This window comes from Leisingera sp. (genome assembly GCF_982940295.1).
In genome coordinates, this window is record NZ_CEYXRG010000009.1 from 110223 (window position 1) to 164557 (window position 54335).

37 protein-coding genes and 7 pseudogenes are annotated in these 54335 nt (G+C 56.8%); 21 read left to right on the forward strand and 23 right to left on the reverse strand.

What is annotated here, in order from left to right; genetic code table 11:
* The 6 genes from AC4HIX_RS10550 to AC4HIX_RS10575 form a co-directional block, all read right to left on the reverse strand.
* Positions 1–1670, reverse strand: a 1670-nt coding sequence (locus AC4HIX_RS10550) for a beta strand repeat-containing protein (RefSeq protein WP_490398950.1), incomplete at its 3' end; no start/stop codon positions are given.
* A 1031-nt stretch (positions 1671–2701) separates the two neighbouring features.
* Entirely contained in the window at positions 2702–3493 is a 792-nt protein-coding gene (locus tag AC4HIX_RS10555) for an alpha/beta fold hydrolase (RefSeq protein WP_490398951.1), read from the reverse strand.
* A gap of 854 nt (positions 3494–4347) precedes the next feature.
* Positions 4348–5337, reverse strand: a complete 990-nt coding sequence (locus tag AC4HIX_RS10560; protein WP_490398952.1) for a glycosyltransferase — start codon at positions 5335–5337, stop codon at positions 4348–4350.
* The gene (locus AC4HIX_RS10565; RefSeq protein ID WP_490398953.1) at positions 5334–6332 is read right to left on the reverse strand and encodes a glycosyltransferase family 2 protein; all 999 of its coding nucleotides are present in this window, start codon (positions 6330–6332) and stop codon (positions 5334–5336) included. The genes AC4HIX_RS10560 and AC4HIX_RS10565 overlap by 4 nt, the downstream gene beginning before the upstream one ends.
* Positions 6333–6352: 20 nt before the next feature.
* Positions 6353–7276 (reverse strand): glycosyltransferase family 2 protein, encoded by a 924-nt coding sequence (locus AC4HIX_RS10570; protein ID WP_475046206.1) that lies wholly within the window; start codon positions 7274–7276, stop codon positions 6353–6355.
* Positions 7277–7279: 3 nt separating this feature from the next.
* Positions 7280–8515 (reverse strand): oligosaccharide flippase family protein, encoded by a 1236-nt coding sequence (locus AC4HIX_RS10575; protein ID WP_475046208.1) that lies wholly within the window; start codon positions 8513–8515, stop codon positions 7280–7282.
* 201 nt (positions 8516–8716) lie between these two features.
* On the opposite strand from AC4HIX_RS10575, the gene AC4HIX_RS10580 reads away from it, so the two are divergent.
* Entirely contained in the window at positions 8717–9913 is a 1197-nt protein-coding gene (locus AC4HIX_RS10580; RefSeq protein WP_475046209.1) for a polysaccharide biosynthesis/export family protein, read from the forward strand.
* On the opposite strand, the gene AC4HIX_RS10585 is transcribed toward AC4HIX_RS10580, so the two are convergent.
* The 4 genes from AC4HIX_RS10585 to AC4HIX_RS10600 all read right to left on the reverse strand — a co-directional run bounded on the left by AC4HIX_RS10585 (position 9910) and on the right by AC4HIX_RS10600 (position 15399).
* A complete protein-coding gene (locus AC4HIX_RS10585) occupies positions 9910–12432 on the reverse strand; it encodes a hybrid sensor histidine kinase/response regulator (RefSeq protein ID WP_490398954.1) in 2523 nt (840 codons plus the stop codon). The genes AC4HIX_RS10580 and AC4HIX_RS10585 overlap by 4 nt on opposite strands.
* Before the next feature lie 55 nt (positions 12433–12487).
* On the reverse strand, positions 12488–12994 hold the full coding sequence (locus AC4HIX_RS10590; RefSeq protein WP_490398955.1) for a putative pterin-binding protein: 507 nt from the start codon (positions 12992–12994) through the stop codon (positions 12488–12490).
* A gap of 102 nt (positions 12995–13096) precedes the next feature.
* Complete coding sequence (locus tag AC4HIX_RS10595) at positions 13097–13984, reverse strand: UTP--glucose-1-phosphate uridylyltransferase (RefSeq protein ID WP_490398956.1); 888 nt, start codon at positions 13982–13984, stop codon at positions 13097–13099.
* A 23-nt stretch (positions 13985–14007) separates the two neighbouring features.
* The gene (locus AC4HIX_RS10600) at positions 14008–15399 is read right to left on the reverse strand and encodes a WecB/TagA/CpsF family glycosyltransferase (RefSeq protein ID WP_490398957.1); all 1392 of its coding nucleotides are present in this window, start codon (positions 15397–15399) and stop codon (positions 14008–14010) included.
* A 247-nt stretch (positions 15400–15646) separates the two neighbouring features.
* Between AC4HIX_RS10600 and AC4HIX_RS10605 the strand changes: the two genes are divergently transcribed.
* From AC4HIX_RS10605 to AC4HIX_RS10620, 4 genes and pseudogenes are all read left to right on the forward strand, one after another.
* Positions 15647–16261, forward strand: a complete 615-nt coding sequence (locus AC4HIX_RS10605; protein WP_019296427.1) for a response regulator — start codon at positions 15647–15649, stop codon at positions 16259–16261.
* Between the two features lie 132 nt (positions 16262–16393).
* Positions 16394–17839: a GumC domain-containing protein gene (locus AC4HIX_RS10610; protein ID WP_490398958.1), complete on the forward strand. Its 1446-nt coding sequence runs from the start codon at positions 16394–16396 to the stop codon at positions 17837–17839.
* On the forward strand, positions 17836–19092 hold the full coding sequence (locus tag AC4HIX_RS10615) for an O-antigen ligase domain-containing protein (protein WP_490398959.1): 1257 nt from the start codon (positions 17836–17838) through the stop codon (positions 19090–19092). The genes AC4HIX_RS10610 and AC4HIX_RS10615 overlap by 4 nt, the downstream gene beginning before the upstream one ends.
* Positions 19093–19155: 63 nt before the next feature.
* A pseudogene (locus AC4HIX_RS10620) lies at positions 19156–19621 on the forward strand (IS5 family transposase); the annotation flags it as partial.
* A 22-nt stretch (positions 19622–19643) separates the two neighbouring features.
* On the opposite strand, the gene tnpB reads toward AC4HIX_RS10620, so the two are convergent.
* The 7 genes and pseudogenes from tnpB to AC4HIX_RS10655 form a co-directional block, all read right to left on the reverse strand.
* Positions 19644–20000 (reverse strand): IS66 family insertion sequence element accessory protein TnpB, encoded by a 357-nt coding sequence (gene tnpB / locus AC4HIX_RS10625; RefSeq protein ID WP_490398982.1) that lies wholly within the window; start codon positions 19998–20000, stop codon positions 19644–19646.
* 475 nt (positions 20001–20475) lie between these two features.
* Entirely contained in the window at positions 20476–20604 is a 129-nt protein-coding gene (locus tag AC4HIX_RS10630; protein WP_490398960.1) for a hypothetical protein, read from the reverse strand.
* 318 nt (positions 20605–20922) lie between these two features.
* Positions 20923–21333: a DUF1304 domain-containing protein gene (locus tag AC4HIX_RS10635; protein WP_490398961.1), complete on the reverse strand. Its 411-nt coding sequence runs from the start codon at positions 21331–21333 to the stop codon at positions 20923–20925.
* Positions 21334–21382: 49 nt separating this feature from the next.
* Positions 21383–21754 carry a hypothetical protein gene (locus AC4HIX_RS10640; RefSeq protein WP_490398962.1) on the reverse strand — a complete coding sequence of 124 codons (372 nt, stop codon included), beginning with the start codon at positions 21752–21754 and terminating at the stop codon, positions 21383–21385.
* A gap of 17 nt (positions 21755–21771) precedes the next feature.
* A complete protein-coding gene (locus tag AC4HIX_RS10645; protein ID WP_490398963.1) occupies positions 21772–22269 on the reverse strand; it encodes a hypothetical protein in 498 nt (165 codons plus the stop codon).
* A 140-nt stretch (positions 22270–22409) separates the two neighbouring features.
* On the reverse strand, positions 22410–23261 hold the full coding sequence (locus AC4HIX_RS10650; protein WP_490398964.1) for a peptidoglycan recognition protein family protein: 852 nt from the start codon (positions 23259–23261) through the stop codon (positions 22410–22412).
* 784 nt (positions 23262–24045) lie between these two features.
* Positions 24046–24979, reverse strand: a pseudogene (locus AC4HIX_RS10655) (IS5 family transposase).
* A gap of 226 nt (positions 24980–25205) precedes the next feature.
* Between AC4HIX_RS10655 and AC4HIX_RS10660 the strand changes: the two are divergent.
* The 6 genes from AC4HIX_RS10660 to AC4HIX_RS10685 all read left to right on the forward strand — a co-directional run bounded on the left by AC4HIX_RS10660 (position 25206) and on the right by AC4HIX_RS10685 (position 33130).
* Complete coding sequence (locus tag AC4HIX_RS10660; protein ID WP_490398965.1) at positions 25206–25403, forward strand: hypothetical protein; 198 nt, start codon at positions 25206–25208, stop codon at positions 25401–25403.
* 20 nt (positions 25404–25423) lie between these two features.
* Complete coding sequence (locus tag AC4HIX_RS10665; RefSeq protein WP_490398966.1) at positions 25424–27193, forward strand: hypothetical protein; 1770 nt, start codon at positions 25424–25426, stop codon at positions 27191–27193.
* A gap of 14 nt (positions 27194–27207) precedes the next feature.
* Positions 27208–28305, forward strand: coding sequence for a type 2 periplasmic-binding domain-containing protein (locus tag AC4HIX_RS10670; protein WP_490398967.1), 1098 nt, complete (start codon positions 27208–27210; stop codon positions 28303–28305).
* Positions 28306–28882: 577 nt separating this feature from the next.
* A complete protein-coding gene (locus AC4HIX_RS10675) occupies positions 28883–29338 on the forward strand; it encodes a MerR family transcriptional regulator (protein ID WP_490398968.1) in 456 nt (151 codons plus the stop codon).
* A gap of 31 nt (positions 29339–29369) precedes the next feature.
* Positions 29370–32450: an HsdM family class I SAM-dependent methyltransferase gene (locus tag AC4HIX_RS10680; RefSeq protein WP_490398969.1), complete on the forward strand. Its 3081-nt coding sequence runs from the start codon at positions 29370–29372 to the stop codon at positions 32448–32450.
* On the forward strand, positions 32447–33130 hold the full coding sequence (locus tag AC4HIX_RS10685; protein ID WP_490398970.1) for a hypothetical protein: 684 nt from the start codon (positions 32447–32449) through the stop codon (positions 33128–33130). The genes AC4HIX_RS10680 and AC4HIX_RS10685 overlap by 4 nt, the downstream gene beginning before the upstream one ends.
* A 107-nt stretch (positions 33131–33237) precedes the next feature.
* On the opposite strand, the pseudogene AC4HIX_RS10690 reads toward AC4HIX_RS10685, so the two are convergent.
* Together AC4HIX_RS10690 and AC4HIX_RS10695 are read right to left on the reverse strand one after the other, a co-directional pair.
* A pseudogene (locus AC4HIX_RS10690) lies at positions 33238–33603 on the reverse strand (integrase core domain-containing protein); the annotation flags it as partial.
* Between the two features lie 226 nt (positions 33604–33829).
* A complete protein-coding gene (locus AC4HIX_RS10695; RefSeq protein WP_490398971.1) occupies positions 33830–34888 on the reverse strand; it encodes an IS110 family RNA-guided transposase in 1059 nt (352 codons plus the stop codon).
* Positions 34889–35399: 511 nt separating this feature from the next.
* Between AC4HIX_RS10695 and AC4HIX_RS10700 the strand changes: the two genes are divergently transcribed.
* From AC4HIX_RS10700 to AC4HIX_RS10715, 4 genes are all read left to right on the forward strand, one after another.
* Positions 35400–36965, forward strand: a complete 1566-nt coding sequence (locus AC4HIX_RS10700) for a hypothetical protein (RefSeq protein WP_490398972.1) — start codon at positions 35400–35402, stop codon at positions 36963–36965.
* A complete protein-coding gene (locus AC4HIX_RS10705; protein ID WP_490398973.1) occupies positions 36965–37384 on the forward strand; it encodes a hypothetical protein in 420 nt (139 codons plus the stop codon). The genes AC4HIX_RS10700 and AC4HIX_RS10705 overlap by 1 nt, the downstream gene beginning before the upstream one ends.
* A 436-nt stretch (positions 37385–37820) precedes the next feature.
* Positions 37821–38929, forward strand: a protein-coding gene (locus AC4HIX_RS10710; protein WP_154667607.1) for an IS3 family transposase whose coding sequence is annotated in 2 segments (ribosomal slippage) — positions 37821–38076 and positions 38076–38929 — 1110 coding nt in all. Because the reading frame shifts where the segments join, the coding sequence is not laid out codon by codon here.
* A gap of 685 nt (positions 38930–39614) precedes the next feature.
* Positions 39615–39938, forward strand: a complete 324-nt coding sequence (locus AC4HIX_RS10715) for an H-NS histone family protein (RefSeq protein ID WP_490398974.1) — start codon at positions 39615–39617, stop codon at positions 39936–39938.
* Between the two features lie 271 nt (positions 39939–40209).
* Here AC4HIX_RS10715 and AC4HIX_RS10720 read toward each other — a convergent pair whose 3' ends face one another.
* The gene (locus AC4HIX_RS10720) at positions 40210–41226 is read right to left on the reverse strand and encodes a hypothetical protein (protein ID WP_490398975.1); all 1017 of its coding nucleotides are present in this window, start codon (positions 41224–41226) and stop codon (positions 40210–40212) included.
* 297 nt (positions 41227–41523) lie between these two features.
* Between AC4HIX_RS10720 and AC4HIX_RS10725 the strand changes: the two genes are divergently transcribed.
* The gene (locus AC4HIX_RS10725) at positions 41524–42909 is read left to right on the forward strand and encodes an IS1182 family transposase (RefSeq protein ID WP_490398976.1); all 1386 of its coding nucleotides are present in this window, start codon (positions 41524–41526) and stop codon (positions 42907–42909) included.
* A gap of 453 nt (positions 42910–43362) precedes the next feature.
* Here the strand turns inward: AC4HIX_RS10725 and AC4HIX_RS10730 are convergent.
* Positions 43363–43776: pseudogene (locus tag AC4HIX_RS10730) on the reverse strand (transposase); the annotation flags it as partial.
* Between the two features lie 408 nt (positions 43777–44184).
* Here AC4HIX_RS10730 and AC4HIX_RS10735 point away from each other — a divergent pair.
* Together AC4HIX_RS10735 and AC4HIX_RS10740 are read left to right on the forward strand one after the other, a co-directional pair.
* On the forward strand, positions 44185–48513 hold the full coding sequence (locus AC4HIX_RS10735; protein ID WP_490398977.1) for a trypsin-like peptidase domain-containing protein: 4329 nt from the start codon (positions 44185–44187) through the stop codon (positions 48511–48513).
* Positions 48514–48534: 21 nt separating this feature from the next.
* Positions 48535–48942 carry a hypothetical protein gene (locus AC4HIX_RS10740; protein WP_490398978.1) on the forward strand — a complete coding sequence of 136 codons (408 nt, stop codon included), beginning with the start codon at positions 48535–48537 and terminating at the stop codon, positions 48940–48942.
* A 156-nt stretch (positions 48943–49098) separates the two neighbouring features.
* On the opposite strand, the pseudogene AC4HIX_RS10745 reads toward AC4HIX_RS10740, so the two are convergent.
* Positions 49099–49943, reverse strand: a pseudogene (locus tag AC4HIX_RS10745) (transposase); the annotation flags it as partial.
* Between the two features lie 77 nt (positions 49944–50020).
* Between AC4HIX_RS10745 and AC4HIX_RS10750 the strand changes: the two are divergent.
* Positions 50021–50919 (forward strand): annotated as a pseudogene (locus AC4HIX_RS10750) (IS3 family transposase); the annotation flags it as partial.
* 108 nt (positions 50920–51027) lie between these two features.
* Here AC4HIX_RS10750 and AC4HIX_RS10755 read toward each other — a convergent pair.
* A complete protein-coding gene (locus tag AC4HIX_RS10755) occupies positions 51028–52749 on the reverse strand; it encodes a plasmid recombination protein (protein WP_490398979.1) in 1722 nt (573 codons plus the stop codon).
* A 605-nt stretch (positions 52750–53354) separates the two neighbouring features.
* Between AC4HIX_RS10755 and AC4HIX_RS10760 the strand changes: the two genes are divergently transcribed.
* The gene (locus AC4HIX_RS10760) at positions 53355–53840 is read left to right on the forward strand and encodes a hypothetical protein (RefSeq protein ID WP_490398980.1); all 486 of its coding nucleotides are present in this window, start codon (positions 53355–53357) and stop codon (positions 53838–53840) included.
* Positions 53841–53993: 153 nt separating this feature from the next.
* A pseudogene (locus AC4HIX_RS10765) lies at positions 53994–54335 on the forward strand (GIY-YIG nuclease family protein); the annotation flags it as partial.

Consider the following 54335-nt stretch of genomic DNA (forward strand, 5'->3'; position numbering starts at 1 on the left):
ACGGTAAAGCTGACCTGCACCGCCGCATTACCGTCGCTGTCGGTGGCGTCCATGGTCACCGTGGTCTCGCCCACCGGGAAGTCGTAGGTGCCGGTCAGCACGGTGCCGTCCACCGCGTAGGTGATGGCAACTGTGTTATCCGCATTGTCCGCGCTGGATCCCAGACTGGTCACGTCGAGAGAGGCGCTGGCTTCACCCGCAGCGGCCTGGACCGTCTGGTTTTCCGGCGCGGTCAGCACCGGGGCCTCAGCGTCGCTGACGGTGACGGTGAAGCTTACCTCGGTGCCGGCATTGCCTGCCGCGTCGGAGGCGTTCATGGTCACTGTGGTGTCTCCAATGGGGAAGTCATAGGCACCGGTCAGGGTGGTGCCGTCCACGGCGTAGGTGATCGAGGGCGTCACACCCGAGTTGTCCGCCACGGAGCCGAGCGCGGTCACATCAATCGAAGCGGTGGCAGCGCCTGCATCCGCGCTGGCGGTCTGACTGCCGGGCGCGGTGAGGACCGGCGCCTCGGCGTCGCTGACGGTGACGGTGAAACTGACTTCGGCGGCGGCGTTGCCAGCCGCATCGGAGACGTTCATGGTGACGGTGGTGTCTCCAATGGGGAAGTCAAAGGCACCGGTCAGGGTGGTGCTATCCACCGCATAGGTGATTGAGGGCGTCACGCCCGAGTTGTCCGCCACGGAGCCGAGCGCGGTCACGTCAATCGACGCGGTTGCGGCGCCTGCGTCTGTGCTGGCGGTCTGGTTGGCGGGGGCAGTGAGCGCCGGGGCCTCAGCGTCGCTGACGGTGACGGTGAAGCTTACCTCGGTGCCGTCATTGCCTGCCGCGTCGGAGGCGTTCATCGTGACGGTGGTGTCTCCAATGGGGAAGTCATAGTCACCGGTCAGGGTGGTGCCGTCCACGGCGTAGGTGATCGAGGGCGTCGCGCCCGAGTTGTCCGCCACGGAGCCGAGCGCGGTCACGTCAATCGACGCGGTTGCGGCGCCTGCGTCCGTGCTGGCGGTCTGACTGCCGGGTGCGGTCAGCACCGGGGCCTCAGCGTCGCTGACTGTGACTGTAAAGCTCACCTCGGTGGCGGCGTTGCCTGCGGCGTCGGAGGCGTTCATTGTCACCGTGGCTTCCCCGATTGGAAAGTCGTAGGCGCCGGTGAGCGTGGTGCCATCCACCGCATAGGTGATCGTGGGGGTCCCGCCAGCGTTGTCCGCAACCGACCCTAGCGCGGTCACATCGAGCGAGGCGACCGCCGCGCCCGCATCCGCGTTGGCGGTCTGGTTGGCGGGGGCGGTGAGCACCGGGGCCTCGGCATCCGTGACGGTTACGGTGAAGCTCACCTCGGTGGCAGCATTGCCCGCGGCGTCGGAGGCGTTCATCGTGACCGTGGTGACGCCGATCGGGAAGTCAAAAGCGCCGGTGAGGGTGGTCCCGCCTGCGGCGTAGGTGATTGATACGGAAGTGTCGGTGTCGTCACTGCCGGAGCCGAGCGACGTCACGTCAAGCGAGGCCGTAGCCGTGCCGGTGTCGGTATTCGCGGATTGATCGGCCGGCGCGGTCAGGACCGGGGCGGTGGTGTCGGTCAGTGGTGTCGTGGTGTGGCCGTTGGTGCTGAATTCGTGATTGCCCACAGAAAGGCCGTCTGCGTCCTCCGCGAGGGTGAAGGAGAAACCCATGTAGGTGTCGTCTGCAAAGGTCCCGTCGGCGCCATTCTGAACCAGATTGGAAATATGCGATACGTTTGCCCCAATACAGCCGGCGATGGCACTTTCGGTTATTGCGGGGGCACCGTTATCAATTGAGCCTGCGCTGAAATACGCCCCGCCCGCAACGTAACTTAAATTTACGGAGACATACCCGTTTTCGAGATTGGCATCAATATATGAATCAATAGCGCATCCATTACTGCCTGTGTAGTAATTGTTGTAGCCAGCATCTGCGTTCGTGAACGCGAATCCGAAGGACGGCACGAGGCTTAGCAATGTCAAGCTGCCAATGCGTGCAAAATAATCAAGTTTCAATTTAACGCTCCAAAACCACGGTTTTCCGCAACTCCACTCCTTAGCCCGGGGAAGGCTACTCAATTGTTAACAAGGTAAGCATGCAGAGCATCTTTCCGCGGTAAAAATGTCGTAAAAAATCAATACCATGGTGCGAACTCCTGGCCCTGGTTCGCGGTTCGCTCATCGGGTTACGCCGCGTTAATTGCGTCATTTGGCTGTAATGAGGTTCAGGTGGGGCGGTCCCGAAAACGGCAACTTGGGTTGGATTGCAAGCAACCGCAGCTCAAGGATCCAGGCCGCGCGTTCCGCCCAAGAGGGTGACATGGCGTAACAATACTCCGCCGCTTCACGTCCTATGCTGGTTTTGAACGCCTGACCAAAGGGTTGAAAACATGACGGCAAACAGTCGTCCGATGACCTATGTGGGCCTGGACGTCTCCCTCAGAAATCGAAAAGGTGAGGTGTGATTGAGCAAAGCGGCCATCCGGGCAGTCATAGCGAATTCATACTTCGGCCCGCATTCTGTGAATTTGAGCTTTCATTGTTGCTGCGTGATTCATGAATGGCCGGATCTCCCGCTGTGCCGCGAAACGAGAATTTGCGCGCGTGCAGAAAACCGGCAATGTGCGCGCATGCAGAAGAAACTCGAGAGATCCGGTACGGGCTCACTGCCGCCGCATGGCGGCAGTGAGCCCAATTAGTCCCTAAGTTAAGGCACTTAGGACAATCGGATTAATTACATCCGGTTTGGTCATCGCTGCCATGTGACCACCGTGCTCAATCTGCTTGAAGTGCCATTCAGGAATATGCTCTTCCATCAGCTCGACTATCTCACGAATGGACCGGACCGTATCACTTGCTGATATAACAGTCGTATCGTTGGGCAAATCCCTCTGCCATTCAGAAAATGACTTTACCTCATTCATCACCGCATCCCATTCATGGAAGTTTGGAACTAAAGCGCGTGCGAATTTGGCTTTTCGATCATCAGGCATAGCATCCCAACTTCCAGCGCCGGTCCAATAATCCGCAAACACTTCAGCGGCGGTTTCCCATGCCCCGGATTTCCCATTGGACTTGATCGTATCCCGCAAAATGACCGCTTCTTGGTAAGCTTCGGACCGTCCTGATTTTTCCAGAAGATAGAATGGATTAGGCTCGATGAGGACCAAACGGTGAACTTTGTTCTTGAACATAGCAGCAGCCATCATCGCAACACTGCCGCCGAATGAGTGTCCAACGATCGAAACCTTGACAGCTCCTTTCGGCAAAAGGGGTTCGATTAACCTAGCGTGGTCCGCCAGTCGTTGTGTGCCATCAACTTCCCATGACCGGGTATCGCCATAGCCAAACAGGTTGATTGCAATGACATGGAAATCGTTAGCAAGCGTCTCCATCAGGCGCCGCCATTGTTTTGCACCTGCAACACTTGAGTGAATAAGGATTACCTTTTCGCCACTTCCCAATTCGATGAAGTCCGTCTCTTCTAGCTTCATTGTCAGCCTCCAAATGGCTTAATCAACTAGATGTAACATAAGACTGGTAAATTCAGAACAAGCCCAGGATCCGGCAAACCCTCATCAGCAGCTTCGTCCGGCCGCCTGGTCACGCGATGCCAGCTTCACGCTGCGCCCTCGACGTGCGGCAGTTTTCGGTCGCGGCAGCACGGCGAAAATTGCGGCCTGATCTGGCTACAGGCATGGATTTGCAAAGGGTGCATTCTGCGCTCCGCTGCCCCCGGCGCATACCGCAGCATCACATGAGGCAGCTTAGCCCTGCCGCGGGTCCGCTTCCGGGAAGAGATCCAGATGTTTCGCACGCGCAGCATCGTTGGCCCAGGGTCTTCGGTCTACGGCCGCTTTGGGCTGCCTGCCGTCTTTCACGCCTAGTGCGGCGAATGCCCTGTCAGAGCCCACTTTACCGATCTAGCATTTGCAGCAATTTGCAGTTGCAGCGAATTTGCGCGAGTTATGCCAACCCAAAGCCGGTTTTGAGGGAACGCAGAAAGTGTTGCACGGCGGCCTGCAAAACCCGACCTTGCTCCACTTCGGAGCACGATTGAAACTGAGATCAGGCGACTAAGAATCGAGAGCCTTTAACAGAAGCGTCAGCGCGGGCCTTCTAAGAAGTCGGAAATGTACACAGAATATGCATCGGCCAGAGGTGTTCCGCTGGGCAAATCGTTGGGTGCGGGCAGCACCGTTCAGGCAGGGGCGCCGCCGGTAGGTCGGCAGGCTCCACTCTTCGGGAACCTAGAACACGCGCCGGCCAGATCGAAGCTGACGAAGCGTTCTCAGATCCGTGCCGTTAACTCTCTGCGCTCAAAAACACAGCCCGCCGGTGAACTCTTTCACTGTGAAGCAATGTCAGGAGACAAAAACAGCGTTCTCCAACAGTCGGAAAAATGTCTTTCGTAGTTGTGAGCGTGCCCTGGCCCGCGGGGGCGCGGTGGTGCTGCAAAAAGCTCCTCTAGTGCGCTCTGCCAGGGTTTAATTCCTGCGCCGTCAACCAATGCGGCTCCATGGGGCAAGTGATCCGTAAGTCCATCGACGTTGCTGACAAGCAGCCTGCGTCCCGCTGCCAGGGTTTCAATTGCAACCAGCCCGTAGGCCTCCCATCGCGAAGGCATCATAACCGCGTCAAGACCGGCCATGGCTGCCACCGGATTGGAAGAAAAGCCTTTGAAACGTATGCGGGGATCACCGGCGGCGAGGTCACGGAGCCGCTTCTCCTCCGCCCCTTGCCCGAAGATATGAAGGGCAAGGTTGGGGTCGCTGAGTTCGCGGAAAGCCTTGATCAGGATATCGAACCCCTTTTGCGGTTCCAGCCGTCCAATGGCGCCGATTGTTTTCACCGCGACCTCTGGCGGTGCCAGTTCCCGAAAAGCAGACAGATCAACGCAGGAGGGAATGACATGCAGAGCGTCCGGCCGCACGAAACCTTCATCCCTCAGCCACTTACCCTGCGCGGCACTGACGGCAACGACATCGTGGAACAGGGCATATGAAAGCTTGAGGAGAGCACCGAACCGCCGTTTCCGCCTGACATTCAGAGCTGTGAAGCATTTGGTGTAACTGTGCTCGACATGAACAAGCCGTGCAGCGGGGTTCAAGACACGCAAGGCAGCCAGCAAGGGTAGAAGGCGCCAGCTGATCGCAAGATGCGAAACGATCACATCCGCTTCCACCCGCCCTATGCAAAGCCTGTTCCGTTTCACCTCCAGCAAACTGTGATCAGTCTCGCGCGTAAGATCAGGCGTTGTCATCATGTGGCCGACGACGCGCATCACACCGCCTGCAGTGGTGTCATCAACCAGGTGGGTTACGCGGATAACGGTCATGACATTGCCTCCGTCCGGTGTGCCCGTGCGGCCAGGTCCATTGTTTTCTGCAAAGCCTTCGGCCCGGTCACGGCAAGCAGCGCAGTCGCCGCCAAGGTTGCGCCGGACTTCAACGGCTCCTCCCAAAGCGGCCGCAGGGAACAGGCGAGCCACGCCCTGGCAAGACGTACTGCGCGGCGGCTGTCCAGATCGCTGATGGCGCGACGGTTGAGGTAGCGGAGCTGATATGCCCGCGCCGCTTCTGTTTCTTCCGCAAAAAACTTGGGGTTGAACTGAGAAAGCTTGCGAACCATCCGCTCCCATGCGGCAAGCTGGCGGTCTGTCGCCGCCGAAAGCCCGCCTGAATTGATCCGGTAGCGTGTGAGCAGGCCCGGGATCCCCTCAAACGCCCAGTTGGTCGTCAATGCGATCCGCAGCCAGCATTCGATGTCCTCGGATTGGCGGAAAGTCTCGTCGAAATACCAGTCGCGCTCGGATTCAGACCGGGGCCGGAAGGCAATTTCGTCAAACACTGCCCGCCGGATCACGGCCGCAGAACCGTTTCCGACCGGGTTGCGCTTGAAAATGTGTTTGGCATCAATGTTTTGCAGCCGCGGCCGCTGCGCCTGGCCCGTAAGGGCGCCATCTTCCGAGATGAAAGCAGATCCCGCATAGCTTACGCCTACATGGGGCTTGGCCTCCAGATGGCTGATATGGCGGGCCAGCTTTCCCGGCTCCCACATGTCGTCTGCGTCGCAAAACGCCACCACATCGCCCTGTGCGCCAGCAATACCCGCGTTCCGCGCTCCAGCAAGGCCGCGGTTTTTCTGGTGAACCACGCGAAACCGCGGGTCGCTGCAGAAGCCCGCAGCAATCGCGGCGGTTGTGTCTGTGGAGCCGTCATTGACCACAATGACCTCAAACTCCGTACAGGTTTGCCTCTGCAAGGAAAGAAGAGTGTCAGCGAGCGTTTTCTCGGCATTGAAAGCAGGAACGACAATCGATGTGAAGGCCATGGTTGTGAACCTCGAAAAAGTTAACGGGAAAACAGGTTCCGGCGCAGCGGCCGGGGCAGGAACGGCGCCAGAAGAGAGCCGGCCAATGTCAGGCCGCCCCTGCGGAACGGGGAGAAAAATCCGCGCGGGCTTTTGAGAATGCCGGACACAGCTTGTTTCAGCGCATAAGCCGGAGCCCCATTCAGACGAAGCGCCCGGCGGGCAAGGTAGCGGTGGTGAATAGCATGAGAGGCGGCGCTCGGAACCACGCCAAATCCGGCGGCGGTTGCTATTGCCTGTTCACGGCCTGCCCGCATTGCCTCAAGATCCGTCGACAATCCGCCAACGGAAGTGCGGTAGTAGGTATGCAGGCTGTCAATTCCGGTCACCCGCGCGCCGCCGCCAACCAGGCGGATCAGCCACTCCAGGTCTTCGTTGTGGACCATTGCCTCGTCAAAGCCGCCGGTCGCCGCAAAGACCCTGCGCCGCACGGCAAAGTTCGACATAGTGCAGACCGGGTTTTCCCCCAGCAGCATGGCGATGGTCAGATCCTGCACGGGAACTGTTGAAAACACGCGGGCATCTGCCGGGTTGGCGCGGAAGAAACCGATCCGTCCATAGGCACCATCGACGGACCCCTGCCGGAAGCCCGCACGGAGCTGCGACAGCTTATCCGGGTGCCAGATGTCGTCCGCATCGCAGAACGCGATCACATCACCGCCGGCGTGCTCCATAGCGCCGTGGTTGCGGGCTGCACTGGGGCCTTTCCCGGTGTTTTGCACCAGCTGGATCCGGGCATCGGCGTCGGCAGCGGCCCGCACCAGGGCTCGGGTCTCATCCGTGGACCCGTCATCAATCACGATCGCTTCCCAGTCGGTGCAGGTTTGTGCCTGGAGCCCGGCCAGAGTTTCCCGGATCGTGGCGGCAGCGTTGAAGCTGGGAATGACTGCGGAGAAATACGGCATGGTTCAAACCTCTGCGGTGCGGTGGCGGAAGGCCCTGGAAAGGGTTGGCAGCGATGCGCCCGTCATCATCAGCGCGGCGACGACGGCATAGCCTGTGGCGACCGCTGTCAGACCATGGGGCGCAAGCAGGCAGGTGTTCAGTATCAGCGCCCCGGTGGTAGCAAGCGTGACCCGGAATTCCTGGCCTGGATTGCCGTTTGCCCGCAGCCAGCCCGCGGTTGCGGACCACAGCGTGGTCGGGATCGCAACCAGGCACAGGATCGACACAACACCCTCGATGCCTGCCCAACCCTCTCCGAACAGGACCGGGACGTAGAGCGGGGCCAAAAGCGACTGCGCGATGACAGCAGGTGCGATGATCCCGATTGCCAGCAGCACGCTCTGGCGCAGCGCTTGCAGCTTGTCCGCGCTGGCACAGAGATGCGGGAACAGAACAGTGGAGAAAGCCACGGTGAAGGAGTTGGACAGGCTGAGACCGGCATTGAAGGCCATGAAATAAAGGCCAAGCGTCTCTGCCCCCATCAGGGCGCCCACGATAACCTTGTCGGCCTGCAGGCGCAGCGCCTTGACCAGTTCGACGCCCAGAACCGCCCATCCATAGGCTAGGAACGGGCGCAGCGGCGCATAGCCTTGGGACGGATCGGGGCTCCACGGATGCAGGCGGCGCATGGCGACCAGCCAGAACGGCGCTGTCAGCAGGCGCGGCAGCACCAGCGCAAGGGCGGACGGCCAAAGCAGCGCCAGCACCACCGACATCAGGTTTGATGCCACGATCTGCGTGCCCGAAATGGCGGCAGTCTGGCGCAGCTTTCCTGCCCGCATGGCGAGGCCGGCCTGCACCAGTCCGGCGGGCATGAACAGGTATTCGCCTGCCAGAAGAAGCACCAGAGCCAGCAGCATGACGCTGCCGCCGCTGGCATAAAGCACAAGCCCTGCCAGCGACTGAAGCAAAAACAATCCGACGCACCATGCCCAGAAAATGCGGTGCGCGGTGGCACAGGTCTGCTGCAGCTGAGCCTGCGGGGCCGCGATGATCTTTTGAATGACGCCGTTTTCCGTCAGCGACTTGACAATATCGGCCGCCGCCAGGGCAGCCGCGGCAATGCCGATCTGATCCAGGTCGAGCGTGCGCGCCACCGCGACAACCACCAGAAGCCGCGAAACCTTGGCTGCCGCCTCAGACGCGCCGTAGGCAAAGAGGTTCTTTGCGAAGGAGGGAAATTGCAGGGTGCGGGGCATAGGGACCTGTCCGTAAGGCTGTTGGATCAAGTCATACCGGGCGTGAGAACCCGCTGTCCCTTGCCCCCCAGGACAGGGCAACGGTGCAACAGAACTGTCGCATATCCGAACGGATAGCGCCGCGATATCAACGGGCTCTCGACCGCTGAGGCCGAATTCCGTATCACCGGTACAACCCGCAGTGATCGCTTGAGCAGTAGAATGATGAAGCCCCTCAAAAATGGAACGGCAATTCTGGCGGTTTTGTCTTTGAGCGGCTGCGCGCAGATAGATCCGCCAGACAACCTGGAGCCGATTGCCTCTGGCGACGGGTATCAGGCGCAATACCGTGAACCGGAGGTGTCCCGCAGCGAAGCCGGTTTCCTGCAGTCTCAGACAATGAACGAGTCCAGGTGCCGACCCGCCGCCGGCGGAACCGGCGGCAAGTGGGCCGGAACGGCGCAGGCTGCGCTCGCAGGTGAGAGGTTCACCCGCAATGATCTGGTCAATGTGCGCATCGGCGATGATGAGACCTTCAATGGTGACTACGTCATCTCCAGGGATGGCTCGCTGAAACTGCCTTTCCTGTCACCGATCCGCGCCCAGGGCCGAACGGCCATCCAGATCGAGGATGATATTGCCGCGAAACTGATCGCCGAAGACTTCTATTCTGACCGCCCGCGGTTGTCGGTCCGGGCAGCTGATTTTGCCTCGGTCACAGTGGGCGTTTCGGGTGCCGTTTTCGAGCCTAAAGCCGTGGAAATCGGCGGTGTGCCAGGTGACGAAGTGGATTCCCGCAGGCAGGGCGCACTGGGGGCCTCGACCGAAGCCCGCAACCTGTCTGCCGCATTGCGTGCGGCAGGCGGTGTACGCCCGGATGCGGACATTTCGGCAGTCGAGGTGCGGCGCGGCAGCAGCCTCTACCTGCTGGACATGCGCGGAGTGTTCGAAGGCCAGAACGCCGTCGACATCATGCTGCTGACAGGCGATCAGGTGCATGTGCCCAGCCGCGGATGCTTCCAGGAAGACCTGATGCGGCCCAGCCCCATCAGTCCTCCGGGGGTGACACTGTTCTTGTCGAACCTCACCCAGCCGGCAGCAGGCAACGCGCTCTCTGCTATTGGCCGCGAGGTGCGCGAGTTTCCCTACGGCACGCGGTACCTGCAGGCGGTGGTGGACACCAACTGTGTAGGCGGAGCACGCGCCACCAGCGCGCACCGCTCCTCGGTTCTGTTCTCCCGCAATCCGGTCACCCAAGTGTCTGTCGTCATCGAGCGGAGGATCGAAGACCTGCTGCGCCGCGCTGACCGGGACGATTATGACCCCTTCCTCCTGCCCGGAGACGCCATTGCCTGCTATGACAGCACAATCACCAATCTGGGAGAGGTCGGCCGCCTCATCGGCGCCTTCAGCTACTAAGCCAGATTGAGCACCGGCTTGGTGGAGGCCCAGGCCTTCCTCAAGGGGGGCAACGCGTCTTCTGCCGCTTGGTAGTCCTGGCTGAGTGACGCTTTCTCGAGACAGATCAGCGCACTGCGCAGCTCCGGAAGCCCAAAGGTCGCGGCGCTGCCGGCAATCCGGTGGGCTTCGACTGCGGTTTCGTTCGCAGCCAAATCCTGCCCGTTCTCTAGGGCTTTGAGGAAGGCTTCCATTTCAGCTGCAAAGCGGTTCAGGAGAGGTTTTAGCGCCTCGGCACCAACCGTTTCTTCCAGTTCAATTAGCTGCTGCGACCGCAGCGCAGCACCTTCCGGTGCTGGCGGAGGCGGAGAAGGATGGTCTGCAATCAATTGCAACAGGCCTTCACGCGTCAATGGTTTGGTCAGCACATCATTCATGCCGTCCTTCAGAAAGGCTTCCTGCTCCTCAGCCATCGCGTTTGCTGTCACGGCAATAATCGGCGCGCGCGCTGACGCGCCGCCACCGCTCCGGATCGCCCGCGCGGCGCTGCGCCCGTCCATGACCGGCATGCTGATATCCATTAGGATCAGGTCAAAGCCAGTTTCTTCTGCCATCTCGACCGCTTCCCGGCCGTTGTGCGCTTCGGTCACAAAATGCCCCTGTGCTGTCAGCATCTCCCGGGCGACATGGCGATTGATCTCGTTGTCTTCCACCAGCAGGACATTTGCTCGCTTCCTGGCGGGCGCATCAAACCGGGCCTCTCCCTTCGGCTCAGGTTCCGCAATGGCCTGAACAGGGAAGCTGACATTGAAGACACTGCCTTCTCCCGGAGTGCTTTCGACAGTGATCCGGCCACCCAGCGCTTTCACAAACCGCTGGGCAATCCCCAGACCCAGCCCGGTTCCCCCGACTTCCCGGTCATAGGAGCTGTCTCCGGTCGCGAAATCATCGAAGATATGCGGCAGTAGGCCCGGATCGATACCTATACCTGTATCCCGCACCGAAATACACAGGATGGTCTTTCCCTCGGCAGCGGCACTGGCCTGCGCGGTGATGGAGATCCGCCCATCTTTTGTGAACTTGACTGCATTGCCGACGATGTTCATCAGAATGTGCTGAATGCGGTCCCGATCCGCGTGGACCCAGTTGAGCGGCGCCCCTGTCCAGCCCCACTCCAAAGTGCTGCCGTTGCCCGCCGCTGCACCGCTTAGGCTGTCCACGATGTCCTTCAGCAGAGTGCTGATATTCATGTCCACCGTGTGCAGCCGCAGCTTGCCCGCGTCGAATTTAGTAATGTCCAGAACATCCGAAATATGGCTCATCAGCAGTTTGCCGGACGTCTGCATATTTCGGATGTAGCGGGATTGCCGCGCGCTGAGCCGTGTTTCCTCCAGCAGTGTCAGGTTGCCCAAGAGCCCATTCAGCGGCGTACGGATCTCATGGCTCATGGTGGCCAGGAAATCGGTTTTGGCTTTCTCGCCGGCCATCGCACGGTCGCGGGCCAGAACAAGCTCAGCCTCTGCCTGCACCTGACTGGAAATATCACGCAGGAACGCGATGAAGATTTCCCCGTCCTTGGTGTCCGCCGCCTGGATGGCAAGCTCCACGGGGAAAACTTCGCCGTTTGCCCGCTTCGCTTCAAGCTTGAAGCGCCCGCTACCTACAACACGCTTTTCGCCTGTTTCGCGCAGGCGGGCCATACCGGCCTGATGCGCAGCCCGGTGATGTTCCGGAACAATCAGTTCGCCCAGATCGCAACCCACTGCATCTTTCGCGGAATAGCCGAAAATCTGTTCGGCAGCGGCGTTGAAATCCGTGATGCGCCCTGACGTATCCGCCACGACCACCGCGTCAAGAGACGTGCTTGTCACAATGTTCATGCGCTCACTGGCTTCGATGACTTGTGTCCTGCGCCGCACGTTCTGAGCGTTCAGCACCGCCAAGTAACAGGCAAGCACAGCGAGCGCTGCCACCAGCGCGGCAATGGCAATCGCTAAATGCATCAGGGTGCCCGAAAAGGCCTCGCGCCGGAAGTCGGACTCCACAGCGAAATAGTTGAGGCCGGATACGGACAGCCGCCGCACATCCGGGCGCACAGCCCCGGTTTTCTGTTTCAGCGCAGGCAATAGGGCCGGGAGGGCACCTTCTTCGCTGTCAATCACAGGGACGGCGCGGTCAAGGAAGGCTGCAACTGTCGCCAGATTGGCCGCGAACTTCGGCACTGCGCGCAATTCGCTGTAGATGGATGCCTGCTGCAGCGTGCGTATTCGGCTGAAAAAGACGTCGAACTTCTGCCGGAGGCTGCGAATATCCGGGCTATTTCCCTGCAGCGCCTGCGCCAGTTCAAGTTCGAACTGGAGAAACTCCACCTCGGTCTGAGAAAGGTTCCATTGAATGTTGTCGGAACTGGCAGAGTTCAGCCGCGTGATGTCGCGGGACACATTCAACGCCAGAAAGGCAATGGCTGCCACGCCTAAAATGGCGGGCAGCACAAGGGCAGACAACCGTAACCACATCTTTCTGCGTTGTGTGCCGCCCATTGCCATAATCCTCAAATGCAGGCAGCCACGCCAAAAGCGCCGGGTTCAGCGCTCGCTACTCGATCACTTCGATGCGGTCGAGCTGCCAGATACTGCGGGAATAAACCACCTCTGATTGATATTCGGATTTGCTGTCGTAAGGGTAAACAATCCATAGCGGCCCCTTGTCACGCACCGACATTTCCTCGCCGTTAAGCTTGAAGGCAATGATCGGTCCCCCTTCGACAGCATCCGCCAGCGGGATGTCCACCGAATAGTCGTTGATGGCGGTGGCCCGCAGCGTGGTTCCGGTGATGCCCAGATGGTCAACCAGATGATTCAGCGGCACACCTTCAAAATGCTGCACGCCCTGCGTCCAGATTGTCGACGTTTCAAACTCAACGGCACCCAGTCTTTCCAGCATGGCCAGATCGAATTGCGCTGCTTCCCCTGCGTTTTCCGCTTTCGGCGCGCCAGATACTGTTAGCACTACTTCTCCGGCTGGCTGGTCCAGATTTCCCGCTGCCAGCGGCTGCGCGGCGAACACGGAAATTGCAACTATCTTGAGCGCTTTAAAAAGCATTGCGCGACCTCCTTCGCTGGTTAACCCAGATATGACACGGCGCGGCGCGGGCGCCAAAAGGTTAGACGGATACCCGCCTACCCTTTCGAATAGGTCCCGCATTCATGCCGCCTGCGGAACCGGGGCAACACGCCCGGCAAGAAAGCCGGAAAATTCGTGGGCCAGTTCCGGCCGGTCCAGAGCAAAGGCCGCCGTCGCCTGCACAAATCCTTGCACGCTGCCGCAGTCGAACCGTTCGCCGTCAAACCGGAACCCGGTTACACCTGCTGAGGGAAGGTCCGCGTTGATGGCGTCCGTCAGTTGCAGCTCTCCGCCTGCGCCCGGGCAAATGGCCCCGAGAGCCTCAAAAATCGAAGGCTCCAGAATATAGCGGCCAACAACGGCATGTGTTGATGGTGCCTGCGCTGGATCCGGCTTTTCCACCATCCCGCGGGCGTGAGCGAGTTTTCCGGCTTCCTTCGCGACATCCAGGATGCCGTACGAAGAGGTCTGCTCGCGCGCAACTTTCATGGTTGCCACCATGTGGCCGCGACTCACGGCATGCGCCTCCACCATCTGGCGCAGCGCCCCGCGCGGCGCCCTGATCACATCATCGGGCAAAAGCACGGCAAAGGGTTCATCACCAACCAGGCGTGCGGCCAATCCCACGGCGTGGCCCAGGCCCAGCGGCTTACTTTGGCGCACGAAGGACAGGGCGCCTTCCGGCATCCGGGTCCGTGCGATGGCTGCCAAAGCCGCTGTCTTGCCGCGCGCTTCCAGCGTGCTTTCCAGAGCGGCGGCAGTGTCGAAGTAGTCCTCCAATGCTCCCTTGCCTGCGGCAGTGACAAAGATGAACTCTTCGATCCCCGCTTCGCGGGCTTCGTCCACCGCGTATTGGATCAGCGGACGGTCCACAAGCGGCAGCATCTCCTTGGGGATGGATTTGGTGGCGGGCAGAAAACGGGTTCCCATGCCGGCAACGGGGAAAACAGCTTTGCGAATATGTGTCATTGGATACCTCCTGAAGTGTGGGATCAGTAAGCGCCGCGGCCGGAAATCACCGCGCCGAAGGTTCTGAGGATGAGCTGGAGGTTCAGCTTGAGCGAGCGCGCCTGAATGTAGCTGAGGTCCATCTCGATCATTTCCTTGAAGCCGACAGAGGCCCTGCCCGACACCTGCCAGACACCGGTGATGCCCGGTTTGACCTGCAGGCGCCCAAGCGCCCGGGGCGGGTAATCTGCAACTTCGCTCGGCAGTGCCGGGCGGGGGCCGACAATGGACATTTCGCCCCGCAGCACATTGAACAATTGCGGCAGCTCATCAATGGAGGTCCGGCGCAGCCAGCGGCCGACACGGGTGATCCGCGGATCTTGGCGCGACTTAAAGCAGAGACCGTCCCGGTCTGAGACGTTCAGTATCTCCGCCCGCCGGGTTTCCGCATCTGCCGTCATCGAGCGGAACTTGAACATGGTAAAGGTCTTGCCGTTCAGCCCGACCCGCGTCTGTTTGAAAATCGCCGCTCCCTTGCTATCTGCCCTTACTGCAAGCGCTGCCAGCAGCAGCAATGGTGACAGCAGTAAAAGCGCCGAAAGTGCAACTGTGATATCAAGTGCGCGCTGCTGGATGTCGGCGAGGCGCTTCTGCCGCAGCGCTGCCAGCCCCGCATGGGCCAGGAAGCTAACGTTACCGTTCAGGTAGCGGCGTGCCATCCGGCGCGGCTCCATCGCCAGCCGCCAAACCCACTCCATCCTTGCCGCCCTGACCAGTACCGGCGCCCGTGCAACCGAGCCGGACAGAAAATCGAACAGCGCGCCTACCCCAAGGGTGAGGTCGGCCTTCAGGTCATCTGCATTGCGGTGCAGCCAAAGTTCCTGCATTGGCACGCCAAGCGCGACCAGCACGATGTCGGCACCGCTTTCGTTGATGTCCGCGACAACGGCCCTGGTGTCCTGTGCTCCCGTATACCCATCACGGGTGCCAGCAATGCGCAGGCCGGGAATGTCATAGACCAGCCGCCCCGCGGCTGCATCCGCAACTCCCGGCCGCCCGCCGAACAGGTAGACCGATTTGCCCAAGCTGGCCGCACGCTGCAACAGCTGCGGCACAAAGTCGGTGCCGTTCAAATTGGCCGTCAGCGAATGACCGGTGAACTTTGCCGCCAGTTCAACGCCAATGCCATCAGGCAGCAGGAGATCCGCCCCGGCGACTGCCTCCGAATATTGGGGGTCGCGGCGTCGGATATTGCAGCAATGCGCGTTCATGAAGAACACGCGCCGGCGGCCAGGCGACAGCAGCTTGGCAACAGCCTGTTCAGCGCTGCTGTCAACCAGATTGAAGCCCAGAGCAGGCAAGTAAACTGTGTTCAGGCGGCGGGGGTTGACCGCAAGGCCAGCCCCGAAGTTGGAAGAGGGATACGCAAGTGTCATCTGCTAAGTCCTTGAGCTGTCGTTGGTTGCTCTCAGGCTGTTGCAGGCGGCCCTGCCTCTCAACGGAGCGGGCGGACAGGTTGCAGGTCCGATGGCATCCCCGGCTTGCCTTGCGGCGTGCAAACCTACCCGCCCGGATCAGAACCTATCCAAATGCTTACCAAGCTGCGGCGGATACGCACGACTTTTGCCGTGCAAGCGCCGCATTCACGCGGTACGTGTAGTGGAAGGGATCAAGGAGCATGTTATGAGAGTATTGATTGCCGACGACCACGACCTGCTGCGCGACACGCTTGTTCTGTTCCTGGAGGGGCAAGGGTCCATCAAGACCAGCACCGCGGCGGATCTGGATCAGGCATGCAAGCTGATCGAGACCGAAGATCCCTTTGATCTGATCCTGCTGGATCTGAATATGCCTGGCATGAACGGGCTGGCGGGCCTCAAGCGGGCGATGGCCATGAGAAACGGACAGCGGGTTGCCCTGATGTCGGGAGCAGCCACGCGCCAGATCGCAGAACAGGCGCTGGAGGCCGGCGCCGCCGGATTTGTCCCCAAAACCCTGCCCGCAAAGTCGATGATCAATGCGGTCAAGTTCATGGCGATGGGGGAGCAATATGCCCCCATTGATTTCATGACCGCGGCGGACCCGGAAACGGACCACCCCCTGGCGGAAAAACTCTCGCCGCGCGAGCTTCAGGTTCTGAAAGGCCTGACAGAGGGCAAGTCCAACAAGGAAATCGCCCGCGATCTGGACATTACAGAACCCACCGTGAAGCTGCATATGAAAACGCTGTACCGGAAGCTGGAAGTGGCAAACCGCACCCAGGCAGCACTGGCCGCGCGCGAGGCCGGGCTGTTCTGACTGCCTGCAAGGGGTGCAGTATAGAAACCTACTCCATCGGATAGCTGCGAATACGGTTGCGCATCGGGATAGCCTTGCGCGCACGTGCGGAAGGAAAGGCGTCAGCATAGTCTCTGGTAGAAGGAGACTGACATGCTGCAGAAACTTGCCGGAAAATTTAATGCTCCGCGGCGGCTTTGGCGCGGCATCTCCCTCCGCCGCATCATCGTCGGCGGGCGCTTGGGCGATACCAGCCGCATCCGCCGCTATCTGGCATTCTTGCTGCTTGGGCTGGCACTGATCTGGGCACCGATCAACGGATACCTGCAAACCGCACCGCTTGCATTCAAATCGCATGCGTCGCTCATCCTGCCCGGCTCAGGTGCCTCGGCCTCGTTGAACCTCAATGGCATCGGTCAGGCGTCCTCCTATGCCAATTCCGCCTTTGCCAGCAACTCCGTCAGCCCGACCGAAACCTACAAGCGCTTGATCGGTGCCGACCGTATCCTTGCCGCGGCTGCCGCCGCAATGGGACTGACCCGCCAAGACTTCGGTAAACCGCGGATTCGGCTGGTGGATCAGACCAGTCTCATCCACGTGGAGATGACGGGCCCCAGCGCAGAAAACGCCCAGCAGCGCGGCAACGCTCTGCTGCAGGCTTTCTTCGATGAACTGGACGCGCTGCGCAAGGATGAGCAATCCACCCGCGAAGACAGCGGTCTGGCCGCCATTGATGAATATCAGCGGTCGGTTGCTCTCACACGCTTTGATATCGAGAAACTGCAACAGTCTTCCGGGCTGCTGTCAGGGGATGAATTCGATGCGATGGTCGAAGATACCCGCGAACTGGAAGGCCGGGTCGAGGACCTGGCAGGCGAGCTCGAGGAAAAGGCGCAAAGCGTCGCCGCGCTCGAACGCACGCTTGGTATTCCCGCCGCCGCCGCGGCAGCAACCCTGAAACTCTATGCCGATGCTGATTTCCTGGCCCTTATCGAGGAAAGCGGTGCGCATGCAGCAAAACTGGCCGAGTCCCGCGCCTCCTATGGCGAAGGGCATCCGAAGGTCCAGACCGCCCGCGCCGCCCAGGCCGCGGCAGAAAGCAGCGCAATGGAACGGGCCACGGCTGTCACCGGCATCGGCCTGCAGCAGCTCGCGCTGCTTGATCTGGCCCCGGACGGGGCGCGCGCGGAACTGCTGGCGCAGCTTGTGCGCATGGACGCAGAGCGCATGGGCACGGCCCGGCAGTATCAGACCCTGTCACAGCGGCTGGTGTCGGAGCGGACCCGGCTGCAGCAGCTGTCTGCCAGCGCGGCGCGGCTGAAGGATCTGCAGCGCGACTTTTCCGTCGCCGAAGCGGTGTTTGCTTCTGCCATCGCCCGTGCCCAATCGACGAAATCGGATGTTTATGCTTCCTACCCGCTGGTTCAGGTGCTTGAAAACCCGTCCCTTCCGGAACGCCCTTCTTCGCCGGACCGGAAGATCGCCTTTGCCGCGGGGGCCGCGGCCACCTTTATGCTGCTGATCGCGCTGGTGCTGGGCTGGATCAGATCCGCAGTCATCAGCCGTCTTCTGGCCGCGCCCAAGGCGGCCCAAGCATGACCCCGCAAAACCCGGCAGAGCGGATAATCTACCGCTCCATGGCGCTGACCTGGCCCTTCTACGCTGTTGGCGCGCTATACGTCGTCGGTCCTGTTCTTGCCTGGGTTCTCGGCACGCTGGCGGTGCTGGCACTCTACCTAGGCCCGGCGTTCCGGCCCGACCTGCGTGCAACCGGTCCGGTTCCGGTGCTGATCTGGGTTTGGATCATCGGCATGGCCATTATGCTGGTGGCCCTGTGGATCGGGCACCTCGACTGGGGGCTCGGCCTCAAGAAAACAATCAAGTCATCGATCGGCTGGGCCAAGGGCTGGGCGCTGCTGGCGTTGTTCCCGCTGGTTGGCGCGGTGCTGCCGATCCGCCGCGAGGTTCTGATCCGCGGTCAGTGCGTGATCGGGGCCTGGACGCTGGCGCTGGCACCGGTCCTGTTGGCAGCGCCCTATCTTGGCCTACCGGAACAGATCTTCACGTCACCGTTGAAGGCAGTTGGCGGGCCGGGTCCGGAGTATTTCAGCGTTTACCTGTTCACTTATGATCCGGCCAGTTGGACACCCCGTTGGCAATTCTACGCCCCCTGGTCCCCCTTTGCGGCCCTGCTGGGCGTCATCATGGTGCTGTTTGCACTGGAAGAAAAAAACCGAAAGTGGATGCTGGCCGGTGTGGCCGCTGGGGTCCTGATGATTTTGGCGTCAAAGTCTCGAATGGGTCTGGTGGGGCTGGTGGCCTGCACCGTTGCGCCGCGCATGATGCCCCTGATCCTGCGCGGCTGGGCCTGGCATGTAACGGCAGGGCTGACCGCCTCATTGGCAATCACCGGCGGAACCTTGGCGGCGCTGGCCGCGGATGCGGTGGCCGCGTTCAAGGGTGCCCGGGCAGACAGCACCCGGGTCCGCGAAACATTGCAGCGGATCGCCAGTGAACGCTGGCAGACCGAAGCCTTCTGGTTTGGACACGGCACGGTACAGCCCGGGTCCCATGCCGTGGAATACATGCCCATCGGCAGCCATCACACCTGGTACGGACTGCTGTTTGTCAAGGGGGCTGCCGGGTTTGCTGCCCTTGTTGTTCCGCTTGTTTGGCACATCGGCGTTGTCATGGCGGATGCAGCAAAACACACGCGAGGCCGCCTGCCGCTGGGAATACTCATGACAATGCTGCTGCTCTCATTCGGTGAGAATATTGAAATCGAAGCCTATATGCTTTGGCCAGGCCTGATCCTGCTGGGCGTGCATCTTCGCGAAGCTGGAGCGGCTTAGGCTCAGGACCCATTGATTTCCGTTTGGCCGCGTGATTCACGGTGCTCAAAACGAGCGGTGAACATCTCTGACCTTTTCTGGCTGAGCGACGAGCAGATGGCGCGTCTGGAACCCTTCTTTCCGAAGTCGCATGGTAAGCCTCGGGTCGATGACAAGCGGGTTTTGAGAGGGATTATCTTCGTCAACCGCAACGGGTTAAGATGGCGCGATGCCCCTGCAGCCTATGGCCCGCACAAGACTCTATACAGCCGCTGGAAGCGCTGGAGCGAGAAAGGCATCTTCGCTCGGATGATGGCGGGTCTGGCCGCCGGGCACGGCGAAGAACAGGCCGTGATGATTGACGCTACCTATCTCAAAGCCCACCGCACAGCGACCAGCATGGCCGCGAAAAAGGGGGGCGCGGCCGCCTGATCGGTCGAACCAGGGGTGGTATGTACACCAAACTGCACCCATCTGCGACAGCCAGGGGCGCCCGCTCGACCTTTTCGTTACCGCCGGTCAGGTGAGCGACTACATCGGCGCGCGGGCATAGCTTTGCGGCCTGCCAAACGTCAAATGGCTGCTCGGGGATCGGCATGCTGGCTTTGAAAGAGAGCGGGGCGGTGAAAGGGCGCAAAGGCAACCCGACGCCAATCTATCCCTTCAAACAGGGCTTCGAACTGGGCCTTCGTCAGGGTCATTGTCCCATCCGACAATTTGGGCCAGTTGAAACCAGCGCCTTCGATGCGCTTGTAGATCAGAACCAGGCCAGTACCGTCCCACATAAGCACCTTGATCTTGTCACGCCCCTCGGAGCGGAACACGAAGAAGGCACCTGAAAACGGATCGAGTTCAAAGTTGCTCATGACGTGGTTGGCGAGGCCATCAATGCCCTTTCGGAAATCGACAGGCGTGGTCGCCAGATAAATCTTGAATCAGTTTGACGGCGCGATCATGAGGTCAGGCCGGCAACCCGAATGAGTTTCATTAAGTCGGCTTCGGGTGCCCGCTGTATCTGGTACGGTTGTCGCCAAGGGGCTGTTTCCGGTTTTCCGAGTCGTGCTGCTTCGCTTTTGCTTTCTAGAGCTTGTTTGCTGCGGAGCTTAGCACCGATGTAGCACCGACTGGATACCACAAACGCAAGGAACCACCCGAAGGTGGCTTCAATGGTCCGATTTTATTCAGGAATTTTTGGTTGCGGGAGCAGGATTTGGACACTGTTTCATCCAATCCGGTTAGCATGCTTGCGCCGACTCCTACAACGCGATCCCTGGCCCGAGACACCGGTACCTCATGCGAATATTCCGGCACGGTCGGGGATGCCGGGAAAAGTGGAAGCTCAAACCTATCGTCGTCCAAGCCCACCGGTAACGGCCAACTCACCCCCGTTTCCCGGGCAGGTCTCTATTGCGTCCCGATGCTTCCCTGCCCAAGCTCCAGCGAGGTGGCAATTGCTGGATCGCTCAGCCCTTGGGCAAACTTCAACCGCAATACGTCTCGTTTATCGCGCATGGTCAGACGTCCTGTCGGCATTCCACCCCTCCTGTTGATCTGGAGGGAAAGCACCCTTAGTTCGTCGATCAGTTCTGCCCATGATCCCTCAATATCACCGCTCGCGATGGCGTGAAATCAGTTCCCGGCTTCTTGCGAAATGGGCGCCCGCGATCACGCAAAACGCGCAAACTCATGCCACTGGTTAAAACAGCATGCCGCCGGACTGATTAGTTCAGCGGTTTGTCAAAAGCGTTTTGAACATTGCCTGTACACCCATCAACAATATTGCGCAGGCCCGTCACCTGACCTAACTGAGATTACCTTCGACGGCCCGCCAGTAAAGCTAGTAGATCTAAACTACTGTGTCCCAAGCACTGCCCAAATAGCAATCACTGCGATTCCAGCTTGCCCAAGGAGTAAGCTAAGCTTCTTGAACGAAATGTAGCCGACCACGCCGGCGGCTACAACGCATGCTAGAAAGAACGTCTGAGCATCTGTTCGAATTGCAATGTCCTGCACGCCGAACGTCAGGAACAAGCCAGCGGAAAGGAATCCGTTGTATAGACCTTGGTTGAATCCCAGCGCCCGAGTCTTAACGATCAACGCACCATCAAATCCAGCAACTCGCTTTGCGACCAGCGGCCAAAAGAATATTTCCGCTATCATGGCAGCGAGATGAATCGCTGCCACCAAAGTTACTAAACTGTTCGCCATGAATTCCCCCTCCCAGTTGTCCAGCGCTGAATCACTTTCATGGCTAAGTTCCATTTCAGGAGATCACTCCTGTACAGCTCGAATTCTCGCACTTCTGAACCTGCTATCCCATTTGGGGAACTGTTGGAATCGGCACTTCAGAAAGTCCGGCGGCACTGAGTGCTCCATTTACAGCCCCCCAGACAACTCCCACAACGGCGTTCCAAGCCTTTTCAATCGTAACAATGGTGAGAGCGGCAATAGATTGGGTAAAGTTCCTCGTCATTTTCTCCAGTTGCCTTAAAAAGAACTCGAACCCGTCGTCATCGTTTCTCAGCGAGCCTACAGTCCGGGCTGTGGTAATCATAACAGCCTGATTGGCCAACATTCTGCCCTGGTTTTCGGTAAAGTTGGAAATTCGCGACCAATCATCTGCCACAATGTCCTTTACTGCCTGTACGACGCCAGACAGGAGGGCTTCGACATCCAAACTCATTCCATTGCTTCCTTCTGCTACCGTTGAAAGGCCCTTTCGACCGTCAAGGCTTGGGTTATCGAAATCTCATACCCATTCTTGTATAGAGAAACTTGATCGTCAGGCACGCCGTTGCTGCGGTGTTGATCCCTCATTCGGCGCAAACCCGATAGAAGTGTTTCGAGGATTGCAGGCGTAGGATTGATGCAATCGGCAACCTCACCGCATTCCGGCGCGCCAAGCCCCAACTTGGAAACAATTTTTACTGGCACCGCGGGCATTTCCCTGGCATTTGCCCGGACGCGGAGCGCATCAAACTGGCCGATAATTGCATCGTAACTTTCCTGGTGGTTCTTGAAGTTGCCACGCGTTGCACCGGCACTCACTCCGCTGAACAAGGTAAGAGTGGCCTCGTTCGCGTCACTCAATCCTTCAACCAGTTCTGCGTCATAGGCGGGTGCCAAAATGGCTGCGCAGGCACCCAAAAAAAGGGCGGCTGACAGCAAACAGAAATAACGTCTTACAAACCGCTTCATATTTTTCCAATCCGTCACAAGACTGCGACTATTCATAGGTGTCGCCGGAATTACCGAAGAGCATACATTCTTCGGACCGGGTTGCTTGGCATCGTGTTGGCCAAGTGCATAGGATGACCTATAGTCGTTTTCCTCCAAAACTACCAAGGCTTACCGGCATCTTGAAATGCGTCGTAGACCGCCCAGTTCGTAAACGAGGTCCAATATCCAGTTGTAACCTGCCCTCCAGTTTCTTGAAACTCTAACAAGGCTCTTGCAGAGTAATCCCCCCAAAACCCATCCGCGCCCCATGACCCCAAATCATACCCTAAGTCGATCAATGCCTGCTGGCGCTCCTTGACCGAGTTGAATTTTGTCCAAACATCCGGAACGTTGGCATCCGGATATATACCATTGAGTAGTCTTGAAAAATCAAGGCCGCATACATCGCTTTTGTAGCTGGGGCAGATATCATGGTGCCCGTGGTGGTCCCTTGCTCCTATGTGAGGCCATCTTTCGACGATAATTCTTCCAAGTGCGATCATCATTTCGAACTGCTCGTCCGTCCACGGTTGAATTCGCATTTTCCATTCACCGCTCGGATTAACAGTTTCTATCCAATCGACTTCCGCTGGAATTCCGGGTCTCTCGTACCCGATCGCTACAGTTTCGATCCCAATTGTCGCCCTTGAGCCCTTGGTATGTGAATTGGACCTCTCACCATCCCAACGTAAAATCTGGTTCTTTCCGGCATGCCACGAGCGGTCATCCAGAGAAACGTACTGATCGATACCATCACTGTACGAGCGGCCAACACAGTAGTGAGCAGACGCTACGCCTTTTCGCTTCGCATTTGGACCGCCAAGCAACTCACGGCACGACTCTATAGTGTGCCCAGCCGTCCAGTGCCATGTCACTCCTTTGGGTTCGTAATCAGTTCTCTTGGTCCAGCCCCTGCTAACCGAATTGCCACCCCCGAATGGAATGAAATGCTTGTTAAACTCAAAACTCATTACCACCCTCCAATGCTCTACATATTCAGAACCACAGTCATAGATACAGAATGGCGACCCCGCCTCTCCCTTCCCTTTGTCAAAACGCGGTTAAACGTCAAGTCTCGAAAGAGGCGTTTCACGCTCCGCCAACCTTCGCCTCCTCCTATTGGCGCCTAGCGAAAGAAAACTGAATCACCAGAAGCACTACCCAAAAAGATGCAGCCTATTTTCTTCCAGCTTCTGTATTGATAACTCATCTGAAAAATTGGCCCACAACAAATAGAACGCACCTTCCCTGGGAGCAAACTCGCCGTCGTCCCTGCCGGGCGTTCGACTCAGGTTAAACGAATTCTATCACAATATTGTCAATGTGTCTCCGTGGTTGCCGAGTTGATCACCCAAACCGGGTTTCAAAACGTATGCCGGAAGAGATTCCGAGATTCCCGATTATAAAATCGACGCCAATTCAATTGCTTAGGGTCTGGACTTCGGTAACTGGGCCGCCCCAGTCAAGCTGTTTTAGGCAGGCAAATTAATCCGCCAAAGTGGTTTCACCGGTTCTATTCTTGCCCGTCCTGCTTTCTGCGGCGGCTTTTGGTTTAGGCCCTTCGGGTACATGCTTCGGTCCGTGGTCAGCGCGCTGGCTGCCAACATGATGCTGGTTCGATGCATTTACGATGTGCCCATCTCATCGGCGTGCTTAACATGTGTCAGCGACACTCCAGACCACGGCATCATCGGAACCAGGCGTTGTTGCAGAACTCCCTCTTGAGGCCTGACTCCCCCCCTTTCCCCTCTGAATTTAGGCGACGCGTACGATCTTGGCGGCGCCGAGTGCATTGAAGCGGTTGATGAGTGCGATGCGGATGTGGATTTCGGCGGTTTGGTGGTCAGGGTCTCTTGCAGCGATGCGCTCGCCGAAGGCCTTCAAGCAGCGCATCTTTGCCTCGACCCGGCTCCGGGCGTGGTATCCCGTCCAGCGTCTCCAGAAGGCCCGGCCGTAGTGCCGGGTGGCGCGCAAGGTTTCGTTTCTGACCTGTGCCGCCGGGCAGTTTTCTTTCCACGGCCGGCCATTCTTGCGGATAGGGATAATCGGGGCGGCGCCACGCTCGATGGTGGCGGAGTGACAACGGCGCGTGTCATAGGCTCCGTCTGCGGATACGCTGCTGATCTCTTCATCTTTCGGAATCTGATCGAGCAGTTCCGGCAGGACCGGGCTGTCGCCGTCACGGCTGGGGGGTGAATTCGACAGCACGGATGTCAGATGTGGTAGCATCCATCGCAAGATGCACCTTGCGCGATTGGCGCCGTCCCTGAACGCCCTGCTTGCGGGCCTGCTACTCGCCATCGCCAAGGAATTTGATCCCGGCGCTGTCCACCAGCAGGTTCAGCGGCCCATCGGCGCGGCGATACGGGATCTGGACGGCCAGCGCTTTCTGTCGACGGCACAGCGTAGAGAAATCAGGAACGGGCCAGTCCAGCCCCGCCAGTTGCAAATGGCTGGCGACCATTCCGGCGGTCTGCCGGAGGGGCAGCTTGAACAGAACCTTGATCGACAGGCAGAACTGAATCGCCGCGTTTGAGGAGACCGGTGGGCGCCCTGTCCGTCCTTCATGCGGCGCGAGCCAGGTCACCTCTTTATCCAGCCAAATCAGAAGCAAACCGCGCTTCCTGAGCGCATCGTTGTAGCTGGACCAATTCTTTGTACGGTAGCGGGCAGGTGCGGGCTTGCTCATTTGCCCCGTCTAGCCGCATGGATTCGTCATGTGAATCCTTAGCGGTTAGAGTTCTGCAACAACGCCCTCGCGAACGCTAGACGCTTCAATCGTTCTCTGAAAATAGTTGTCGGAATCGAGGGAATTTCAGGCAGAGCGGGATTCACAACCACAATATTCAATTGAGGGTTCAAACTCTTTGAGTTTTGTGCTATGCTGAGTTGTGTCTTTAACGAGGATTGGTCGCATGAAATACATTGCACTTGCCGGTCTAGTCAACGCGTTTGCGGGGGCGCTGTCAGATGAAGTTGCTCCGAGTCAAGAGAGCAAATTCACTGTAGATGCCAAAGTATTCAGAACTCTGATTGGATCCGAGTTCGATTCCGTCGAAAATATTGTCATCGCTGGAACTCCGTGTGATCAGCGCGTCAAGCTTTGCCGTTAAGGTAATCTAGGTGTATATCATTGTTCTTTGAATCTCCCACCTGGGTGGCAAACGTCATCCTGTTTCTTCTTGGCGCGATATCGGTTGGCATCTTCGCACGTCGGCAATTTGAAACACCGACAGAAATAATCGATAGCTCCGGTCCGGATGTTTTGATTTCCGCGCCTGTTAGTGTTCTAGCTGGAAGTAATGCATTTGGAAAAGGCCTGACTTTCTATATAATTATTTTTGAAATAGCTTATGTGATTTTGAGTTCGTCGTCGGTTCTATTGTCACTTGCCCTACAAGCCGCACGTGTCGCTGATCCGGACGTTGTTGGTTTCTTGGATAGTGTGGTACAGACACGTGAAGGAGCAAATGAAGAAATTGCAGGACCTCTAACTGAATCAATCGGCGTCGACTCTGCAATCCCACTGGTTGTCGCCACGCTGATTATTACATTCTCCAGCACGCCGCCTTTTTCCGAAATCGAAGGATTAGTTCGAAGCTTGGCCCACAGCGCCTCAGGGATTCCGCGCAATATTTATTCTGCCATTGAGAAGATTAGGAACTATAAGTTTCTAGCGCCACCGGATAACGCTAGTGCCTCGATAAAGATGGCTAACAACATTGCGCGAAATGCCAAGACGAAGGCGCTTGAAAAAGGACTTGATGAAGTTAATGCCGCGGCGATGGAGCAGGCGCTTGCCAGGCTTTTTTCACTACTTCCATGGGTGGACGGCACACTTGTGCTCTTCACGACACGGTCCCGAAATCGCCTGGCCGTAATTATTAACTCTGTCATTCCTGCGGCAGAGGTACTGAACGCAAAACTCGACTCATTGATAGCGTCCGAAACCGCTACAGACCGAGACTGGGAGAAAATATCGGCAATTTCTACGAAAGCCGCAGAAAACATCAGTGCTGCATTTGGACTACTTGCGATCAACGACTACGGCGCGCGCCCCAGCCAACCCGCGCCTATGGTCTCGGAACTGCTAAAGGAAATTGAATCCGTAAACGAGCCAAAGTCCCTTAATGCAGTGATCGGAACCCTTATCTGGGGAACGCTGCTTGCTGCGGGTATGACTTTTCTAATTCGAACAGGGTCAAACTATTATGAGAGGATATTCAGCTCTTCTTCAGCAGACTTTCACATTGCCTCGGTACTTTACAATTGGCAAGGCTCAGAATTTAGATCTGCACTCGAATTCGGACTCACCAGTACATTTATTGATGTATTTTATAACGCAACGATTTTCGGGGTGGCTGCTCTAACCGCGCTAAGCCTGCGTTCAAATCGACTGGAAAATAAGCTTTGGAAATCATACTCCGGAAAAGGTACTCACTATTTCCAGTACACAACTCTATCACTTCTCACGACATTTATTGTCGTACTCCCCTTTTACCTCGTAGTTTCAGCGCTTATCGAGGCGCTGCCGAGCTTTCAAGTCGGGGGATGGAGTAGCGGAATTCACGCCATGCAAACGACCTTGGAGCTGAAGAGTCTTTGGGACAATTTACCTTCTATAATTATCGGCCTTCCAATTATTTGGAGCGTATTCAAATTCACAGACCTTGTGGAGCTATCGAAAGAAAAGAGGATTTTCTTCAAACACTACGCTACAGCAATCGGGTTCCTACTAATATTCGTGATGTTGGCAGAGGGCGGGTTGACGGAAGGTCAATCGGTCGTTTCCAGCGGAATAGTAGGGGAATTCTCTATCGATGCTTCAGTATCATTTTTCTGCCACTCCGCATTTCTGGTTGTTCTTTCCAGAATGATTTTGAAGCAAAATTCTGAAACGTAGGATGTGTAAGCTGAATGAATGCAAGAATTTCGATATTTTTGACGCTATGGGTACTTTGGCACCCAGCGCCGAACTTTGCCGAACCACTTAACTATCCCGAAATCCGGGTGGGTGTCAGATTCGATGCCTCGCCGTTTTCACACAGGCGAACTCTAAGTCCCTCAGAAAATCTGGACGACTATGGCGGATATGTCGTCGAGATTTGTCGTGAGGTTCTTGACCAAGTAGTTCAGTCGCCGCCATTTAGAGGCTCCTCAATTCGTGCAGTTGAGGTCTCGGCATCCGACAGATTTCAACCGTTGAATGTTGATGGCGACTTTCAACCGTTGAATGTTGATGGCGACGTCGATTTATTGTGCGGCCCAGCTAGTATAACTGTAGACCGTTTGAAGAAATATAATGTGTCCATGCCAGTCTACCTAACCGGCGTTGCATTCGCCAGCTTACGAGCAACAGGCGAACTGGCCCCTTTTCCAAACGGTCTGGTTTGCGACAAATCAATTGTTGGGTATGTCTCAAATACAACGGCCGAATTCCCAGGTCTCGAGACATTTGCCGAATCAACGCCATTCATACGATTTGGAACTGCGTTGAAGTACTTGTTGAAAAACGCTCCTATTTCGGAAGGTGGTGGGTATCAAGAAGGATACTTTCAATCATTTGTTGGGACCACGCCCGATCAAGAGTCATTTCAGGATGTCTGCAATAGTACTCTTGAAGTTCCTCCAGTGCGTGAGTTCAGTGACCATCAAACCGGATTGAGGGCTTTTTGTGCCAAAGAGGTTTTGTTTTACATTGCTGATATAGATATCATTTCAGAGTATGTCCGCAGTCATCCGGACGAGTGTGACGTAACACTTGAGCGAAATGTGTTTTTTCTGGAGAATTATGGGATTTACTTTAGGACATATCAGGACTTCGCTTCCATACTTGGCGATGAGTACGCAATGAAGTCTCTACTTCTCTACGCGGCTTTCAATCGACGACTCTTGGAGCGCTTGAGATTTGGTGTGGGCGTGTTTGAACGGGCTTACAAAATGACATTTGATGATCGCACACGAACCGCCGCTCTTGATCGTTTTTTTCGCAGCGCTTCGTTCGGTCTTAGATGAAGCAGCGATCGGTATAGCCAAAATTTGTCGGTAGCTATGCGGGCCTCCTGATATGATGGCACTTAGATAACTAACCAGAGAGAGAGTTGTCGAATCTTCCCACAGATTATAGTTTTCGGCAGTTAGGCTGTTATGCAACCATTGGCGCAGCTGCAACGAAAGCCCAATTTGTCCGGCACAGCAAACCTTGGCTTGTCACCTGTCAACGGCGGCGCAAAATCCAGCCACGGGGCGGAGCAAAAGTCGGCCAGTCTGGGCGTGACCGGCGCCTTGGCAAACGCGCTCCCCACATAGCTGTCGGTTGCCAAGGCGCCTTGGTCCGTTAGGACCAAGTCCAGGCTTGGTTCAGGAGTTTTCCCGAACTTGGCGATGCGATCAGACACTTCGATTCAGCTTTAATAGAGACCACGCGTCGAACAATGGGCAGATTCACATCCCAAAAGAACGCTAGAGGACATGTATTTCGAAACTTGTCACACAAGCGAACGCAACGTCCCACACATGCGGTTTAGGCGTATTTACCTCTTTAAACGGGTATGATACCCGTTTCCCTATCGGCTAAGGGGGCCGCACGATAATGAAGCTGGTCCAGACTGCAGAAGTACTTAAGCTTACGGGGCTGTCCGCAGATCAGCTCCGCGAATGGACCATACGTCGAGGCCTTATCCAACCTGATGTCGCTCCAAGTGGGTCCGGAACCAGGGCGAAATTTACTTGGCAGACGGTTCTCCTTCTGCGGATCGCGGTGGTGTTGCGCGAGACATTTCATGTCGAACTTCAGGCACATCGAGACCTGTTTATTGCACTTAACGCATGCCTGTCGAAAGCCTCTTTTCCAGCACTTAGGGGTGCGGTTCTTCTGATCCGGGCGCAAGGTGGTTTCGAGTTGGTTCTCGCTGGAGAAAGAGCTGCATTGACCGGCGATCGGCTAATGTTGGAACTCGACCCACATCTCAATGTTCTTTCGGATGGTTTCGGGATGGTAAAGCCTTTGCAACAGCTAACACTTTTCCCAGTCATGGCCCTGCGATGACCAACCTTGCTCACATCGAAGAAATAGCACAATGACCGCGCTAGAGACTTGGCTCGACGAGCTCGCCTATACTGACTTTCCCGACGAACTCTTCGTCGCTGGAGCTTCCATCGGCACGCGCGCCTATGCTGCGGAGATCGAGGAGATGCTCGCGCCGGATCGTGGGATCGGTGCATCGGCCGTATTCTGCGTCGAAGAACAGCCTACGGTCTGCTTTGTCGATGCGACGACCCTTGGGGCCGCTCGAGAAGAGAGGATTGAACAGATCCGGCAGCGGGTTTGGAATCAAAACCTCGTATCTGTTGTCCTCGTACTCGATAACTCGACGCTTAGCGCCTACGCAGTCACCAATCGAGACGCGGAACCTGAAGTTCTTTCCGCGCCAAAGGTTGGCCTATCCGGTCGGTGGTCAGCCTACGAGTTCCATTCGGGCTTCGTTAAGGACCGGCTGTCGACCTGGTTTGCACCAGATGAGCGGGTCGATCAGCGCCTCCTGCTCAACCTTCGTCAGGTCGTTAAGAAACTGGTCGACGGCGGTCTGGTTGATACCCAAGCCGAGGCCCTGATGGCCCAGGTCATCTTTCTGTGCTATCTTGAACAGCGCGGCATTGTTGGGGACACCTATCGCGCGGCTCACGATCTAAACACGCTTGAGAGCTATTTCAACCAACGGGATGGGGAGGGTATTGACCGCCTACTCAGCCAACTCGGCGCTGACTTCAATGGCGACTTCCTCCGATCCGCTGATGGTGGCGCGCCGCTATGGTCGACCTTGCGGAAAGAGAGCTTTGACCCAATCCTCGATTTCCTTGATGCTGTCGACTCTGAAACTGGCCAAGGCTCATTCTGGCGCTACGACTTCAGCCATATCCCAGTCGAGCTCATCTCAGGGATTTACGAGACCCTGCTGAAGGAACGCCAGCGTAAAAGAGGTGCCTACTACACGCCCAGACATCTCGCCAACCTAGTCGCCGACCAGGCCTTCGAAGCTTTTGCAGATCCCTCGTCCTGCACCGTCTACGACGGCGCTTGCGGCTCTGGCATACTACTGACGACGGCGTTTCGAAAAATGCTCCGCCATGCTGAGGTTCGGACCGGTCGACGGATGCGGTTTTCGAAGCGCGTTGAGCTGATGCAGCGAACCATCTTCGGCAACGACATCGACGAGACCGCGTGCTGGATCACGGCCTTCAGCCTCTACCTATCGCTCCTTGAGGGACTTGAGCCGCTCGACATCTCGCTTCTCCAGAGCGCAGAAACACTGAAACTTCCCCAGCTCGTCGGTCGCGGCCTAAATATCCAGAAGGGCGAGAGGCTAGGCGATTTCTTCTCGCCGACGAATCCATTTGCCGGGAAGGAACGGTTCGATATTTTTCTGTGCAACCCGCCCTGGCGGGAGACCGGCGAAGGTGAGGACCCAACCTGGGAGTACTGGGCCAATGAGCAAACACCGCCCTACCCGATAGGCCGTCGCCAGATTGCGTCGGGTTTCGCATACCGAGCCACGCGATGCGTCAAGCCAGGGGGCGTTATCGCCCTGATCCTACCCCTTAACCTGGTGATCGGCGCTACGAAGCAATCGAGCTCGTTCCGCCAACGTTGGCTTGAAGACGTCTGCATCGAGCGTATCATCAATTTCGGCGACGTCCGCCGCCTGCTGTTTCCAGCCGCCAAGCATCCTTGCGCAGTCGTCCGGGTGCGCTCACGCTCAAAGGACGAGTGCGTGATCGCCCTCGGCGACGAGGCGGTGGAATACTGGACGCCGAAGACCGACGTGAGTCTCGCCCTTGGTCGCTTGGCTTTGCACGCCGCGGACCAAAAGATACTCACGGCCCGCGAGATATATGAAAAGCCGTACGCCTTAATCTCGAGCTACTGGGGTGAGCAGCGCGATCTTGCCCTGTTGCGCCGCCTCCGGCGACTCGGGACTATTGGCGACGTGATGACAGGCCGCGAGACACCTTGGGTATCGGCGAAGGGCTTCCACGCGCCTAACCAGCGCAATAAAGATCGATCACTGGGCGCTCTGGAGGACCTTGACCTCCTCACAACGAAGCGCCTTCCAGATGACCACCCCATCATTGGCGCCGATGCGCAGCTCGAGCGGGTCAAGGACAACTACGTTGTGGTAGCTAGCCCCGGTGGCGCGAACACGCGCCTCTATCATGGGCCTAGGGTGCTCTTTCCCGACGGGCTCTCTGGGACCTATGCAGTGCGGGCAGTCTACACAGACGTCCCCTTTGCCTTTACTTCATCGATTGGGGCCATCGGCGGGCCGACGGTGGATGCCAATCTAATTAAGTTACTGTGCGCCTATCTTCGCTCGCCTCTAGCTTCTTATCTCCTCATCATGACGGGCTATTCCGTCATCGGCGAGCGGCCTCGCATCGCCCTCGAAGATGTTGAAGCTTTCCCGTTCTGCGACCCAAAGAACCATCCCAACCCTAAAACAGCGAACACCATCATTTCTAAGGTCGCCGACATCACTGATCGCATCGCCCAAACTCAAGAGTTCCATCGGAGCCACGCCTATGAGGCGGCCAAGCAGAAGCTCGACAAACTTGTCTTTGATTACTTCCAGCTAACCACTTCGGAACGTGTGCTCGTGGAGAATGCGGTTGACGTCATCGCAACTTCAATCCAGCCGGGGGACTATAGCCGCATTTCGACCCCTCTCCTTCACCGCTCCGAAAATGACGAGATTGACGCATATGTGAAGACACTTGCCAGGGAGCTCGGCGACTGGCGTGAGCGTGACGGGGGTGCCGGATCTCTAAATATTAGCGCGTTTGTCGACGGTCCTTCGGGCTTCTTCGGTGCCGTGCGCATTCAAGCCACGCGCGCAAAGCTTGATCATGCTCAAGTTGATTCATCGGCACATGCATTCAAAGAGCTTTTGGGGGACCTTCATGCCAGCCTCGCGGCGCAGGCCGGGCGAGTAGGCTACGACGATCTCTTCAAGATCCCCAGCGTTATGGTAGTCGCAGGGGATTCTTTCTACATTGTGAAACCTCTACGCCGCCGTTTTTGGATGCCACGGGCTGCCCTTAGCGACGCCGACCGCGTCGTGAAGACCGTCCACGCTGCTGCTTGGAAAAGATCTTATTCATGACATCGATTCCTAACGAAGACTGGATTGACATCTTTCCAGGGCCACGAGTCCCAGATGTACTCGAGTACGTCGCTGGCACTTGGTCTCATTTACAAAAAACCGTCGCCCCAGCCGTCGGATTCTGTCACGGCGAGACAGATCTGACGGATAACCTGTGCGAGGCACTCGAGAATGCTGAGCGACGGCGCGCACATCGCATGGACTGCGATTTCCAGGCCGAGACTTGGGAGCTACGGCGCAATCCCGATGGGACGACGAGTCGGATCGCCCGTGCCGACATTCGCGTCATGCTCGGAGTGCCTGGGACGCCTCATTTGGTCATTGAGTTCAAGAAACTCGATGGCACTGCCGATAACCGTTGGCGATATTGCTTCGATGGGGTGAGCCGGTTCGTCGAGGGCAAATATTCGATTGGGCATTCGTTCGGAGTGATGTGCGGTCTGACCCCACGCGACCTTGATGATGAAGCTAACGAGCTTGCCGCGTATGTTGCCAAGAAGGCATCTGACAAAAAGTTGCGCTGCATCGTCGATACGAACGGTGATGTAGTCACTGTGCCCTCAATTCTTGATCCCCTCGGAGCCAAGTTTGAGACTAACCACGATCGTACAGGTGTTGGGACCGGCACCCCAATCCTAATCCTTCACACCCTCTTGTCCTGCCCTTATCCACCGACCTAACCTTACCGCAGGTCACACCGTCGACGCGTGACCTGCTGCCCGGAAACTGGACCAACCGAAGCTGGAATTTTCCAATTTTGGAGCTCACCCCATATCTGGTCCGGGCTTCATGCGACCTTTCGGGCTTCCTTCAGTTGGGCCGCAAATGCGCACGGCGTCAAGTTTCCGAGCGAAGAATGCGGCCTGGTTTCGTTGTAGTCAGCTTTCCAATCGTTGATCCGTGTGCGGGCATCATCCATGGACAGGAACCAGGATGCATTGAGACATTCCTGGCGCAGCCGGCTGTTGAAGGCTTCGATATGGGCATTATCTGTTGGCTTGCCAGGTCTGGAGAAGTCCAGGACAACATTTTTCTGGTAGGCCCACAGATCCAGATCACGAGAGACGAACTCCGATCCTTGGTCGACGCGGATCGACTTTGGATACCCGCGAAAAAAAATGTCCCGTTGAGTAACGTCGGCCCATTTGTATGTACCGGCTGCTGTTCGCAAATGATTTCTGGCATGTTCTCGGAATTCGCTCATATGTATCCGGCCTGTTGATCGACACGCGGGTCGTGGCCTTGTTGGGGTTACGCTCGCACCGTGATCTCATTACCGGACAAGTCATTGTCGACTATTTGGGCCGTCAGATTCTGTGGGCGTAGTATTTCCGTTCCATGCTTTCGATCTGTCGCGAACTCCTTTGGGTCGCTTCGGCTCAGACGCCGATAGCAACCTCGTCTCTTTGCGCATCAAACGCAGTTTTGTGTCTCAGTATGCTCCAGGCCATGCGCGCCAGTTTATTGGCAAGCGCGACGGCGGCCTTGTTTCGATGCATGCGGTCGCAAGCGCGCGCCAGCCAATCGCCAAAGCTGAAGTCGGGCCAACGATGCGGTCGCATCATGATGATCTTCGCCGCCTGAACGAACAGCATCCTCAGATATCGACTGCCGCGTTTGGAAATGCGCCCTAACACCGTGCGACCGCCGGTGCTGTATTGCCTTGGAACCAATCCCACCCAAGCCGCAAAGTCACGTCCTCGATCAAAGGCCTCACCTTCCCCAATCGCCGCAACCATTGCTGTGGAAATCATTGGGCCAATGCCTGGAACTGTCATGACGTTGACGCAGTTCTCTTCAGTGCGACTGATCTCTTCGACCTCCTGCGACACCTTGTCGATGCGATCGTCCATCCACATCCAGTCACCGTAAAGACCGATCAGGATCGACCGCATGCGCGGCGATATCTCGTCCTTGCGCTCCTCCAGGATCGCTTCGAATGAATTCTTCAGCGCACGCAGGCCTTTGCGCACTGTGATACCCTGTTCGATAAGAAAGGCCCGGATCTGATTGATCGTGGCAGTCCGACGTGACACCAGACGCGATCTGACCCGGTGCAGGGCTTGAAGGTCGAGCTGATCCTGGCTCTTCTCGGACACGGTTTGGAGGTTGGGCCGAAGCGCGGCTTCGGCAATTGCCTCTGCGTCGTTGTAGTCGTTCTTCTGACCTTTGTTGAAAGGCTTCACATAGATTGCGGGGATGATCCGGGGCTCAAAGCCCATCTCGCGCAGCGTCCGGCTGACAAAGTGAGCGCTCAGGCACGCTTCCATGCCTACGATACATCGAGGCAACTTCGCGAATGTCGCGACCAGCGCCAGCCGCTTGATCTGTTGGCGGAGGACGCGCTGTCCCGACAGATCGAAACCTACAATGTGAAAGGTGTCCTTGCCGATATCGATGCCTATCGACATCAGCTCATCAAAGTCGTTCTTCGCCATGCTACTTCTCCGATTTGCAGAAATAGGCAAAGCCTAACCTGCTGGGTGAAGCAGCCGGTACATCCCATTACCGGACAAGGATCGGCGCTGGCTTTGCCGCATTGCAGCTTCAACGAAGCAGACTTTCGCTGCCAGCGCAAAAACGTGACGTTCAAATCCAAATCCTATGGGACAAACCAAACATTTTACGAGAAACACCTAGTGGCCCTCAAGGTCTACTAGGCCAACGTATGTCCATCCAGAAGGCAGAAGTTCCCAAAAACCATGCAAATGCGCGAGCGCATAGACATCAAGAAGGTTAGAAAAAGAAGCCTCCAACGTGCCTCGGATCGAGAATCTGCATCTTTTCTCGGTCGCCAACAAAGGATGCGAACTTCATGTTCGGCACACAAGGCGTGCCATTTGTACCACGATCGCCGGGCCTCACCTCGCATTTCATAGTGTTGACGGGCATCATGACGATGGCTAGCCTCAGCATATTACTCCGAAGTCTAGTTTCAGGTGATCTCACATGAAGCCGCTGAAGTATCTATCCTTTTCACCGAAAAACAAATTGCGGGTTTGGCTCCTGGCATTGTTGAACACACTAATCGCCACCACTTTGCTGGCAGAAGAACGTGTCTCCGAGTGGCAATGTTTGTTGCCTGGTGCCCCTAGCCCGAGAATTTTGGAGATCATTTATGATGGTCCCAATGATGTGCCTTGTCAGGCCTTCGATCGGAAAGGGTTTTCAAACAAAAGAATAGCAAACTACCAGAACACATCAGGTCAGTGCGAAAGACACGTAAATCAACTTGTCGAGGTTCTCGAGGCCGGCGGCTATGGCTGCATAACCCCAGGAGCGAGGACGTATCGGGTCAGCGGCTGGCATGAGGCGGAACAGTATTCACCTTACTACTACTCGTTCATGCACCTAGAGTTTGAGGGCGACTATGTATCGGGTGTCTTGCGACCCCTACTTGGCGACACAACAAAGCCCCATCGCATCACCGGCTCATACGTGGACGGACATGGCATCAAAATTAGAATCCTCGACGATTTTGGCCCCTCTGATTTTGACTACTCCGAAGTGGTGTGGGAATTGGACGGAGATATCGAGAATGGTTTCAATGGGTCGATTTCGCTAGCTCCTGAGCCGCCGGGCGGCTTTAGTCAAAGAGATATGACGATCTACCAAACAGAATGCGGCCCTCACTATCGTGTGATTGGGCTGCACTACTCGTTTTCCAACAGTCGACCGCCAGACTTGGCCAAACTGGCCGCAGCTATTGATAGCCAACCCTTGATGTTTGATACCGTGGTCGAGTCTTTCTTGTTTACAGGAGAGACTGACAGTCGCGGCGATCCAGAAAGGGAATTCGTCGAGCGTCCGCTCGGTGAGATTGTTTCAAACCATTACGCCTTCTTTGCCGGTAGTTTTGAGGAGCGTAAGCTGATGTTCGAGAGATTGGATCGGGCTAATCCAACCGAAAATGCAGCGGTTTCATATTTAATCCCAGACGGCATGGAAACCAAACTAGTTCAAGCTATGCGCCGAACTGATCTATTTGGATGGGTAAACCTGAGAATGGGGGTCTGTGGTATCGTCGACAGTAATGCCTTTGTATTTCCTGCAGCTTCAACCTTCCTGGCGTCGTTAGACGAATTGGCCTTCATCACCGCATTTGGGAACCAATTAGAAGATCACTTTCGGCGATCATCGAATGGCTATGGGTACCGAGTAGGTAGAGCGGAATATGACCTTTTTGACGATGCACCCATGTCTGGTGTCGCGGTCTTTCCGGTGGCCGCTACATCGGAAGCTGTCCGAGATGAGCCGGGAAATTGGGACTCGTTTGACGCCACAATCCGATTCTCGTTGAATGGCAACATGGAGTTGCGAGTTGAGCTTTGGGCAGATGACGCAAAGACGGTCAGGCGGGGTGGCAGCACCGACGTGCCGCCATCAAGTTTCTTTCGCACTGACCTTGCGCGGGAGGAACGCCGAATTGCCGATGTCATTACTTTGCAATTACTGGCTTGGTGCAAAGATGTGTCCTCCACGACACTTGATGACCACTGCCGCGTGACCAGATGATGAGATATGGGGCGCTCAAAGCGTGGGTTGCAGGTTTGCTAGTATTTGGGCATTTGGCAGTATTCTGTGCTTGTTTTGCTCTTTTTGTCACCGCTCCGATTGAGTTTCCTGATGTTCTCCAACTTGCCCTCTCGGCAATACCTGTCCTTGGCGCGTCCGCAGTGTTGGCGTTTAGGGACATCTTGGCCAACCCAGCTGGTTGGAGAATGGGGCGCAAAGTATCAGGTGTTTTCCTCGCTGTAACGTTGACGTTTCCACTAATGATGTACTTTCTAGTGTTCTTTTGCCTATCGGGAATCTATTTTCAATGGCAGTCTTTTGGCCCAGAGAATGTGAAGATAGCAGTTGCTGGGATAGAAGGTTTCTTTGGTATTTATGTTGGCGCTATTGCTACTACTTTCTTCGGCTCGAACGAGTAGACCGCTTTGAGTTGGCAGGCCCAGTTCTATACTCAGCAAATACGACGAGCATGAATTCGATGTTACCAGTTCATGAATCTTTGGTTGATGCCAGCAACTCGAATCGTTGAAATATCGAACTTCGATGGACACCGCCCCCCGGTACGAAGGGAGGCTAGGGAAGAGGATAATCATCTAATTTCATATTCTAAGTCGTTGCGCTAGACATCTAACCCAGATGGAACGGCCCATAGCCAACCTCTGGCGCCAAATTGGAATGCTGCAGTTGCAACCCGTATCGCCGAAGTTCGCTGCAGGCGTAAAAAAGAGAAAGTAACATCGCCAGTTCGGATTGATAGTTATGAGACAAAGGGCGCAATTTAAGATGTTAGTGACGTGCTCCCCTGAAATGTCCTCGCTTTGAGGTTAGCCTGTTCTCCAACTGAGGAGACAGACGATGAAAAGAAGCCGGTTCAGCGAAGAGCAGATCATAGGCATTCTGAAGGAGCACCAGGCCGGTTTGGGCGCGAAAGAGTTGTGCCGCAAGCACGGCATCAGCGATGCGACCTTTTACAAGTGGCGGTCGAAATATGGCGGCATGGAAGTTTCGGATGCCCGGCGGTTGAAGGCGCTGGAGGCCGAGAACGCCAAGCTGAAGAAAATGCTGGCGGAGCAAATGCTTGATGTCGCCACGCTGAAAGAGATGCTTGGAAAAAACTTCTGAAGCCCGGTTCAAGGAGACGCGCCGTGGACTGGGCCATGAAAGAGAAAAGCTACTCGCAGCGGCGGGCTTGTGCGCTGGCCGGGATCGATCCGCGTGTGTACCGGCGGCGGCCGGTCAGGCCGGAAGACAAGGACCTGCGGCACCGGCTGCGTGAACTGTCTGGTGAGCGCAGGCGGTTTGGCTATCGGCGCCTGCACATTCTTCTGAAGCGGGAAGGCTGGGAGGTGAACTGGAAAAAGCTCTATCGCATCTACCGGGAAGAGGGGCTGACGGTGCGCAAACGGGGCGGCCGCAAGCGCGCAATCGGAACCAGGGCGCCTATGGCGATCCCGCAGGGGCCGAACCAGCGGTGGTCGCTGGACTTCGTCTCAGACACGCTCTCGGACGGGCGCCGGTTCCGTATTCTGTGTGTGATCGACGACTTCAGCCGGGAATGCCTGGCTACTGTCGTGGACACATCTCTGTCGGGCCTGCGTGTCGCCAGGGAACTGGACAGGATCGCGGATTTGCGTGGCTATCCCTGCTTGGTGGTGTCCGACAATGGCACCGAACTGACCAGCAACGCGATCTTGAAATGGCAGCAGGACCGGCAGGTCGAATGGCACTACATCGCGCCCGGCAAACCGATGCAGAACGGCTTCGTGGAGAGCTTCAATGGCCGTTTTCGGGATGAGTGCCTGAACGAGCACTTGTTTGCGAGCCTGCGCCATGCCTGTCACCTGATCCACGCCTGGCGCGACGACTACAATCACCACCGCCCGCATTCGAGCCTCGACGGGCTCACCCCGCGGGAGTATCACCAACGGTCAAGAGAGGACCAAACCCTGAACAGAGCTAACTGAAAAACGCGGACTCCAAGGGGAGCACGTCATTAGTAGCCTCCAAGAATGGCGTCAGGGTGGACGCAAGAAATGCCATACGGGGTGAAGAGCACCGCTGCCCCGCCTGCAATGCCGAAGTCGTTTTGAAGCGTGGGCGTCAGTTGGAGGGAGCAAAAGCACGCATTCAATTGAAGTCCGCCGCAAAAAGGCCGTTAGCCTTTTTTTCGACTGATTTCCTTGGGGAGTTCGAAGGTTCTTTTTTTAGGAATTGCCAAGCTTCTTTCTCGGACGCAATTTGCATCCAAGCCTATGACACAATGGGGTGAACGAAGCACACCTTTCAGACCGAAGCAGTTCCTGTTCTGACCATACCAACGTAGGTCTCCTTTAGGCTGTGGCCAATGTGCTGTGATGACGAGACCAACCGAACAGATCAATGGCAGCAATTTGCTATTGAGCGGCCCAATGCGCTTGCAGCATCCAAGCGCGGAGCCGACGACAGCAGTGGGCTCGAACGCCGTCTGCGTTCTCTGCATTCCAGGAAAGACCGAAGCATCTGCTCAGTACCCAAACGAGCACTTTCAACTGATTTCGGGATTAGCATCGGCGCAGTTTACCGTATCTAATTCACATGTGTAAACTCAGCGACTTGCCTCAAATGAGTTTATCTGCTTTGACCGTACTAAACTGAAAACACAGGTGATACATGGCAATTGATCTGAACGGGCTGAATGCCGCTGAGCTGGAAGCGCTGGCTAAGGAAATCGAAACCCGCAAAGTGGAAGTAGAGAAAGAGGCGAAACAAAGCGCGTATGCCGAAATGCTCGCCATTGCGGAGAAACACGGCGTGTCCTTTGAGGAAGTTGTTGCTCTGCATGGTGGCAAAGGCCGTAAATCAGGCGCAAAGGCACCGGCCAAATACGCTAATCCCGCAGATCCGTCCCAAACCTGGAGCGGCCGCGGTCGCAAGCCTGCATGGATCCACGAAGCATTGGAAGCTGGGAAGTCCATCGAGGATCTTGAGATCTGAAGCGGCCGCCCGCCTGCTGCGTCTGCTCCGGCGAGTATGCTTATTGAGAGCCTGAAACCCGCTGGCGGCGCCCAACCGCCGCGCAACTCCCTGATTGGCAATTAGAACCGGCTGAGCAGAAAGTAAGATCTACTCGGATCAACTGTTGGCTATAGCTCGACCTGCCGACTTCAGTCGTGTTGTGGCCTCGTAAGCTGCATAGGCGCGCAGATGTGGAAGCCGTGGCGCGGGAAGAACTGAACGGGTTCTCGGCAGAAGGGAAATTCTATCTCTAGTCGGCTATCGGAGGCGTGTCAGCAGCGGGCGCTTGCAACTCTCTCAGACCTTCCAAAATCGTCGCCGCTGTCGCTTCATCTGACGCGGCGATAGAATCGATCAGACGTTGCGTCTGCACCGCGTCAGCGGCCTGCAACGCAACAATCTCAGTCTGTAGACCGATGACCGTTTGTTGAAGGACTTCCGCCTCACGATTGGGCAAATAAGCATTGGCTGCGATTTGAGCACCAAACACCAGAATTGGAATGAGCACCGCAGCCCACATGGCCTTCTTTCCAAGCCCAATTGCGTCCGCAGCCGCTTCATCGTTCTTGGACGCCGCTTCTTTGAAGTCTTTCAAGAATTCCGCCGCCGCCAATTGAAGCTCTGTCGCTGTTTGGGCAGACGTTTCGGCAACGTGTGAGATTTGGTCAAAGCGATGTTCAATGCGCTCAAGACGCTTGTTTGTCTCGACTAGAGGGGTTTCCGGTATGTGAATATCCCGCAAGGCAGGGGCCATTTCTAACCGATCACGATGCATCTGGTCCAACGTGCTTTGTTGCTCTGCGATACCGGCAGCAATGCGCGAAAAGGACGTATCTTCACCGATACCCAGCCCACGCATCCGGTCTTGCAAACCAGATGCTGCTAACGCGGCTGCACCCGTAGCCCCGGTAAGGCTGTCCATGTATCCGTCTGGCAGGACGCCAAGCGCTTTCCTTGCTTCCTCTATTGTCGTCCCTTCGGCACTAAGGTGATCCATAACTCCTGCGCCCGTTTGGGCAGACAACTGATCTTGAATACCACTTGTCTCCAAGCCGCTCATGGCTTCTCTGACTTGTTCATGGACGCCGCCAATCCCACTGGCTTTAATTGCGTCCTGTAGGCTGTTCACGGACCCGATCGCTTCTTGCAAGGCGCTTACGCCACCGACACCCCGCAATACACCCGCCATGACGGCGCTGCCTTCCGCCATTTCTTTGAACTGTTCTCTCAACCGCTCATCCGCCGCCGCGCGTTCCTCATCGCTCATCGTCTATCCCTTGCCATCGCCGCGCCGCATTCCAGACAATATAGTACCTGGCGTTGTCGTATACTAGAAATGAGGAGGAGAGTTTGTGGAACCCAACACAACGGCAGCTTTTCGAGATCTAAAGGCGCCATGATGCATACGCAGCAAATGACCGCTTCCCGCCCGACCTGCTTGAACTGCTCTGGCGACGTACCAATGATCTGAATGGTAAGTTTGGGCTTATTCCGTTGAAAAACTCCTGCTTGATTGAGGTGCCCGCGGCTGATTCAATTCCCTCATTGGGTGGGAGGATCGGCGATGATGGGACCGCGGCAAGAGGCGCAACCGGCGCTGTTTTACGAGTTCTCGCTCGAGGATCATGTCCCGCAAAACCATTTCCTGCGCTCCATCGACCGGTTTGTGGATCTGTCCGGGATCCGCAGCTACCTTGCCGATTCCTACAGCCACACAGGTCGGCCTTCGATTGATCCCGAGCTGCTGATCCGCATGTTGCTGGTCGGCTATTGCTTCGGCATCCGGTCGGAACGGCGGCTGTGTGAAGAGGTCCACCTGAACCTCGCCTATCGCTGGTTCTGCCGCCTTGATCTGAGCGACCGGGTCCCGGATCACTCGACCTTCTCCAAGAACCGCCATGGTCGGTTCCGTGACAGCGAACTGTTGCGGCATCTCTTCGAGACAACCGTCGCGCGGTGTATCGAAGAGGGTCTGGTCAGCGGGCAGCGCATGGCCATCGATGCCAGCCTGATCGAAGCCGATGCCAACAAGCAAAATTCTACGCCTAAGGAAGAATGGGACGTCAGGCAGATCGATCCCGCCGATGCGCCTCGGGCGGTCCGTGAGTATCTCGACACCCTGGACGAGGCTGCCTTCGGCGCGGCCAGCGAGGTTCAGCCAAAGTTTACGTCCCATTCCGACCCTGCCAGCCAATGGACCGCAGCCCGCAAGGGTCCGGCCTTCTTCAGCTATTCCGACAATTACCTGATCGACACGGACCACGGCGTCATTGTGGACGTAGAGGCGACGAGATCAATCCGCCAAGCCGAAGTTGGGTCGACCAAGACCATGCTCGAGCGCGTGAAGGCCAGGTTCGACCTCCACCCTGAGCGCCTGATCGCAGACACCGCCTATGGCACCGCGCCGATGCTTGGCTGGTTGGTCGACCGCAAGATCGCCCCGCACATCCCCGTCTTCGACAAGTCGGGGCGCAGCGTCGGAACCTGGACCCGCGCGGACTTCGAGTGGGATGCCGGGAACAATCAATACATCTGCCCGGAAGGCCACGAACTGAAGCAATTCCGCCGGAACTATTCCGATCCGAACCGAGGGCCGACCGGCAAGGGTGTCGCGAAATACCGGTGCCTAAAGCACATGTGCCAGGCCTGCCCCTCGAAGTCGCGTTGCTGCCCTAACATGGACTTCCGGTCGATCACCCGAGAGGAGCATGAAGACGCGCGGCAAGTCGCTCGCGACATCGCGAAGACCGACCAATACATCATCTCAATGAAGCTGCGGAAGAAGGTCGAGATGCTCTTCGCCCACCTCAAGCGCATCCTTGGGCTCAGTCGGCTCCGACTACGCGGCCCATGCGGCGCAAACGACGAATTCCTCCTCGCCGCCACCGCCCAAAACCTCCGCAAACTGGCCAAGGTCATTCCCGCACCGCAGCAACCTCAGAAAGCCTGATAAGAAAGGCGCTCACGCTCTTTTCCGGCGCCCATATTCTGCGCCCGCGAACGGGTGTTTTTCCACGGAATCGGCTACCTGCCGTCATTCACACCTAGTGCGGCGAATGCCCAGTCAGATGAAGGTTTTCGACGTGGGCATTTGCGGGCGGTATCGGCTGGGATTGAGTGTGGCCCGCGTTAACAAACCTCTCAGGGAAGAAGCCGCGGGTGCTGGGCGCCACCTATGGGGAAAGAGCGTTGCCGGCTGGTTCTGTGGCAGCGACCGACGTGATGGTGTTGGGGGTGAAGGCGGCCGAGTCCAGAATTTGCCCGAGGCTTTGGTCTGGCTTCAACCCGGGAAAGAGCGGTTTTGCGCGGTCATTGCGACTTTCCGGACGGCTACGGACAGGCGGGCTCGGCCGGTATTGCTGAAGCAACCGGTCTACGGTGGATGGGATGAACGGGCTTTTGGTCATGCGGCCTGTTTCCTCGGTGGAGCGCGGGATCGTGGAACCTCGCCGCGCCGGAATGTCTCGATGATGCGCATGGGGCCGCCGCAGCAGGGACAGGGTTCGCGCAGGGCAAGCGGGAGGATCTCGGCAGCGGGTGCGTCGTCCTGCCTCTTCTCTTTTTCACCGAGCAATGCGCGGAACTTCGAGATGCTGGCCTTGCGGGCGGCGCTGGCCAGCAGGCCGTAGTGCCGGATGCGATGGAAGCCGTCGGGCAGGACATGGATCAGGAACCGGCGGATGAACTCGTGCGTTTCGAGCCGCATGACCTTCATGCGCTCCCCGGATTTGACCCGGTAATCCTTCCAGCGGAAGGTCACGCTGTCGGTATCAGCACTGATCAGGCGGTGGTTGGAGATGGCGACGCGGTGCGTGTATCCTCGATCATCCGCGCACGTAGCGGGCTCATCTTCTCCTGTGTCATTTGAACCTCCTGTCCGATTGAGAAACCTCAATCGTCAGGCAGGTCCGCCACATCACAAAATCGGTGCGCCGCAAGAATGCTTCGCCATGCCAGCCACAAGCGCCAGTGCCGCGAGAGCGGTTTAGTCCCAGAGCCCAACTTGGTCATTAGTCAGGGCGCAGCGAATGACTTCTCCAGCTCTAACGGCGCGTCCTGCGTCCGGCGGGTGATGAGTGTGCGTCTGCGCGCCCATCGTTGCTACGGGGCGCAACTTAGGGCAACATGACCCTCAGCGGGTTCAGCTGGAAAAAGCCGGAAGAGAGGTTGCAAAAACTGATAAGAACTTCGCTGTGCCTTGACGAGTATCTCTGGAGTATAAGCTTTGATACATAATCAATTATTTCATGGTGCGGTATTTATCTCGTGCGATCCCGATGAAGGTAAGGACTTAGCAGACTGGATCAGTCAGAAAATGACGAGCGGGTCGCCGCCTTTACCGAGTATTGTGTCCAATGGCCGAGAAGACGTAACCGCCGCAATTCAGACGTGCTCTTGCTTTGTCCTGGTCGCGACTGCAGCGGCAACGTGTCCAGGCTCAAAGGCGCAAAATGAATGCAAACAGGCGCTCAAGTACAAGAAGCCTATCGTTATTGCGTCAAGGGACAGTGTCGTCTTACCTAGCCGCTTGGCGCGGCGACCGCAAATCACTGTGGCGAAGTCGAACCCCGGAACTTATCAAGCACTGCGCGACGTGGTGCTAGGCACCGCCTCGATACAAGGTCTTTTGAGCACTGCTTCTCAATACAGAAGCGACGCTGAAGAGGCGCGAGACTATCTGGATATCGAAGGCGAAGCGCTTTCCCGTTTAGAGAATGAAATTGACGAACTTAACCGCACGATAGCTTCGCTTTCGGCTGCTCTAGAAGACCCAGAAGGCGTCAGAGATCGATTGAACCGTCGCATCGAGTTAGGCGTTGAGCGAGAACGCGTTCCCGTGGAGCCGAGCAGACCAGCGATCTTGATGCCGTTTGTGTTTAATCCCCCATTTGCCGCCCCAGACTACTTTGAAGACAGGAATTTTGAAACCGAACAGCTTGCCCAATTTCTAAAGGGTCAGGCCGCGAAGGTAATGGTCATTGTCGGCAAGGGAGGGATCGGCAAAACCTCGATCGTTTGCAGAGCGCTGCAGCACCTTCAGTCTGGGCAGCTACCTGACAACCTCGGTCGATTTGAAGTCTCAGGAATTGTCTATTTGAGCTTCATAACGACGAGAACGCCAAGCTTGGAACACATTGTGGAGGGGCTGTTACAGATTCTCCCCGAAACGGATCGGAAGAGACTATCGAGCCTGCTGGCGAGCCAGGAGCTCACGCGCGCGGCAAAAATCCGAGGTATCCTTTCGGAGTTTTCGAACGAAAGATTTTCAGGACCTGTCATCGTTCTTATGGACAACATGGAAGATGGCATTGACAGCGTTACGCACAATATCGAAGACCTTGAAGTGACGAAATTCCTAGAGGAACTCGTTGCTTCTGTAGGATGCCAAATCAAAGTCGTGATGACTTCCAGAATTAACCCGGCCAACCTCCAATCCAACTCTCCGCGCGTACAATTCAACTTACCGCTCGACGAAGGGTTGCCGTCACCTTATGCAGAAAATGTGCTGCGCGCCCTTTCTCCCCGGCTCAGACATGCGGACAACTCCGAACTTGAGGATTTGCGTAAGCTGACGCGTGGTTACCCGCGTGCGATGGAGGCGGTTGGACAAATTCTGAACGACTATGACACGATCATCGAAGACCTGTTGAATGCCGAGTTTTCGGACAAGACATTTGTTGATGCTCTCGTAGGAGAAGCATTTAGCAGATTGCATTATGGTGACCAATTAGTAATGCAAGCTCTTGCAGTGTTTAATGAACCCGTTCCGGCGACTGCGATAGAGTATGTTCTGCGGCCTTGGGAGTCTCATTTGGATGCTGACGGCTCTTTTCGTCGGCTGTCCAACATGCGTTTCGTTCGACGGGAAGGAGCATACTTCTATCTTCACCCTGTCGACAGACAGCACGCCCTGGAGGTCCTCGACCAAACGACTTTTTCGACAGGTAACGACGTTTTAGAAATGTCGTGGAGAAGCATGAAAACCAAAGTCGCTGAATATTACCAGCAAATCCAAGTGCCGCGCCACGAATGGAAACACCTTGATGACATCAAGAAGTGGATCAAACAGTTCGAAATCGAGATTGAGCTTGGCAACGAACACGAAGCGGCAGAAATCGTTGAGGATATATCAGATTTCCAACACGAAAAGGGCGGGTTCGCAAAGAACCTAAAGTTAACCCAATCGCTGATCGCGGTGGCAGAAAGCAAAAGCGTGAAGAAAATGGCGTATAAGAACATGGCGCGGGCAAACTGGCGCGTAGGTAAAGTGCATGAGGCAGTACAGGCACAAAAACAATACATCGACCTGATCGACGGCGACGACAGCTATGAAGCAATATGCGCGCGTGTCAACATCTACATTTACGATAAGGCGCAAGCTTCGCTGGAAGACGGATTGCGTGCTTTCGAAGACTTATATGAACTTTTGCAAGAAAGATACACTTGGAACCACGGCGACGCCCAGACTGCGTTGCAGCAGATTGGCTGGTACAAAAGAGATCTGGGCTACCTTGAGGAAAACGTAAAGAAACAACGCGCTGCGCTCGATGCTGCGCGCCGGACTGGGAACAAGGACAATATTGAGGGTCAGACACACAATTACGCCGAAGCATTAAATGGAGTCGGGAAAACAAGTAAGGCGCTCGGATTATTCGAGGAGGCGTTGTCCCTAGCAGACGAGACGAGAAATCCCCTGTGGCGAGGGAACCACTTGGCAAGAATCGCTAGTATCAAATGGGACATGAACCACAAGGAGGAGGCGTTAAAAATCTCGGATGACGTTGCCAAAATTCGGATCGAGATTGGCAATTTGGGTGGCCAAGCGGAAAACTGTCTACAACGTGCTCGTTGGCTTCTTCTGGACGGTGAGCTTGAAAGCGCAGAACAGAATGTAACTGAAGCACAACAGATTTTTTCCGAGATTTCGAAGCAAGAGTATGGTTCCGGATTGCTGCTTGCCAAAATTCGCGCTGCCCAAGGCAATTGGACAGAAGCGGAGCGTCTGGCCAATGACGCTTTAAGAATAAACAAAGAAGAAGGGACTTCAGAGCGTCGCATTCTATTGGCGATCAGTGCATTGCATCAGGAAAACCACCAAACGGCGAGGTCAGAGTTTAAAAAGGCTCTCGAGGAAGCAAAGGAGCGGCTCTCGAGAAGTTCTCGAAGCGTCGGCGCACTTGTGAACATAGCTTATTCTTCCCTGGGACTGGCGATGCTCGGTGAGGACACGCTGCAAGACGCCATCACATCTTTCAACCGCGCGCGAGGTCTCGTTTCGCTCCCTGGCCGCATTCAAGAGAGACACCAGTGGTTCGGTCTACTAGCCGGGTGTTGTGAAGCGATCGATACCGTGTCTGTTCTGGAAGCCATTGATGGGGTGAAACGCACTAGGGATTTAAAGCCTTCACCCGAGGAGCCGGTTGTGGAAGTGTCACACAATGACAAGATGGGCTTGGTTCGTATGCTCGCGAGACTTGCTTTCATTCATCCAGCGGGTCCGGGGACATTTTTTCAAAACCTGGTAAGGCAATCGAACTTACCTCAAAACACTCAGATGGAGATTAGCAGATCCTTTGGAGACGACCCTGAGAGTGGGGCTATGGATCTGTTTGAGCGTCTGTATCTTCGTGGGATCAATCCAAATGACAAAAATAATTACCTGGGTTCTGTGCTATATGAGTTGCTCCCGAAGCTGTCCGTCGATGACGCAGCGACGACTGCTGCATTAATCACTAAATATCAGTTGCTTAGATCTGATCAGCAAAAGTCTGAGATTGAGATTCGCTATCAAGTTCCGTCAACTGTTCCCTTGCCAAACCAAGCGAGTTCGGTTGGTCCGGAGTTCAGTTGGGATGGCCCTACGGATGAGGTAACCCTTCAGGGCTGGCTGCGACCCTCTCCGGAATATCTGGACGTTTCTTTTCTGCGCGAAGCAATTAGTCGTTCTCGATCCGTTTGCCTTGTGGAGGTTGGAGCAACCGGTGAAACAGGTACAGGGGTGTTGGTCGGACCAGATCTCGTTCTTACGAACCACCACGTTTTGGCCAGAAACAGCGATTTGCTGAATCAAAACGCCCAAACCACCACGCTGCGGTTTGGGGCGTATACCAGCGAAGCTGCCCAAAACAAGAACGGGCAGGTTGCCAAGCTTTTTGACGAGAAACCCGTCGTTGGCTACAGCCCCGTAGATGAGTTTGACTTCGTGTTGCTGCGCGCGAGCCACGACATCGAGTCCTTCTGCGACCTGGTGCCCGCTACTCTGGGCCAAGGTATACCAGTCAAGAATTCTGCAATGCATATTTTGCAGCATCCCAACGGGGGCTCGATGAAATTGTCCATCAGCGACAATGGCGTCACTTCGGCGAACCACGAGAACGGCAAGATACAATACATCACACGTACCTCCGGTGGGTCGAGCGGCTCCCCCTGTTTCGATGAGAATTGGAATGTGGTCGCCATTCATCGCGCCGAGATCTCCAAGTCGTTTGGCTCAATTCGTGAGGGAGTTCTCCTGAGTTCGATTTATCCGCGTATCAAAAAGTTTTTGGCATAAGGCATTCAAAAAGGAGGCAAAATGTCCAGACGCATTCGAACGGTTTCGCCGCAGAGTTCTCAGTCATCTCGCCCGGATACGTACTTTGATCGAGTGATCAAGTACATCCCTGCGGATATTGTCGGGGCGTGGGTTGCTGCATCGGGAATTGTGAAAGGAGCGCAGGGTGTTCCCGCAGAAAGCCTACTTTGGATAGTTTTCATCTTTGGCGCTGTCCTCACGCCTGTTTGGACCCTTCGACAGACAAATGAGCCCGAACAGCAGCCCGCATATCTGCAGGCTGGCATTTCAACTCTCGCCTTTTTTGTTTGGGTGTTCGCGCTGGGTGGTCCATTTGCCCATTTTGAATTCTACCATGAAGCTTATGGGTCGCTTCTGCTTATCGGTTTCACTCTGGCCGTCGGAGCTATTGTTCCTGGTTCCGAGTGAGTGTCACAAGAAGCTCCTGGTTGTTCTGCCAAAAGCAAGGAGCCTTAGATCACATCAAGGTCAGTGAATTCGGTAATTGGTTGGTGTCCGTCATCAAATGAAGTGGCCCGATTGAGCTGGCAGCGTTGAGGACGGCCTGGCTCGTCGATAGTGATCTTACGCGGCGCGCCCGAGATTGAGCAAGCGTCGCTGTTTCAGTGTTCTTTCCTTGGTTTTTCTCCTTTCTTTCAGAATACCGTCGCTGCGACCGAAGTAGACATCGGCCGGTGTCAGATTGCCGAGGCTCTCGTGGTAGCGGCGGTGATTGTAGTGATCGACGAAGGCTCTGATCGCTTCCTCGAGTGCGCCCGGCAGGTAATAGTTTTCCAACAGGATGCGGTTCTTGAGCGTCTGGTGCCACCGCTCGATCTTACCCTGGGTCTGCGGATGATTTGGTGCCCCTCGAACGTGGTCCATACCCTGATCTTCGAGCCAATCCGCCAGGTCGCCAGAGATGTATGATGAGCCATTGTCGCTGAGCAGCCTCGGTTTGTGCCTGACGGTCGCGGACGAACAGCCTGATGCCTCCAACGCCAGTTCCAGAGTGTCGGTGACATCGTCGTTGTGCAGAGCTTCCATGCCACGATGTAACGGCTGAAGTCGTCCAGGATCGTCGAGAGATAGAACCAACCCCAGCCAGTCACCTTCAGGTAGGTGAAGTCCGTCTGCCAAAGCTGGTTCGTTCTCGTGGTCTTGTCATGGAACTCGTCGGCAGCCTTGATCACGTTGAACGCCGGGCCAGTAATCAGGTCCTGCTCCTTGAGGATACGATAGACTGAAGGCTCTGACACAAAGTACTTTTTCGTGTCTGTGAAGCGGAATGCCAGCTCACGCGGCGATAGTTCCGGCTCATCAAGAGCGAGGTCAACGAGAGCCTGCCGGATCTCGTCAGGGATGCGGTTCCAGACCCGGCCGGGGTGCGGACGGCGATCCTCAAGCCCGGCTTCACCAAACGCCTCATAGCGGACAGGTAATCCCCCCCGATCTTAAGGGGATGCGGAAGTAGAATTTTCTCGGCAGGATGAACGAGGAGATTCCGATGAAGAAGACACGTTTCACAGAAGCCCATATCTTGAGTGTGCTGCGCCAGATGGAGGGCGGTGTGCCTCCCGCCGAGCTGTGCCGCGAGCACGGGATGAGTAGCGCCACGCTGTACAAGTGGCGGGCGAAGTATGGCGGCATGGACGCCAGTCTCATCAGTGAGATGAAGGCGATGGCCGAAGAGAACCGGCGGCTGAAGCGCATGTACGCTGACGTCAGCATGCAGAACGACCTGCTGAAGGAGGCGCTTTGAAAAAAATGATCCGGCCAGCTCAACGCCGAGAGTTGGCCGTGAAAGCGGTGGCGATGAAGGGCGTCAGCATTGCGCTGGCATGCCGGGCATTCGATGTCAGTGAGACGTTCTATCGGTACAGCCCGAAGCTGGACGGGGAGAACGAGCAAATCGCCGACCTGCTCCTCGGCCTGACGGCTGCAAGGAAGACTTGGGGCTTTGGCCTGTGTTTCCTGTATCTGCGCAACGTGCAGGGTCACAGGTGGAACCACAAGCGGGTGTACCGGATCTACCGCGAGCTAGAGCTGAACCTGCGGATCAAGCCTCGCAAGCGTCTGAAGCGGGAAAAGCCGGACGAACTGGCTGTGCCTGAGGCCCCGAATGAGGTCTGGTCGATGGACTTCATGGCCGACAGGCTGGGAGATGGACGGCAATTCCGGCTGCTGAACGTTCTGGACGACTTCAACCGCGAAGGACTGGGCATTGAGATCGACTTTTCACTGCCTGCGAAACGGGTTGTTCGAGCCCTGAACCAGATCATCGAATGGCGTGGTGCCCCTGGGAGAATTCGAGTCGACAACGGCCAGGAATACGTCAGTGGCACCCTCATGGAATGGGCCGAGAACCGGGGCATTAGCGAAGAAAGACCGGCCCCCACACGGCCTGGAAAAATCCTCGCAAGTGCAGCAAGAACTGCGCATGAGCAGCGAAGGGCAGGATTGTCCGGCACAGCAAACCTTGGCTTGTAACGCAGCAAAAGGCAGCAATCGGTCCTATTTCGGTCCGCTGTCTATCCCACCGAGCGAGATCCTCGACAGCCGCGCTGCATCTTCCGGCTCCCATTTCTGACGCAGGCCGCGCACATAATCCGCTTCATGCTTCAGCTTTTGCCGTTCCTTGGCGAGGACGCGTTTCACGGTCTGGGCCACCAGTTGAGCAATGCGCGTGACCATTCGCATTGCTGGGCGGATTTCTCTCAGCGTTTCGGCCCGCGCACCCTTGGTATCCGGAGCGGCCGCGCTCCAGGCCAGGCCTGCCTGCTGATCCGCAGACGCCTCCCGCCAGAAGACCGCCCCATCAGCAACCAAACCCAACCCGGTCCCGATGGCATCCGTGATGACCTCTGCCTCCGTTGCCTTCAACCGGACCTTTTCTTCTGCCTCCTGCAGCCTCTTCTCCTCAGCCAGCCGGGCAGCCCGGGCCTCAGCAGCCGCTTTCTCTGCCTGACGGCGGTGCTGAACCATCTGCTGCAGCTGAGCGGCCAGATCAGATTTCTCCGCCTTCGTGGCGTTCAGCACCTGCTCGGCCTGTTGCCTTTCTTGGATAACCCGCGCGCGTTTTTCCTCTTCGGCCTTCCGCGCTGCCGTTTCGGCCCGGTACTTTTCTGCAGCTTCTTCCGCCCTTGCCTCATACCCTTTCACTCTCGGCTCCAATACCCCGACCTCAGCCACAATTTTCTTTTTCAGAGCATTCGCGGCGTCAGCCGCTTTTTTATTCTGCACAGCCTCTGCCTCCGCTGTATCGCGGCGGCGGATCATCTTTGCAGCTTCCCGCGCGGCCCGCTGTTTGCGGGCCCGCGCCTCTTTTACCGCGCGCTTACGCGATTTCTTGACCGTGGCCTTGGCCAGGTCCCGGCCGGTTTCAACGGCCGCCTTTGCCTCGTCCTGGGCATCGCCCAGGATGCGCTTCTTCTCCGCTTGCGCCTTGAGGCGCTCCTCGGCACGCCACTTTGACGGCGGCACATGCTGCCGCCGCTCGGGCAGAGGTTTTCCCTCTGCCCGAGCCTGGCGCCGGGCCTCGGCACGGCGCTCCCCCCGAGTGATCCCAATTGTCTCGAAGGCTTCTCCGGCAAGATCCTGGGCATGCTCATAGCTTTTGATGAGCGGGTTCTCAGATGCCTGCAGCAGGATCTGATGCCCGCGGTTGGCGGATGGTTTCTCGGTCCAAACGGCCACGACAAAGTGGATGTGATAAGCCTCCTCATCGACGTGGGCACTGGCATAGCGCAGTTGCCCGCTTGGAAAATTTTCTCGGAGGAACGACATGGCGGTTTTGCGGAAAACAGAGACACGTTCCGGATCCCATTCAGAGAGCCCTGCGCCGCCGAACCAGTCTTTGTTGACAGTGAATATGCCTTCCCGAAGCGGGCCCCTGCTGCAGGACCGCCAGGGGTCTGCAGGCCCTTCCGCCTCCAGCTTCCTGGCGTCCTTCATGCGTGACTTGGCTCTGAGGGCACGCAAGTGCTCCTCGTGATTGTGACGGCGCATCTCAGCAATTTCGCCGCGTATCTGCTGCTGCCAGCCCGGCTCGCCGGCCAGCACCTGGTTCAGCCGCGACAACTCCTGGTCGACATGATCCAGGTCGCCGCCGCCGCGCTCGTCATGCATCTTAAACTTGCCAAGGTCCCGCGGAAACAAGCCTGCAAATCGCAGCACGACCGGTGCTTCATTAAGAATTACGGGCTTTGAGTTGGTAAACTTGGGCTGTACTGTCATCTTGCTGCTCGGATCTGCTTCTCTGATCCGAGTCTCCGCGAAGACGAAGAAAATCCCGATAGGCTTATTTTTGTTTTTGTGAGGCTTGTACTCACTAGGCAAGTTGCAATCCAGGGGTGGGCCCCGGAATTGCAACTTGCCAGTTCGCGAGGGGGATACCCCCTTCGATCCCCTCCTCGTCAGCTTGTTTCAGGCCTTCGCCTTCAAAAGCTTCCTGCGGCCAGCAGCCTGCTGGACCCGCCCTGCCGGGGGCCGTGGATGACTTATTCTTTTTCGATAATCTTGAATGGCAGAAGGGTGTTTCGCTTCCGTAGCCTGTTGCCGATCAGCTTGTTTTATCCAGCCAGTCAATCAATGCGCGCCTAATCATTTCCGGACGGGTTGGGAGATCAGGTTCGAGACGACGTCGGTCATCGATTGCATTTATGAGTTCTCGCGGCAATCTGAGCGTTAGCGCTTCTGTGTCTTTCTTGGGAGGGGCCATTCCGATATTACCATTTTGATGTTGACATCATGATGGCATTATCGCACATTGTTTAGGCGAGGCAAGAGCTGGAACCTCTTACCTCGCCCTAATCACACTGACCTCGGCTATGGAGACCAGCATGACTACCATCCCCGTTATCACGCGCCCCGGCGCGGCAAAACCCCTGTGGCCGGCATCTGCCGCAAATGACAGCCCCACCTTCATCACCCGCACCTTCGGCGCACTGACCAAAGCAGTGGATGAAGCCCTTGAATTGGAGCGTGATCTGTCGCACGCTCTTTCGTGGGATCCCGCATCCACCGGTATCCAAGAGGCCGCAGAAGCCAAATGGCAGGATTGTTTGTCATTAAGCGGTGAGATCTTTACCGCACCTCCGGTCTCCGCATCGGACAAACCGCTGCAGCGCATGGGCATGCTACTGCACTTTCTGATCGAATCTGAGAGCCTGGACGAGGCACTTCGGTTCCAGCAGCTGATGCATGAGCACCGGGACCTTTTCACTACCGATGATCCCGGTGTCCGCGAAGCGCTGAACCGCGCGGCGCGGCAAGTCGACGCCGTGGTGGAGATGGCAGTGACAGCCCCGGAATTCGCGCCGGTCTGATCCGCCCAATCCCCCGTGACATCACCTGACCCGGCCCGCAGCGGATCTCTCCGCCTGCGCCCGGCCGCGTCATGCCCAAATCCAGATTTTCCCGGCAGGTGCCCCATATGCGGCGCCTGCCCTCTCTCCCGCCTTGCGCAAATGGAGTTCTCAATGACCCATACATCAACCGCCACGCCCGCCGCCTTCCCTCTCACCATTCACGCCCACTGGCGCGCGGCCGCCGAAGCCAAGGGCTTCGGCATCCTGCAGCGCATCAAGGACCGCTATCACCTGCTCCTGTCCTGCCACGCCTGCCGACGGACACACGCCAGCAAGATCTTTGTTCTTATGAACAGCCAGCCGCAGTGCCCGCACTGCATTCAAGACCGGTGGCAGGCCGACGCTGTGGCCGCAGGTTTGAAGTGGGCAGGCCGCGATCCGGAAGACCGTCACTATGCCCACTATATCGCCCCCTGCGGCCATAACTTGCGCCGGCAATTTGAGATGGTGAAG

What these genes read in the sequence shown, in the direction of transcription:
- AC4HIX_RS10740 (WP_490398978.1), top strand. Translation starts at nt 48,535, where the DNA reads ATGTCCAGACGCATTCGAACGGTTTCGCCGCAGAGTTCTCAGTCATCT.
- AC4HIX_RS10635 (WP_490398961.1), bottom strand. Translation starts at nt 21,333, where the DNA reads ATGGAACTTAGCCATGAAAGTGATTCAGCGCTGGACAACTGGGAGGGG.
- AC4HIX_RS10675 (WP_490398968.1), top strand. Translation starts at nt 28,883, where the DNA reads ATGAAGCTGGTCCAGACTGCAGAAGTACTTAAGCTTACGGGGCTGTCC.
- AC4HIX_RS10585 (WP_490398954.1), bottom strand. Translation starts at nt 12,432, where the DNA reads ATGGGCGGCACACAACGCAGAAAGATGTGGTTACGGTTGTCTGCCCTT.
- AC4HIX_RS10680 (WP_490398969.1), top strand. Translation starts at nt 29,370, where the DNA reads ATGACCGCGCTAGAGACTTGGCTCGACGAGCTCGCCTATACTGACTTT.
- AC4HIX_RS10650 (WP_490398964.1), bottom strand. Translation starts at nt 23,261, where the DNA reads ATGAGTTTTGAGTTTAACAAGCATTTCATTCCATTCGGGGGTGGCAAT.
- AC4HIX_RS10645 (WP_490398963.1), bottom strand. Translation starts at nt 22,269, where the DNA reads ATGAAGCGGTTTGTAAGACGTTATTTCTGTTTGCTGTCAGCCGCCCTT.
- AC4HIX_RS10715 (WP_490398974.1), top strand. Translation starts at nt 39,615, where the DNA reads ATGGCAATTGATCTGAACGGGCTGAATGCCGCTGAGCTGGAAGCGCTG.
- AC4HIX_RS10705 (WP_490398973.1), top strand. Translation starts at nt 36,965, where the DNA reads ATGAGATATGGGGCGCTCAAAGCGTGGGTTGCAGGTTTGCTAGTATTT.
- AC4HIX_RS10615 (WP_490398959.1), top strand. Translation starts at nt 17,836, where the DNA reads ATGACCCCGCAAAACCCGGCAGAGCGGATAATCTACCGCTCCATGGCG.
- AC4HIX_RS10570 (WP_475046206.1), bottom strand. Translation starts at nt 7,276, where the DNA reads ATGCCGTATTTCTCCGCAGTCATTCCCAGCTTCAACGCTGCCGCCACG.
- AC4HIX_RS10755 (WP_490398979.1), bottom strand. Translation starts at nt 52,749, where the DNA reads ATGACAGTACAGCCCAAGTTTACCAACTCAAAGCCCGTAATTCTTAAT.
- AC4HIX_RS10565 (WP_490398953.1), bottom strand. Translation starts at nt 6,332, where the DNA reads ATGGCCTTCACATCGATTGTCGTTCCTGCTTTCAATGCCGAGAAAACG.
- AC4HIX_RS10575 (WP_475046208.1), bottom strand. Translation starts at nt 8,515, where the DNA reads ATGCCCCGCACCCTGCAATTTCCCTCCTTCGCAAAGAACCTCTTTGCC.
- AC4HIX_RS10630 (WP_490398960.1), bottom strand. Translation starts at nt 20,604, where the DNA reads ATGCCGACAGGACGTCTGACCATGCGCGATAAACGAGACGTATTGCGG.
- AC4HIX_RS10605 (WP_019296427.1), top strand. Translation starts at nt 15,647, where the DNA reads ATGAGAGTATTGATTGCCGACGACCACGACCTGCTGCGCGACACGCTT.
- AC4HIX_RS10580 (WP_475046209.1), top strand. Translation starts at nt 8,717, where the DNA reads ATGATGAAGCCCCTCAAAAATGGAACGGCAATTCTGGCGGTTTTGTCT.
- AC4HIX_RS10720 (WP_490398975.1), bottom strand. Translation starts at nt 41,226, where the DNA reads ATGAGCGATGAGGAACGCGCGGCGGCGGATGAGCGGTTGAGAGAACAG.
- AC4HIX_RS10760 (WP_490398980.1), top strand. Translation starts at nt 53,355, where the DNA reads ATGACTACCATCCCCGTTATCACGCGCCCCGGCGCGGCAAAACCCCTG.
- AC4HIX_RS10685 (WP_490398970.1), top strand. Translation starts at nt 32,447, where the DNA reads ATGACATCGATTCCTAACGAAGACTGGATTGACATCTTTCCAGGGCCA.
- AC4HIX_RS10590 (WP_490398955.1), bottom strand. Translation starts at nt 12,994, where the DNA reads ATGCTTTTTAAAGCGCTCAAGATAGTTGCAATTTCCGTGTTCGCCGCG.
- AC4HIX_RS10725 (WP_490398976.1), top strand. Translation starts at nt 41,524, where the DNA reads ATGATGGGACCGCGGCAAGAGGCGCAACCGGCGCTGTTTTACGAGTTC.
- AC4HIX_RS10695 (WP_490398971.1), bottom strand. Translation starts at nt 34,888, where the DNA reads ATGGCGAAGAACGACTTTGATGAGCTGATGTCGATAGGCATCGATATC.
- AC4HIX_RS10555 (WP_490398951.1), bottom strand. Translation starts at nt 3,493, where the DNA reads ATGAAGCTAGAAGAGACGGACTTCATCGAATTGGGAAGTGGCGAAAAG.
- AC4HIX_RS10610 (WP_490398958.1), top strand. Translation starts at nt 16,394, where the DNA reads ATGCTGCAGAAACTTGCCGGAAAATTTAATGCTCCGCGGCGGCTTTGG.
- AC4HIX_RS10600 (WP_490398957.1), bottom strand. Translation starts at nt 15,399, where the DNA reads ATGACACTTGCGTATCCCTCTTCCAACTTCGGGGCTGGCCTTGCGGTC.
- AC4HIX_RS10640 (WP_490398962.1), bottom strand. Translation starts at nt 21,754, where the DNA reads ATGAGTTTGGATGTCGAAGCCCTCCTGTCTGGCGTCGTACAGGCAGTA.
- AC4HIX_RS10595 (WP_490398956.1), bottom strand. Translation starts at nt 13,984, where the DNA reads ATGACACATATTCGCAAAGCTGTTTTCCCCGTTGCCGGCATGGGAACC.
- AC4HIX_RS10660 (WP_490398965.1), top strand. Translation starts at nt 25,206, where the DNA reads ATGAAATACATTGCACTTGCCGGTCTAGTCAACGCGTTTGCGGGGGCG.
- AC4HIX_RS10700 (WP_490398972.1), top strand. Translation starts at nt 35,400, where the DNA reads ATGAAGCCGCTGAAGTATCTATCCTTTTCACCGAAAAACAAATTGCGG.
- AC4HIX_RS10670 (WP_490398967.1), top strand. Translation starts at nt 27,208, where the DNA reads ATGAATGCAAGAATTTCGATATTTTTGACGCTATGGGTACTTTGGCAC.
- AC4HIX_RS10560 (WP_490398952.1), bottom strand. Translation starts at nt 5,337, where the DNA reads ATGACCGTTATCCGCGTAACCCACCTGGTTGATGACACCACTGCAGGC.